Origin of the sequence: Psychrobacter sp. AT9 (assembly GCF_047272965.1) — a bacterium.
Lineage (GTDB): Bacteria > Pseudomonadota > Gammaproteobacteria > Pseudomonadales > Moraxellaceae > Psychrobacter > Psychrobacter glaciei.
In genome coordinates, this window is the sequence record NZ_JBKOTW010000001.1 from 2,883,032 (window position 1) to 2,940,702 (window position 57,671).

42 protein-coding genes and 1 pseudogene (1 of these 43 cut by a window edge) are annotated in these 57,671 nt (G+C 43.8%); 21 read left to right on the plus strand and 22 right to left on the minus strand.

The features are described 5' to 3' along the window. The 3 genes from ACMFL8_RS12115 to ACMFL8_RS12125 all read right to left on the minus strand — a co-directional run. Positions 1-1,340: the 5' portion of a di-heme oxidoredictase family protein gene (locus tag ACMFL8_RS12115; RefSeq protein ID WP_413191123.1), read on the minus strand. 310 nt of this gene lie to the left of the window's left edge; the window shows 1,340 of its 1,650 coding nt (coding positions 1-1,340); its start codon is at positions 1,338-1,340; the stop codon falls past the left edge of the window. 274 nt (positions 1,341-1,614) lie between these two features. Then, complete coding sequence (locus ACMFL8_RS12120; RefSeq protein ID WP_413191124.1) at positions 1,615-3,063, minus strand: imelysin family protein; 1,449 nt, start codon at positions 3,061-3,063, stop codon at positions 1,615-1,617. A gap of 289 nt (positions 3,064-3,352) precedes the next feature. Beyond that, positions 3,353-4,009 carry an OmpA family protein gene (locus ACMFL8_RS12125; RefSeq protein ID WP_189585567.1) on the minus strand — a complete coding sequence of 219 codons (657 nt, stop codon included), beginning with the start codon at positions 4,007-4,009 and terminating at the stop codon, positions 3,353-3,355. Positions 4,010-4,429: 420 nt separating this feature from the next. Here ACMFL8_RS12125 and ACMFL8_RS12130 point away from each other — a divergent pair, with 420 nt between their 5' ends. The 5 genes from ACMFL8_RS12130 (at position 4,430) to minE (ending at position 9,380) form a co-directional block, all read left to right on the plus strand. Beyond that, on the plus strand, positions 4,430-5,386 hold the full coding sequence (locus tag ACMFL8_RS12130) for an acyltransferase (RefSeq protein ID WP_189585569.1): 957 nt from the start codon (positions 4,430-4,432) through the stop codon (positions 5,384-5,386). Positions 5,387-5,832: 446 nt separating this feature from the next. Then, positions 5,833-6,960, plus strand: a complete 1,128-nt coding sequence (locus ACMFL8_RS12135) for a hypothetical protein (RefSeq protein ID WP_413191125.1) — start codon at positions 5,833-5,835, stop codon at positions 6,958-6,960. 111 nt (positions 6,961-7,071) lie between these two features. Then, on the plus strand, positions 7,072-7,914 hold the full coding sequence (gene minC / locus ACMFL8_RS12140) for a septum site-determining protein MinC (protein WP_413191126.1): 843 nt from the start codon (positions 7,072-7,074) through the stop codon (positions 7,912-7,914). Positions 7,915-8,274: 360 nt separating this feature from the next. Continuing rightward, positions 8,275-9,087 (plus strand): septum site-determining protein MinD, encoded by an 813-nt coding sequence (minD, locus tag ACMFL8_RS12145; protein WP_010201589.1) that lies wholly within the window; start codon positions 8,275-8,277, stop codon positions 9,085-9,087. 2 nt (positions 9,088-9,089) lie between these two features. Beyond that, on the plus strand, positions 9,090-9,380 hold the full coding sequence (gene minE, locus ACMFL8_RS12150) for a cell division topological specificity factor MinE (protein WP_010201590.1): 291 nt from the start codon (positions 9,090-9,092) through the stop codon (positions 9,378-9,380). A gap of 109 nt (positions 9,381-9,489) precedes the next feature. On the opposite strand, the gene ACMFL8_RS12155 is transcribed toward minE, so the two are convergent. From ACMFL8_RS12155 to pilG, 9 genes and pseudogenes are all read right to left on the minus strand, one after another. Beyond that, on the minus strand, positions 9,490-10,017 hold the full coding sequence (locus ACMFL8_RS12155) for a cytochrome b (RefSeq protein WP_413191127.1): 528 nt from the start codon (positions 10,015-10,017) through the stop codon (positions 9,490-9,492). A gap of 176 nt (positions 10,018-10,193) precedes the next feature. Then, positions 10,194-10,778, minus strand: a complete 585-nt coding sequence (locus ACMFL8_RS12160) for a hypothetical protein (RefSeq protein WP_413191128.1) — start codon at positions 10,776-10,778, stop codon at positions 10,194-10,196. 17 nt (positions 10,779-10,795) lie between these two features. Next, positions 10,796-11,791 (minus strand): chemotaxis protein CheB, encoded by a 996-nt coding sequence (locus ACMFL8_RS12165; protein ID WP_413191129.1) that lies wholly within the window; start codon positions 11,789-11,791, stop codon positions 10,796-10,798. Further along, complete coding sequence (locus ACMFL8_RS12170; protein WP_413191130.1) at positions 11,781-18,740, minus strand: Hpt domain-containing protein; 6,960 nt, start codon at positions 18,738-18,740, stop codon at positions 11,781-11,783. The genes ACMFL8_RS12165 and ACMFL8_RS12170 overlap by 11 nt, the downstream gene beginning before the upstream one ends. A gap of 30 nt (positions 18,741-18,770) precedes the next feature. Continuing rightward, on the minus strand, positions 18,771-19,721 hold the full coding sequence (locus ACMFL8_RS12175; RefSeq protein WP_413191131.1) for a CheR family methyltransferase: 951 nt from the start codon (positions 19,719-19,721) through the stop codon (positions 18,771-18,773). A gap of 128 nt (positions 19,722-19,849) precedes the next feature. Further along, positions 19,850-20,896: pseudogene (locus tag ACMFL8_RS12180) on the minus strand (methyl-accepting chemotaxis protein); the annotation flags it as partial. A 548-nt stretch (positions 20,897-21,444) separates the two neighbouring features. Then, positions 21,445-21,975: a chemotaxis protein CheW gene (locus ACMFL8_RS12185; RefSeq protein ID WP_010201621.1), complete on the minus strand. Its 531-nt coding sequence runs from the start codon at positions 21,973-21,975 to the stop codon at positions 21,445-21,447. Between the two features lie 3 nt (positions 21,976-21,978). Continuing rightward, a complete protein-coding gene (locus ACMFL8_RS12190) occupies positions 21,979-22,341 on the minus strand; it encodes a response regulator (protein WP_010201622.1) in 363 nt (120 codons plus the stop codon). Positions 22,342-22,674: 333 nt separating this feature from the next. Further along, positions 22,675-23,052, minus strand: coding sequence for a twitching motility response regulator PilG (gene pilG, locus ACMFL8_RS12195; protein ID WP_010201623.1), 378 nt, complete (start codon positions 23,050-23,052; stop codon positions 22,675-22,677). An 815-nt stretch (positions 23,053-23,867) separates the two neighbouring features. Between pilG and ACMFL8_RS12200 the strand changes: the two genes are divergently transcribed. The 7 genes from ACMFL8_RS12200 to ACMFL8_RS12230 all read left to right on the plus strand — a co-directional run bounded on the left by ACMFL8_RS12200 (position 23,868) and on the right by ACMFL8_RS12230 (position 32,527). Then, positions 23,868-25,097: an efflux RND transporter periplasmic adaptor subunit gene (locus ACMFL8_RS12200; RefSeq protein ID WP_413191132.1), complete on the plus strand. Its 1,230-nt coding sequence runs from the start codon at positions 23,868-23,870 to the stop codon at positions 25,095-25,097. 295 nt (positions 25,098-25,392) lie between these two features. Then, complete coding sequence (locus ACMFL8_RS12205; protein WP_010201627.1) at positions 25,393-26,115, plus strand: response regulator transcription factor; 723 nt, start codon at positions 25,393-25,395, stop codon at positions 26,113-26,115. A gap of 111 nt (positions 26,116-26,226) precedes the next feature. Then, complete coding sequence (locus tag ACMFL8_RS12210) at positions 26,227-28,434, plus strand: ATP-binding protein (RefSeq protein ID WP_413191133.1); 2,208 nt, start codon at positions 26,227-26,229, stop codon at positions 28,432-28,434. A gap of 281 nt (positions 28,435-28,715) precedes the next feature. Continuing rightward, positions 28,716-29,486, plus strand: a complete 771-nt coding sequence (locus ACMFL8_RS12215; protein WP_194619454.1) for a methionine ABC transporter ATP-binding protein — start codon at positions 28,716-28,718, stop codon at positions 29,484-29,486. A gap of 49 nt (positions 29,487-29,535) precedes the next feature. Then, complete coding sequence (locus ACMFL8_RS12220; RefSeq protein ID WP_373299678.1) at positions 29,536-30,192, plus strand: methionine ABC transporter permease; 657 nt, start codon at positions 29,536-29,538, stop codon at positions 30,190-30,192. Between the two features lie 169 nt (positions 30,193-30,361). Next, positions 30,362-31,321, plus strand: a complete 960-nt coding sequence (locus ACMFL8_RS12225; RefSeq protein WP_413191134.1) for a MetQ/NlpA family ABC transporter substrate-binding protein — start codon at positions 30,362-30,364, stop codon at positions 31,319-31,321. 357 nt (positions 31,322-31,678) lie between these two features. After that, positions 31,679-32,527, plus strand: a complete 849-nt coding sequence (locus ACMFL8_RS12230; RefSeq protein ID WP_194619458.1) for an aldo/keto reductase — start codon at positions 31,679-31,681, stop codon at positions 32,525-32,527. Between the two features lie 272 nt (positions 32,528-32,799). On the opposite strand, the gene ccmE is transcribed toward ACMFL8_RS12230, so the two are convergent. The 5 genes from ccmE to ccmA all read right to left on the minus strand — a co-directional run bounded on the left by ccmE (position 32,800) and on the right by ccmA (position 36,240). Then, on the minus strand, positions 32,800-33,300 hold the full coding sequence (gene ccmE / locus ACMFL8_RS12235) for a cytochrome c maturation protein CcmE (RefSeq protein ID WP_189585613.1): 501 nt from the start codon (positions 33,298-33,300) through the stop codon (positions 32,800-32,802). Positions 33,301-33,542: 242 nt separating this feature from the next. Continuing rightward, entirely contained in the window at positions 33,543-33,764 is a 222-nt protein-coding gene (ccmD, locus tag ACMFL8_RS12240; protein ID WP_194619460.1) for a heme exporter protein CcmD, read from the minus strand. Between the two features lie 44 nt (positions 33,765-33,808). Further along, positions 33,809-34,597 (minus strand): heme ABC transporter permease CcmC, encoded by a 789-nt coding sequence (gene ccmC, locus ACMFL8_RS12245; protein WP_194619468.1) that lies wholly within the window; start codon positions 34,595-34,597, stop codon positions 33,809-33,811. 219 nt (positions 34,598-34,816) lie between these two features. Beyond that, on the minus strand, positions 34,817-35,554 hold the full coding sequence (locus tag ACMFL8_RS12250) for a heme exporter protein CcmB (protein WP_413191135.1): 738 nt from the start codon (positions 35,552-35,554) through the stop codon (positions 34,817-34,819). Positions 35,555-35,610: 56 nt separating this feature from the next. After that, the gene (gene ccmA / locus ACMFL8_RS12255; RefSeq protein WP_413191136.1) at positions 35,611-36,240 is read right to left on the minus strand and encodes a heme ABC exporter ATP-binding protein CcmA; all 630 of its coding nucleotides are present in this window, start codon (positions 36,238-36,240) and stop codon (positions 35,611-35,613) included. A 133-nt stretch (positions 36,241-36,373) separates the two neighbouring features. Between ccmA and ACMFL8_RS12260 the strand changes: the two genes are divergently transcribed. From ACMFL8_RS12260 to ACMFL8_RS12270, 3 genes are all read left to right on the plus strand, one after another. Then, the gene (locus tag ACMFL8_RS12260) at positions 36,374-37,411 is read left to right on the plus strand and encodes a hypothetical protein (RefSeq protein WP_413191137.1); all 1,038 of its coding nucleotides are present in this window, start codon (positions 36,374-36,376) and stop codon (positions 37,409-37,411) included. Positions 37,412-37,475: 64 nt separating this feature from the next. Continuing rightward, positions 37,476-38,330, plus strand: a complete 855-nt coding sequence (locus tag ACMFL8_RS12265; protein WP_413191138.1) for a YbjN domain-containing protein — start codon at positions 37,476-37,478, stop codon at positions 38,328-38,330. 118 nt (positions 38,331-38,448) lie between these two features. After that, positions 38,449-39,366, plus strand: a complete 918-nt coding sequence (locus tag ACMFL8_RS12270) for a histone deacetylase (protein WP_413191139.1) — start codon at positions 38,449-38,451, stop codon at positions 39,364-39,366. A 48-nt stretch (positions 39,367-39,414) separates the two neighbouring features. Here ACMFL8_RS12270 and ACMFL8_RS12275 read toward each other — a convergent pair whose 3' ends face one another. Beyond that, positions 39,415-40,197, minus strand: a complete 783-nt coding sequence (locus ACMFL8_RS12275; protein WP_010201646.1) for a sulfite exporter TauE/SafE family protein — start codon at positions 40,195-40,197, stop codon at positions 39,415-39,417. A gap of 39 nt (positions 40,198-40,236) precedes the next feature. After that, entirely contained in the window at positions 40,237-41,649 is a 1,413-nt protein-coding gene (gene coaBC, locus ACMFL8_RS12280) for a bifunctional phosphopantothenoylcysteine decarboxylase/phosphopantothenate--cysteine ligase CoaBC (RefSeq protein ID WP_413191140.1), read from the minus strand. Positions 41,650-41,777: 128 nt separating this feature from the next. Here coaBC and radC point away from each other — a divergent pair, with 128 nt between their 5' ends. The 3 genes from radC (at position 41,778) to ACMFL8_RS12295 (ending at position 47,731) form a co-directional block, all read left to right on the plus strand. Next, complete coding sequence (gene radC / locus ACMFL8_RS12285; RefSeq protein WP_201591979.1) at positions 41,778-42,461, plus strand: RadC family protein; 684 nt, start codon at positions 41,778-41,780, stop codon at positions 42,459-42,461. Between the two features lie 540 nt (positions 42,462-43,001). Then, a complete protein-coding gene (locus tag ACMFL8_RS12290) occupies positions 43,002-45,899 on the plus strand; it encodes an acyl-CoA dehydrogenase (protein WP_413191141.1) in 2,898 nt (965 codons plus the stop codon). 455 nt (positions 45,900-46,354) lie between these two features. Continuing rightward, positions 46,355-47,731 carry a dicarboxylate/amino acid:cation symporter gene (locus ACMFL8_RS12295; RefSeq protein ID WP_201591973.1) on the plus strand — a complete coding sequence of 459 codons (1,377 nt, stop codon included), beginning with the start codon at positions 46,355-46,357 and terminating at the stop codon, positions 47,729-47,731. Positions 47,732-48,220: 489 nt separating this feature from the next. On the opposite strand, the gene ACMFL8_RS12300 is transcribed toward ACMFL8_RS12295, so the two are convergent. Further along, positions 48,221-48,976, minus strand: coding sequence for a TSUP family transporter (locus tag ACMFL8_RS12300; protein ID WP_240215185.1), 756 nt, complete (start codon positions 48,974-48,976; stop codon positions 48,221-48,223). Between the two features lie 515 nt (positions 48,977-49,491). Between ACMFL8_RS12300 and nhaA the strand changes: the two genes are divergently transcribed. After that, complete coding sequence (gene nhaA / locus ACMFL8_RS12305; RefSeq protein WP_210540486.1) at positions 49,492-50,691, plus strand: Na+/H+ antiporter NhaA; 1,200 nt, start codon at positions 49,492-49,494, stop codon at positions 50,689-50,691. Positions 50,692-50,772: 81 nt separating this feature from the next. Beyond that, on the plus strand, positions 50,773-52,104 hold the full coding sequence (locus ACMFL8_RS12310; protein ID WP_413191142.1) for an oxygenase MpaB family protein: 1,332 nt from the start codon (positions 50,773-50,775) through the stop codon (positions 52,102-52,104). 96 nt (positions 52,105-52,200) lie between these two features. Here ACMFL8_RS12310 and ACMFL8_RS12315 read toward each other — a convergent pair whose 3' ends face one another. Next, positions 52,201-52,938 carry an NUDIX hydrolase gene (locus ACMFL8_RS12315; protein ID WP_413191143.1) on the minus strand — a complete coding sequence of 246 codons (738 nt, stop codon included), beginning with the start codon at positions 52,936-52,938 and terminating at the stop codon, positions 52,201-52,203. 670 nt (positions 52,939-53,608) lie between these two features. Here ACMFL8_RS12315 and ACMFL8_RS12320 point away from each other — a divergent pair. After that, a complete protein-coding gene (locus ACMFL8_RS12320) occupies positions 53,609-54,172 on the plus strand; it encodes an NUDIX hydrolase (protein WP_010201656.1) in 564 nt (187 codons plus the stop codon). A 72-nt stretch (positions 54,173-54,244) separates the two neighbouring features. Here the strand turns inward: ACMFL8_RS12320 and ACMFL8_RS12325 are convergent, their stop codons facing one another. Beyond that, positions 54,245-57,322 carry an insulinase family protein gene (locus ACMFL8_RS12325; protein ID WP_413191144.1) on the minus strand — a complete coding sequence of 1,026 codons (3,078 nt, stop codon included), beginning with the start codon at positions 57,320-57,322 and terminating at the stop codon, positions 54,245-54,247. Positions 57,323-57,671: the final 349 nt, after the last annotated feature.

Genomic DNA, 57,671 nt, shown 5'->3' on the forward strand with positions numbered 1-57,671 from the left:
TAAGGATAAATGACTTGTCCATGCTGCTCAAGATGATCGTCATCGGTTTTTGGCAACTGATATCTTGGCGTATGGCAACTTTGACAACCCATATCATAAAAGCGTTTTTTACCAGCCAGTACCAGCTTATCATCGGCATTACGACGATGTGGCACCGCTAAATTCCGCGTATAAAATTCTACAAACTTGGCTATTTCATCATTCACTTCGACGGGCGGCTTACCATTACCTTGCTCATCAGCGCCAGTAGTCGCGTTAATACAAGCGGTTTGGCTCGGCATGCAGGATTCATGAGGACGAATGTTTGAGGTCAGCCCCATATCCTCATTAAAGGCACTTTGGTTTTGTGTAATCAGCTTGGTTTGACCAGCTTTCCAGCCAAAACGACCAAGCGCATGCTTGCCAGTTTGTGGATCCATCACCCAGTTAAACTTGCCACTGATGTCGCTAGTACTATTGTTATTAATCACTTGTTTTTTGATATCATCGTCAGGTATTTGTTCTAAGAGCCCAAGCCCAATCATTGGTAAAGCCACTCGCGGTGATACCATCATTTCATTATCAAACGCCCCATAGCCGGGTTTTGTCAACTCAAATCTAGGCGCACGTAGGGTTTCAACATAACCATCGGCAAAAGTAACTGGCATATCGGTCCACTGTACCGCAATTCGCGCTTCAGCCGGTACGCCCTGAATACCACGATCTTGTAGCTGACCGCCATACATAGGATGCACCACCTTTTCGATCAGGGAATCCTGCAATTGCTGACGCTGCTCATCCGTTGTCGCTGGCATAGACAGACGTATTAATAAACTATCAGCATCGTCCTTGCTGCTCATCGGCGCGTGCCCACGACCATCTTTGACATGGCATGATTGGCAGGCGGCGACATTGAATAACGCGCCAAGACCGTCACGGCTGTCCGTGCTAGCAGGGGCAATCACCCACGGTTGTTGAAAGAACGCATTACCAATGAAAAAAGAACCTTTGCGTAAGGCAGTGAGATTTGATGAAGGTTTTGAGTAACTCTCAGCACTGGTAATACTAATACCGCTATCACCGCCTTGCTTAATCTCTTGCGGGTCAAAGGAGGCAAGCTGCTGCATGGGCACCCCAGCCAGCGCTTCGATATTTTGACTGCGTTCAGCAGACAAGGTTTTATCCTGCTTATCAGCATTGACGTCATTCTTATTAGCGGATGAGCTGTCAGTTGGCTGACAAGCCGTAAGTGACAAGACGCAGAGAGCACTAAGCGCAAGCTTTAACGGTGTATTTTTAGACAATAAAGAGGTATGAAGAGACATAGATAGTTTGTCTTTCGTGGCAGAAATGGCGTTCATAAGCATTGCCTTAGCGCTAGTATAGAACCATCAAAATCGCGCACCATAACAATATGTCGTTACAGTCAACAGGGTACAACTGTAAGAAAGCTGGCTGGTAGCGTTATTTTAATAGGGCATAAAAAAACACATTGCCAACCGAGATTGACAACGTGTGTATTATACATAAATTACTTTCTTATGAAAATAATTCTCATTCACTTATAGCGACTTATCAGGCATTATAAATGAATACAACTGACGCTAGTAAGCGTATAAACAGCCTAGCTTAAAACTATGAACCCGCATCAGCATCTAGATTATCAATACCAACCGCTTTTGCCGCGCTTTCGATACCAGTCGTCAATTCCTGCAAGCTGGTAATGGCAGTCTCGATCCAACCACGACGAGCATTTTGCTCTTCAGCAGAGATACCTTGTTTGCTTGCTTGACCAACGGTCGCGATCATTTGATCAATCTTAATACCTTCTTTTTCGCCTTTTTCGACGATGATATTAAAATCACTTTCTACTTTACTAAAGTCAGCAGCCAGCTTATCAGCAACATCCTGATGACCCGTATCAATCAGGTAGTTCTTCACGCCATAGCCACCAACGGTTTTATCCGCGAGGGTCTTGTAGCTGCCATTAAAGACATTCTGAATGCCGCGAGCATTATTGGCGTAGCTCAGATGGGTCAAGTCACTAAAGCATTCATGTTCGTCTTCGGTAGATCCCGTGACGAAGGCGACCTGCATACGCTGAGAGGCCAACTCGCCAAATGCCAAGCTGCCCATCTGATACATAATCTGGCGCAGGCCATTGTTATCTTTACGCGCTATCATATCGCTGCGTAAGGTATGCTCACTGTCAGGCTGCCACTGGGCTTCCATCGCGGTCAAATCATCAACCAATAACTGCGCAGCGGCCTTTAAGAATTCGCCGCGACGCTCACAAATGCTTGCATCGGTATTGGCGCTTTCACCACTAGTACATTCGCCATCGGTGGTATTGTAATCACTAATCGGACGGTTGCCTGCACCCTCACCGACGCCGTTGGTATCTTGTCCCCATAGCATAAACTCGATCGCATGATAGCCGGTCGTCACGTTGGCTTCGCTACCACCGATTTCATTCATGTCTGCTAAAAGTTGCGGTGTAATCGTGCTGGTATCTTGCTTAATGCTACCGACGGCAATGCTATCACTATTGATGATATTGTCTTGACTGTTGTATTCACCTTCGTAATCATCGCTGACGTAATCAATGAGCGCTTCATCGAGCGGCCATGCATTGACCTGTCCTTCCCAGCCATCAACGCTACCAATCTCACGCTGGTCATCAGCGCTCACAAATGCTTCATCAAAACGGAACACTTCAGTCTGTGAGTAAGGCTGACGCGCCGCTTTATAGGCAGCTTTTGCCGCTTCAAGATTCGCTTCAGTTGGCGCATCTACATAAGCATTCACTGCCGTCTGCAAAGTCTTTGCGGTGTCTAATGAATCTTTGTAGGCAGCATGAGCCATATTTACATAGCTAAGTGCCAAGCGATCGATATTGGCTTGCTCTGCGCCTGATGTGGTTTTATTATTGGCAGCGTCTGTGTTTTGCACCTCTGTTTGTGCATCAGTGGCGGCATCGTCATTGGCTTGCTTGGTACAACCCGATACCAGCAGTATCCCTGCAAGCGCAGCGGCTAAAGTAGTTGGTAAAATTTTACGGCTCGTCACTGTGGTCATATTCATACACGTCCTCGATGAGATACATTATAAAAAAAGGCAAGTACAATAAATGACTGATGTATAGGGTCATAGCTGCTAAACACTGTCATTACTATTGCTGAAATATTCAAATATTTGCGAATTATAATGTTATTGATAACTATTATCAAATATAATTTAAGGATTGCGTCTTACCGTTGATCAAAAGCTGGCTCATCAAATTCTAAGCCCAAAAAAAGGCCAGCGTATTGCTGACCTTTTTTGCACTATTCTTACTGTAAGCGACTAAAATAAATGGTGATCAAACCATTTATTAGTTTACGCTTTGTGGTGAGTTAATGGTTAGCTCAACACGGCGGTTTTGCTGACGACCATAATCAGTGTTGTTATCAGCTACTGGGCGTGATTCGCCATAAGCAACAACGTTGACACGGTTAGAAGCAACACCACGAGCAGTCAGATAGTTAGCCACTGAGTAAGCACGATCACGTGATAGACCCATGTTATATGACGTTGAACCTTTACTATCGGTATGACCAGCAATGTTAACTGATGTTTTGTTGTACTGGTTCATCGTTGAAGCAAGTTTATCAAGTGTTGGCTTGAACGATGAGCTCAATGTAGCATCATCAAATGAGAAGGTGATGCTACCTGGCATAACTAAATCGATGTTACCAGTCGTTGGGTTTTGCTCAACCGTTACACCTGTACCAGCCATCTGTTGCTCAAGCTGCTTAGCTTGACGCTCCATGTAATAACCAACACCAGCGCCCAATGCGGCACCAATCGCTGCATCACGGCCAGTTTTGTCGCCACCAGTTGCTTTAGAGATGGTTGCACCACCTAAAGCACCTGCCAATGTACCGATAGCAGTTTTGTTCAAGCGCTGTTGTCCAGTGTTTGGATCAGTAGCACAACCACTAAGTGCTAAACCAGATGCGACTGCGGCAATCATTAATGTATTACGCATAATATTTCCTCTTAAGTATTAAATTAAAATTGTGCTTTGTTAAGCTGTGCTTTTTATAAAGATTATTTATGAATCTTATTTAGGTGCTTACTTTCGTTCGTTATTATTATGGCAATTACCATCTATTTATGTGTAATATTTTGTCACATCTATGTATGAGAAGTGCAGGAGGGTTTGCACTCTTCTCCTTTGTATTATCCATCTCTGCTAGGCCAGACATGGCAAGTCACGTTTACAGTCGTACACTATGAATAATTTCTGTTAAAATCATGCAATAAAGTTGACCGTGAAGCAGCGCTAATAACACCACTAAACATATAGCGCGATTTCAACCCTATAAAACCGCCAAAAATTTTGGAAATAACGACTTCAGAAATGGAGTGTTTATATATCAACAATATCGATAGACAGGGATTAAACATGCGCCTGACCTCTACTATTCAAAAAATACATCAACGCGCCCCAAAATTGGGCAAGGCAGTTTCGCTGACTACAGCAGCCAGTGTCATCGCGGCCAATAGCTTTGGTTATAGTATCCCGCTATGGCTAATGGGCGCGACCAAGATGATTACTGGAGCACCCATTGCGGATAAAACCGTGATAAAAATTGCTGCCCACTGGATTAGTAGTAATAACGCCTTGATCGATAATATGTTGCCACGTAAAGATTGGCGTATCAACTTACCCGATGATGTCCATATGGCCGGTAAATACCTGCTGGTTAGCAATCATCAGTCATGGGTCGATACCAGTATCGTGCAATACATTGGTGAACAGCGCCTGCCCCTCACCCGATTTTTTACCAAGTTTGAGCTGATTTATATCCCAATCGTTGGTCAAGCCTTTTATTTTTTAGACTTCCCAATGATGCGCCGCCATCCTAAAGAAAAGGTTGCCAAAAACCCTGCATTAAAGGGCAAAGATATTGAAGAAGCCAAGCGTGCCTGCGCGTTATTAAAAGACAAACCGTTCACCTTATTAAACTATTTAGAAGGCACACGTTTTACGCAAGAAAAACATGACAAACAAAATGCACCTTATACGCATTTACTGAAACCGCGTGCGGGTGGCTTGGCGCTGGCTATCAATGCACTAGGGGATGACATCGATGGTATTTTGGATATGACCATTGTTTATCCGGATGGCGTGCCAACCTATGGTGATCTATGGAAAGGCAATATCAGACGCTTGGGCGTTGACGTTCGGTATATTAAAATACCTGACGAATTGTTTTCTGGTATCAAAAATGGTGGCTATGAAGAGGATGAGGCAATAAAGGCTAAAATGTTTGATTGGGTTGAACAGATATGGTGTCAAAAAGATGACCTTATTACCACCATGCTTGCTGACTTTGCAGATAACCCGCAGAGCAAATAGACTGAACGATAAATTATTTTTTTCAGTAAATCTGCAAATCACAATATTGCCATACTTTTTATGCTGCAATATAAACACTAAAAGCTGGCTAAGGCGTGTCCTCGTTTTGAAAATGCTGATAAAAATGAGATAAATGGCAGCTAAACAAGGAAAGTAGTACAGATAATATCGAGATATGAGCAAGCTACTTGTTGACGCAGTTTGGCAAATATTTAGCCATTTTTAACCCGTTTACAGTTTACTGTTCAGATTGAGGACACGCCCTAATATCAGGTTTTACTCAATTGATATAAAATACCAAATTATAATGGTTGATGGGTTGTTTTTTGATGGCATTCATTGATAATGTGAATAGTCATTAAAACGCTCGCTTATTCAGTTGTAATATCATCATTGACTCTGTCTACTGATGACATTATTTCTTATGCCATTTCTTACTAAAAGGTATGACTGTGCCCGCCTCTCCTACAAAAAGCTCGCTAATAACCGCAGCAATGCCAAATGAGTCATCGAACTTAGCAAGCAGTCAATCTCCGAGCATGCAACCTTCAAGCACGCAGTCACCACAGTCAAATCGTCCCAAACCAAGTCGCTTTAAGCTGACTTATGACATTTTGATGATTGTTGCTATTAGTATTGATCTCTTATTGATTAGCATAGATGCCATCTTGATGAGTAACTTTAGTAGCAATGTTGCAGGGTGGCTGACACTGAGTGATGCGCTTAACTGGTATCAAGGCACCTTGCATGATCCGTTGCGTACGGCGGGTGGGTTTTTCACCATATTCTTAGTTGTCGAGCTATTATTACGCTGGGCAATTGCCATTAAAGAAAAGGTTTATTATCGCTGGTTCTTTTTTCCGTTTGTCCACTGGTATGAGGTATTGGGCTGTTTTCCGCAGCTACGCGCGCTACGGTTATTTCGAGTAGTGGTCATCGGCCGCCGACTCTACCAGCTTGGCTATCAAGTACTACCGCAGTCGTGGATTGACCGCATCAAGTTCTATATTGATCTGCTATTAGAAGAGTTGTCAGATCGTGTCATTTTGACTGCAATCGATAATTTTCGTGTGCAGCTTACCGACACCAAAACGCACAAATCATTGATTGAATCAACGATTGCTCGCAACCGTCATGAGATTGAAACAGCATTATTGTCGTTACTACGCACAGAGCTGGCGCCAAAACTGCAAGCGCTGACGGCCTCACCAGGAGGCAATAACATGATAGCTGGTGCGATGGGCGAAGCGATCAAAGAAGGTTTGGCCAATACGCCAGAGTTACGTCGCTACTTGCGCATGATACCCATCGCTGGTGGCTTGATTGAGTCGCAATTGCAGCATGTGGGACACAATATTGGCGAAAATGTGGTCATTGCTTTAAACGAGCGTCTCCTTGATGCTGAACGTCTTGATGCATTGATGGTCGCTATTGCCAGCGGTGTGGCACAAATCGATACCAACAACACCGCGCTGGATACTTTAATTTCTAGCATTATTGAGGACAGTTTGACAGCATTTGAAGCACAAATAAAAGTGCAGCAATGGAAGCACCAAGATATGCTTAACTTATAACATTTTTGCTAAAAATGGCTACTAAATAACCAGCACCTAAGTAAATAACCACTAAATAATAATAAATATAGTACGCATGCAGCCATACGATATTTTTTGAGGATCAATCTTATGACGATTTTAGATAACGACAACAGCAGCCCAACCCCGAGTGCTACGCCTGCTCTCGCCTTTTACGGTAAGATGCTCACCTTTTCGCGCTTACAGTTCAGTACGGATGACTTGAGCGCTATCGAGGCTCAGCTTGCTGAAACGCTTAGCAACAAATCCAGCAATATCCCTATCCTCATTGATAGCGAGGTCGAACAAGATCTGTCTGCATTGGTAGAGCTGTTATGGTCATGGGGACTGCAACCTATCGGTGTCGTGACAGGTGTGTTAGATGCACAAGCACGTGAGCAGCGATTGGCAATATTTCCTGCCGACGGCAAACGTATCGAGCGTATTCTACCCAGTAAAAAAGCCACTGCTCAGGTCAATAAAGCATCAGAAGCCAAAAATACAGAGTCGACCAGCACGAATGACGTAGCCGCAGCGTCTGAACCCGCACTTGAGACAGCGACCGAGACGACCATCGCTAATATTCCAGCAGAAACCTTGGTAAGCGCTGAACATATCACCAGCCTCATCTATGATCAAATGCTACGTTCAGGACAGAGCCTCAACCATGTCGGTGGGGATTTGATTTTGACCAACAGTGTCAACAGTGGTGCTGAAGCGATTACCGACAACAGCTTGCATGTCTACGGCCGCGCCCAAGGTCGTTTGGTCGCAGGGGCAACAGGCGACAAAGATGCTCGTATCTTTTGTCAGGTCTTTAACCCGTCATTGGTGTCAGTCGCAGGCACTTACTGCCTACGAGACAATTTACCGGAACACGTAATCGACAAACCAGTACAAGTACGCTTTATAGAAGGTCAAGGTTTGGTATTTACCGTGATGGATGATGCTTAGTTAGACGGCTGATTTGTCGAATTTTATGCATAAACATCAAAGGCATTCGCTGTAGTGCTAATAAAATAATGGCTAAATATCTTACTTAATATTTCAGTAAGTTTGGTTAACAAAACTGTCTCAAGACAAATAATTTACTCTGCCACTATGTAACCTATCTATCAGTGCTAATGCCTATAGGCATTAGCACTTAACGCAGATAATCGTTGTTTTTCGCTTTAGTGCAGACTTGCTATAAATTTTTGTTTATTTATGCTAGGCTTACGCTCGCAGCGCATATATTACATGTGAATAATAAGCATAAGAGAATGCGCTATTTTATTTAATAGATATCCCATTGATTCATAGGAGTGTGCCATTGTGGCGAAGATTGTTGTAATCACTTCAGGTAAAGGCGGTGTGGGCAAAACCACCACTAGTGCGTCTTTTGCCGCTGGTTTGGCGTTGCGTGGCTATAAGACGGTTGTTATCGATTTTGATGTAGGTCTACGTAATCTAGACTTGATCATGGGCTGTGAAAATCGAATTGTTTATGACTTTGTAGACGTCATCAGCGGTAACGCGCGCTTGTCACAAGCACTGGTCAAAGACAAACAGCTTGAGAACTTATACATCTTACCTGCCAGTCAGACGCGTGACAAAGATGCGCTGACAGACGAAGGGGTGTCCGAAGTAATGGCTGAACTGTCTAAGCAGTTTGACTACATCATTTGCGATTCTCCTGCTGGTATCGAGCGCGGGGCCCAGTTAGCGATGTATCATGCTGATGAAGCGATCATCGTGACCAACCCTGAGATCTCTTCAGTACGTGACTCGGATCGTATTATCGGTATCTTACAAAGCCGTACCAAAAAGATCGAAGAGAACCAAGGTTCTATCCGTGAGCATTTGGTTATCACTCGCTACAATGCCGAACGTGCGGCAGCGAATGAGATGATGGACATCGATACCATCTCTAACGATATCTTGAAAGTACCGTTACTCGGCGTTATCCCTGAAAGCCATTCAGTGCTTGAGGCATCTAACCACGGTGAGCCGGTTATCCATTATACCGATTCTATCGCTGGTCAATGTTATGATGACATTGTCGCCCGTTTCTTAGGCGAAGAGCGGCCGTTACGTCATATTGACGTAAAGAAAAAGAGTTTATTACAGCGCTGGTTTGGGGGTTAATGATGAGTAAGAAAAAAGGATTTTGGAGCAATTTATTTGGTACTGATGACAGCAGCAATGTCGGCAGTGCCAATTTAGCCACTGAGCGTCTCAAGGTTATCGTTGCGAGTGAAAATCGCTTAAACAACCGCCTAACAGCGGATCGTATCGAAAAAATGAAACGTGAAATACTAGAAGTGGTGAATAAGTACGTCAATGGCGTGCAAATTGACGATGTAAATATCAATCATCGTTCTGAAGACAGCTTAGATGTGCTAGAGATGAATATCAACTTGCCTGAGCATAAAAAGTAATCTGTTCAAAAGCATATGGAACAAGCGCTCTAGTTAAGCCCTAATCTAAAAAAGCCCTCAGTAAAATACTGAGGGCTTTTTTGTGGACGTATACTTTCTGGATTCGTCGTTACTTTATACGTGCGATCAAATTGTCTTTTTTGACAAACTGATGATACAAAGCTGCACCGATATGCAATACAGTAAAGGCAATAATCATGGGCCAGATAATATCAGCGTGTAAATCATTATAATAACGCGCTAAACCTCTATCTGGGGTGACAAAGACAGGAATCTGAAATAAACCAAATATATCTACCCGTCGACCCCCATAGACTGACATCAGTAGGCCAGCTAACGGCATCGCGATTAGCAAAGCATATAGCGCAAAGTGCGACAACTTTGACATCAACAGCTGCCACTTAGGCATCGGTAACGCTGGTGGTACTTTGGTAAAGACGCGATTGATAACTCGCGCTATCATCCAACATAACAAGCTTATACCAAAGGCCTTGTGTAGCCCAATATAGAGATTGTCATTAAGATTTTGGTATAACAGCATCATGAGCCACGTTACCAGCAATAAAACCGCACTGATCCAGTGAAATAAGCGGCTAGCGATTGACCACTTTGAAACATTCGCATCGATATCATTCATAGGCTGCTCTATTCACTCTAACCAACATTTATAGATAAAGACAATAACAGGCGGCACAGTCATTGTGGCTAGGTTAGTCTTGACGATGTTACTGGTCACTATCATTAGTCGTGATCATTAGTCATGATTAAGACTAATGAATTGCTATTCACTATAGGCCACACTTACTAAAAAAGCTAGCTGTCTAAATCAACCAATTGATGCGCAATTTTATCCAAATCAGGCACCAAGTAGAGAATGTTATCGATAATTACGGTTTGAAACAAGTAGGACTCTACAACGTTTTCTTGAAAGCGCTCTTTGACGTAGTCGATTTCGCTATCTGTCAGATTTTCGCCAGTCGCTTGAACCGTTTCACTGTCGCTGTTTTTCGTTTTTTGGGCGACGCTATAATCGATATTCGCATTGCTCGTATACTGTTCAGGAAGCTCAATATCCTTAACGTCAGAGATACGTACTTGTAGCTGGTGCAGTTCACCGACAGTCTGTAATGCTATGCGATGGGCAGCCGTATTACCCTCTAATACTATGATCTTTTCTGGCGTTTGCCCACTGGATAGCAAATGGAATACAGCGACTTCTTGTTGTTGCCACAGATAAGTCCAAATATGCTCATCAAAGTCATCCACACTCAAAATCAGGCTGCTCGGAATAATCCAATCAGGCTGATTAAATGCTGGAACGATAGTGACATCTAGCATACCATTGTTCGTGGTTAGCAAGCTTACTGCCTCAAACGAATGTTTTAGAATTTGTTTCATACGTCGCTCACAATAGATTAATGCGAAGAGGCAACAGCCGCCCTTTCACCAATATAGTCGGTAAGTTTTTGTGCTAAAGCCACAGGGCTACCAATAAAATCACAATATCCAGAATCAACAATCGCTTGTGGCTGACTAGGACAAGTACTGACACTTGGATCTTGCGCCCACAACTGACTGTCATTGTCTTGGATTAAATCCAGATGCTGAGCCCCATCGTTACCCATACCTGAAAAAATAATATTGATCAGCTCACTACCATAAACATCGCTGGTGTTTTTTAAGATCTGACCAATAGCGGGCTTGTAATCACCTTCCCATGCTTTAGCAAGTAATATAATCCGTCCGGTCGAATCGCAAACAATTTGCTTATCAATAGGCGCAATCAAACATTGACCCGCCTGTAAACGTTGTGACGAGGTAATAACTTGACAGCGCCAATCGTTATGGCGATTCAGTATGCGTGGTAGCGTCCCAATCATCGTCTGGTTGAAATGATGCGCCAATAAAATACAAATGGGTAGCGTGGGTGACAAGTTATCTAAGAACTCTTTTACAGCGCTAGGACCGCCCATAGACGCACCCAAAAACACAACATACTGCCAGTCATTGGTATCGCTCTGATAAGCATTGGTATCTACCAATGCTGGTAGGAGTAGCATCTGTGCAAGCTTACGTTTTAGTTTTCGTTGCCATTTAGCATACTGCTTTGCCTCATTTAAATAAGGCGCTTGACTAAAACCCACCAAAACCCCGATTGATTGAGACATAGCAGTAGCCGTGGCTACACTGTCATCATAATCACTGTCTATCAACCAAATATCAATGGGTGTTTCATAACGTTCAAACTTATCGTGCAACTGCGCCCGTGATACACAATCAATGAGGGTAAAGCCACAGCCACGTACGGTATCCGAAAAGGCCATACGCTGGTGATGATCTTCTGCGACTACCAGCACCTTGATATCACTTTTGTTTTTGAGCGCTAATGGAACAGGTGCCTTATCCTTCATAAGTTAAGCTGACCTCTTCACCCAATAGCATTTGGATTTTATTCAGTAGCTCGTTTTCTTGGAATGGTTTACCCATATAATCATTCACCCCAATTTCCAGAGCACGCTCACGATGCTTTTCACCAGTACGTGAGGTAATCATAATAATCGGAATATGCTGCAAGCGTTTATTGTGGCGTATTTGAATGGCCACTTCGAAGCCGTCCATACGTGGCATCTCAATATCCAATAAGATAAGATCCGGTATCGTCTCTTGTAGTATCTCAATCGCATCGACACCATCTTTGGCAACGGCAACTTTATATCCTTGACGCTCTAAGAAGCGCGACGTTACTTTACGTACCGTGACCGAGTCATCGACGACCATAACCGTCGGCTGAGATTCTAAGCGTCTATGCTTAGAGCCAACAGATGGCATGACTTCTTTAAGCGCTGGTGCATTACGCATCAAGGCAATCAAATCTAAGATAAGCATGACCGAGCCATCACCCATGATGGTAGCGGCTGAAATACCCGATAGGTTTGAGAATTGTTGTCCTAATGGTTTTACTACGACTTCGATACGTGACCCAGCTATCTGATCGACCTGCAGAGCAATATTCTGTCCAGTACGGTTTTTGATGATAATCACCGGCAAGCTCGTATTGGTATTGACCACCAGCTCATTGAGTTTATTACCCGATAAAATCTCATTTAAATAACGCACACGGTAATCAGCGTCTTCAAAGTTTAGCGTGGCGTCATTTGACTGATAGTAATCATAAAGCTTTTCTGGATTGATACGTACCACACGCTCAATCTGAACCAGTGGTATGGCATAGTAGCGATCTGCTGCTCGCACTACTAGGGCATCCGATACGGCTACTGTAAGCGGTAGGCGCATGGTAAAACGCGACCCTTTGCCCAGCTCAGAGACTACAGACACGACGCCACCTAATTGACGAATCTCGCTGATGACGACATCCATGCCAACGCCGCGCCCTGAGATCTGCGTTAATTGCTTACTGGTACTCAAGCCCGCATTAAAGATGTACTGCATGATATCAAGATCGGTCAGACTACTGTCTGCTGCATCGATAAGGCCTTGCGCAATGGCTTTGCTGCGAACAGCTTCGACATCGATACCGCGCCCATCATCGGATAAGTTGATGACAATTTCACTGCCTTCGCGCAACACCTCTAAAGTGATGTTACCACTGCGCTCTTTACCAGCTTTCAGACGCGTTGTACTGTCTTCGATACCATGATCGACGGCGTTACGTAGCATATGCTCAAGCGGCGACGTAATACGCTCTAGAATGGTTCTATCCATTTCGTCATCAGCATTAATAATTGTCAGCTCAACCGACTTATTAAGCTCATTAGCCGTTTGGCGTACCGTACGTTCAAGGCGCGGTGTTAAGCGCGTAAATGGCACCATACGCGAATTCATCAAGCCATCTTGTAGCTCAGTTTGCGTCCGCGACAGCTGTAATAATAAGCTCTCACTATCACGCGTTTTTTCTAAAAGAGTATGATTAATATCAACCAAATCTGATGCCGACTCTGTCAGAGATTTTGATAACTGATTCAGAGAAGAGTATTGATCCATCTCTAGCGGGTCAAAACCTTCATGGCTTATCAACTCATCATCTATCTGCGATAAGATTTGGGCTTCAAGCTCAATCTCCATTCGGCGTAACTGATCTGCCAAACGCTGTACCGTGATGCCCATCTCTTCAAGGCTGTTGGTCAAACTACTCATGCCCATGTCAATACGCGCACGGTTAATCGCCGACTCGCCAGACAAGTTAATCATATGCTCAATCAAACCACCTGAGATACGGATCATCTCATTGCTACTAGCGCTCTGCTCTTGCTCCGTAAACTCACCGATCATCGCCGGCATTTTACTGATGTCTTTTACCATACCTGCTGAGTTTCGATTTTCTTTGGCAGTCAAAATCGCTTTGCGCTGCGCTTGCAGAGATTCATTAGGTATTTGTTTTAAGCTATCAGGGTTTTTACTAAATTCTTGTAGCGCCTCTATTAATAAAGCAGGCGTTGGCGGGTTGACTTGTTGCTTGAGAATAAATAGTGCATCTGCCATCCAGTCATGACAGGCCACGAGTAGCTCTAAGACTTTTTTTGTAGCAGGACGACGATGATGGGCAAGATCTTCATAGACCGACTCCATGTCGTGTGCCAAGTCCGCTATTCCATTAGCCGTGACCATTCTTGCGCCACCTTTAAGGGTATGCAAGTCACGCTGTAGCGCTTGTAAGGCAACTGTATCGCTCACGTTATCTAAAAATAACTGTAGATATTGATTGTTATTGGTCAGCGCTTCTGCTTCTTCTAAGAATACTTCTAATATGTCAGGATCCGGTAAGCCATTGGCCCATGACTGTTTAATCATTCTATCAAGCGTCAGTATTTCTGTGTTTTCGACATTGCTGAGTATAGAGTCATCTTCAACAGCTTGCGGCTCAGCGACAGTATGATGTTTTGGCACGGGTACAATCAAATTAACCGTATCTGGCAATACTTGTGCTTTCTCAAAACGTTGTAATTGCTCGATAAGTTCGGGAGCAAAAAATGATTGCTGATGATTTACCATATGCATGACTTGCAACGACAAGGTATCTTGCACGATTTGCATAATCTCAAGCCACTGTGTGGTTGGCGCGCGTCTGTGCTCTACAAAAGCTTCATAGATACTCTCTGCTTCATGGGTCAAGTCTCCAATACTACGGATACCTGCCATGCGTGCACCACCTTTGATGGTATGCAGATGACGTTGTAGTACCTTTAGCGTATTGATGTTAGTAATATCCGCACGCCACTTATTAAAGCTTTCGGCAAGGGCATCATCAAGCTCTTGCGCTTCTTCTAAAAAGATCTCTAACAGTTCAATGTCAGTATCGATAGACTCTAGCTGAAACTCAGCGGCAGAGACGCTTTGCACGGTAGGCAAACCATCGTTATCCTCATCAATAATGTCATCTTCAGTGTCAGCGCCATTAGCAATACGCTGTAAATCCTCAAGAATGTGCCCATCGACTTTTAATGACGTGCTACCGGCCAATGCATCGAACAACCCTACTAACTGCGCATGCCCAGCCAACAACGTGGTTTGAATGTCTGTATCAGCTGCTGTTTCAGGACTGTCTTGCAGATGATTATAAGCCCCAGCTAAGGCACTGAGAATTGCAGTGAATTTTGGAATATCTACCGCTTTGCTAGCCAGATAATTTATTTGTGCCAATTGTTGTTCAATATATTTCTGGACATGCTCACTTTCGGAGTGGCTCAATGCCTCATTTAATTGCCATTCAGCATCGAGCAGTTCATCAATATTTTCGTCGAAAAGCTGCTCTATAGTGAGTTTATTGTCTGCTATCTCACTATAATCGCCGACAGCATAATGCTCACCCAGCATCGCTTGCAATGACGCAATATCTTGCTGGCTCTGCGCGTCTTCTACCGATATATCTTGCTGTTCGACGTTTGGTTTGTAATTATTAAGATAGCCATTAATTAGTGTCACAGACTGTGCTAACGCCTCTAAGTGTTGCGCACTCATAGGAATATCTTGCTGTTGCAACAGCTCTAGACTTTTCTCTATTGTTGCACTGATTTCGCTAATCGCTGCCAAAGCGCTAGAACCTGAAGCGGCTCTTAGGGTATGGAATGCCCGAACAATGTGATCACTAACTGCAACATAGGGCTGACCTCGATGCTCATTAACAAAGGTATCAACCTCCTGTAATAGGGTCTCTGCTTCGTCGATGAAAATCTCAAAAAATGCTTTTTCTTCTGCATTTTGATGCGTCAAAATGACTGGCGCTTCTGCCATCATTTCATTAGCCGAATGAATGGTCTGCAGCATATTATCAATGTTTTCATCACTACTTTCGATCGTACTATCAGACTGTAATACTGAAGGTTGCTCAGTAGAGGTAAGCGCTTGCTCATATAACTTGGCATAGCTGAACTCATTACCATGCTGCTTACTAAAAGCGTTCGCACAGGCGATCCATAGTGGTACTAGCACTGGATAATCTTGGCTGTCACTTTCAAACGTGGTGAGCATAGCAGGATATGCTGCTAACACATCGGTAATAAGCTGTCTCATATCAGCTGAAGCAACAATACTCTTATCTAAAATGCGATTGAGCATGTTTTCTATTGACCATGCCAGCTCACCGGTATAGTTGGCACCAACCATACGACCAGAACCTTTTAGCGTATGGAATCCGCGACGAATGTCTGGCAAATCGCTCAAATCAGTGGGAGACAGCTGCCAATGCTCATATAAAGGCACGATGTCGTCCAACACTTCATTCGCCTCTTCTATAAATATCTCTTTGATATCAGGATCGGCATCATTCGCATCTGTCGGTAACTGCTGCGTCTCTTGCATGAAAGGAATGAGTACAGTGGGTAATATCAGACCAGAAAGAGAGTCTATGACGTTTCTATCTTCGCCTACTTCCTGTTCATGTTCAAACTCATCAATCGTGTCTGCCAGATTGTTATATTCAGCAGTTGCCATTGGCTCATCTGAGTCCAAAGCCTCGTCTAATTCAGTGTCCGATGAGGCAGATACGGCACTGTTTAAACCCGTGTTAACTGGCTGTCCTGTTAGTATATTATGACTTTGTAAAATGGTTACCGCAGGATCAAAGCTTGGCGACTGTTGCGCCGTAAAATCTGTAACTAAGACTGAAATTCGCTTGGTCGTCTCTGTTACTAGCGCAACGACCTCATCAGTGACAGGCAGTGTTTTGTCTAAAAGTCGATTGAGCAGATTTTCGATTGACCACGCCATTTCGCTGATACTAAAGGCACCAACCATGCGCCCCGACCCTTTTAACGTATGAAAGCCTCTACGCACTTCTGTTAAAGGTGTTAGATCTTGTGAATCCTGTTGCCAAATTGGTAAAAAATCCTCTAAGTCCTCAACGACCTCTGTCACCTCTTCAATGAAAATATCACGAATATCTTCATCTATATCGAAACTATCTGGCTTCACTTGTTCACGCGCACGTAGCAAAGCTTCACTATCATTAACAGTGCTGAAATCATCACCGACGGTATTATTTACAATGAGGTTATTCGACTCATCTTCTACCGCCGTTTCATGGCTCAAAATTGCCGCATTAAAGTCTTGATCTTTAAGAATTTGGTCATCGAGAGCTTGCTCAGTAACCGGCGCAATCTCACCGTTATCATCGTAGCGCAGTACATCGGTCGCTGCGACTTTTTGGCTAGGTAAGCTTTGGTCAACACTTTCAGGTGCTTGAATATACTCACTGAGCAATGTGGCAGCATTATCAATATGCTGATTTGCCAACACTAATAGCGGTTGGTCAAAAACTTGCTGAGCCAGATAATCAAGCAACAGCTCTATCGAAGTCAAACCTTCAGCCAATGCTTGGGTAACCTTCCAACTGAGCACGTCAATTTCATGAGTGGTGAGTTGTACAAATAGGCTGGCTATAGCATCAGTCGCTTCACGGATTGAAGGCAATCCCATTTCATCAAAAGCATGACCAATATTAGTAAAATCAGCAGCCTCAGGTAAGAGAGCAATATCCTGACGCTGTATATATGCGTTAAAGCTTTGTTTTATGTCTTCAACAGCAATGCGCAATTCACGTAAGTTTTTACTAGTAGAGTTGATGTCCGTACTAGAATCTGACTGTGCGTCGACACTCGCTGCTACATCAGACACCGGCGTAAAATCAGCGGCATCACCGATCTTTGTGGATATTGCCTGCTCTGTATTATAAATAGCGCTATATAACTCTTGAAGCTGGCGTTCAATCTGCCACTGTTCTTGCGCAAACCCAGTCTCTGAGGAAAGGGCACGCTCTATATCAGCAATGATGGATGCTGCTTTTGAGGCATAAAAAGTCCACCCTCGAGCTTCGAGCTGACTATTTATGCGTTGCAATGGGTTCAATAAAGTCTGCGGTTGATCGAGACTGAAAATGAGGGTCTCAAGCTCGCTCAGTATACGAGGTAAAAAACGTGCATCCACTATCGCACTTTGCGGTAGATTACTGAGAATAGACTGAGTATGCTCGCTGCTTTGCGCAAGACCACTCAGCTCAATATAGAGGCTGGCGAGCAATTCTTTAATAATGCTCGACGCCAACTCGGCTTGATGTCCACAAGACTCTAGCACTTGCTCAAGCTTTGCCAATAGCGGTGCATAGTGCTTAGGCAACGGTGTTTTATTATGAGCAAGATCGCGCAACCACAGCTCGGTTAAATACCATAGACGCTGCAAATCATCGTCTTGCGTGGTTTGCCATAAATACTCACTTACTTTTTCTAAGATCGTCAGTACTGAGGGCTGATTGCTATTGGCAACTAGTAGCGCCTGTACTTGCTGACGCCAAACCAATAGTAATTTTTGATACTGCTGAGTGTCTAGATGAGCATCTACCGCGTGGCGTGGCACGACTAGTTCAATATCATCGATAACTTTTTCAGAATTAATAACGCCATCGACAAGGTCTTTGTAATGAGCATTGCTGGCTATAGTGGATTGCGGTGACAAATGGTCGGTCGCTATACCCAGTCGTGATAGCGACTGAGTAAGATCATCAGCCGCTCTACTGATTAGAGCGGTATGATGACTGCTTGTACGCATATATTGCGTCAGCTCACGTTGTAGCAGCCGATGAGAAAACTGACCGATGCGGCGATCATCAGGGGTAAAACCATCTTGGCTACCCGCCCCTGCCAACAGACTCAGCTTAGTCGCTAAATTTGACAGCAAAGGCAGATTAATCATAGTTAAAGCACCACCAACTTGATGATAGTGCTGCACCATTTGCTCGTAATTATTGCTGTCAGCGTCTAATTGCCAGCCATCAGATACTTGTGATAATTGCTGATTAAAAAGTGGTAATAACCACTCGAGCGTCACCATGTCATTGGGCTGGTTTTTCATAGATTTATCCTAACTCGTCTAGGCGCTAATTTAGGCACTGATCTTTTGCCACGCATTAATTTTTGGGTGCGCAATACGGCGCATATTTGAAGGACGCCAAAACAACGCCTCACCTGGAGCCAATACTATATAACCACCTAGCGCACACTGCTCTGACAGCTTGTTAAGAATATCTCGTTGATCAAATTTACGAAAATATAGCAGCATATTTTGGCAGATGATGACCTGCTGTAGATTGGACGTGGGTGGTTCTTGACCGATAATATTGTGTAAAGCAAAGCTAACATACTGCTGTAAAGTTGGCACGATTTGCCAATGTTCTTGAGTGTCGTTAATAGTACTTTCTACTATAGATGAATCAAAAACAGTCGATTGATCGGGTACAGTTTCAGAATGTAATGGGTAAATAAACTGCTGACAGCTTGACGGAATTAATGTTTTTTGACGTTTGTCATATTGTGCCAAACGTGCTTTCGTAATTGCTTTTTGGCTGACATCTGTACCCAATACGGCGTAATTGACCAGCTGCTTCGATGCCAAACTCATGGCAAGCGACCAAGTCTCCTGCCCACTCGCACAGCCAACACTCCAAATACGAAACGTCTCATCAATACTGTCATCTATTAGACTCAGTCGCTGGTGTCGCAAGGCGCACTCTGTAATGAAGTCTATAGAAGGCATATGACGAAAGAAGCGACTTTCATCAATCAGCACTTTGTCCAATAATTGCTGGCGCAGCGCATCATTGCTTGGCAGTTGACGCCATAATTGCAAAATCGATAGTCCATGCGCGGCAGCCGTACGGTCAATCGCATTTACCAACCACTGTCGTTGGATAGGAGGTAAAACAAAGCCAATTTCTTGCTCTATATAACGTTGCCATTGCTGTGTATCAAAGGCATTAACTTGCCCTAAGACTGTCACCAAATCGGGATTGGCTTTATCGACTACATTAACGTCTTGTTGAGTATGCTTATCCACGTGACCTGCTATTATTACTGCTGCCCAGCATCACTACTAGAGCAGCACTTTGATTAACATCTCAAGATAACAAAACCCTAAGCTTGATGACTAATTATGATACTTACCTATTACACATTCGCTAATTATTAAGCGTTGGTCAATAGGTTTTCTTCAGCTTCTAATTGCTCATCATCGTTCGATACTTTGAAGCCAGTCACCGACTCTTGGAGGGCAGCAGCCATTTCACTTAGCTCACCAATAGAACGCGCTGTAGCCATCGTACCAGATGAGGTTTGTGAGGTAATGTCTTGAATGATATTCATCGTGTGAGAGATATGTCCAGCAGACTCAGCCTGTTGCTGGGCGGCATTTGAGATGTTTTGAATCAGATCTGCCAACGTATTAGAAACGCTCTGTACCTCTTCTAGTGCTTCACCAGCATCTTTGGCCAAACGTGCACCGCGTACAACCTCAGAGGTCGTGGATTCCATTGACATCACAGCTTCGTTGGTATCCGCCTGAATGGTTTTTACCAGTGTTTCAATCTGTTTGGTAGCATTGGCTGAACGCTCAGCGAGACGTTGAACTTCATCAGCAACTACCGCGAAACCTCGACCAGCCTCCCCTGCCATTGACGCCTGAATGGCCGCGTTCAATGCCAATACGTTGGTCTGATCCGCAATATCATTAATCAATCCAACGATATCACCAATCTCTTGCGAAGATTCACCGAGGCGCTTGATACGCTTTGACGTCTCTTGAATCTGATCACGAATAACGTTCATGCCTTCAATAGAGCGCTGTACAACCTCTGCCCCATTGTAAGAGATAGCAACCGAGCGCTGAGCAACCGTTGCAGACTCTGCCGCGTTGTTTGAAACTTGGTCAATTGAGACAGTCATCTCATTAATTGCTGCGGATACACCAGCGATTTCTTGCGCTTGGTTTTCCGAGGCTTCAGCAAGCTCAACCGCATTCATCTGCGTCTGCTCTGAGGACTGTGAAACGCGATCAGCGGTACTGTTAATAACCAGTACCAATTGACGTAATTGGTCAATGGCGAAGTTTACCGAATCAGCAATCGCCCCAGTGAAATCTTCTGATACAGTCGCGTTGACCGTCAAATCACCGTCTGCCAAATCACCCAATTCATCAAGCAAACGCAAAATTGCAATCTGGTTGCGCTCATTCTCTTCTTGAATTTGGCGCGCACGCTCGGATTCTGCTTCTGCTTCTTGACGACGACGTAAGGTCTCTTTTTCGATGAGTAGACGCTCTGAGCCGCCACGCTGACTAAGTAACTTATATAAAGCAAATAGAATACCGGCAACACCTACTACAAATATAATCACTGGCAATACTACTGATTGATTAAAATCAGGCAGATATTGACTTACTGATGACAATGAATTGACTAGCCAAATTAGACAACCCACGGTCAATAAAGCAAAAAACCCCAATAATAATTTCCAAATATTATTAGCGTCTTTAACCGCGTGCGTTGTTTTGCTATTGCCAGTTACAGAGTTCTTTATAACATCACTCATCTTGCGTATCCCTTTCGAACAATCGTCAAAGTCTTATCGTGACTGACTCCGACAATCATATTGTTAACGAAACAATAGTGATTAGCAAAGCCTGTATGAATGCTGACATACAACTGTATTATGTCAGTCGGTGTTTCTTTTCATCGTGCTAGCAGGCGAGTATTTCATGGCAGCAAATACCGTATGAAAGACCGTTATAGCGCTGCATCAGCATACTGCAAATCTTGCACTAACAAGCTTGGCATAAAAATATACCAATCTTGTTCATCTTTAAAAAACTTGCCATGATTATAAGGAGAGAATGGCGAGTTATATTCAAGCGCTTCTGGGCGATATTCATCACGAGTAAATTGCTCGATACCAAGTACTTGATCGACAAGTAATCCTGAAAACACATTATCATGATCGATCACAATAACTTTGCGTTGGCTCATTTGCGCCAAACGACTGGGAACCTGCAAAAACTCAGACAAATCCGTCAGTGGTAATAGGCGTCCACGAATGTTGGCGATGCCAATCATCCAAGGCTTTACTAAGGGCAGACTGGTGAATTCTGGCATAGTGAGTATTTCTGAGACTTGACCCATTGGTGCCACCAAGCGCTGACCACCAATCTCAAATACCACACCCTGCCAGTCGGATTCTTGTCCACCGTGACGGCCACTTTTACGTGCGCGTGCCAAATCTGCGAAACGCAGAAGCTCAATAAACCCTTTGGAAGCCACAAGTTACCCCATTACTTTGCGAATAATATTAACCAGACCATTTTCGTCAACTGGCTTGGTTATGTATTCTTTAGCGCCTTGGCGCTTACCCCAAACACGATCCGTTTCTTGATTTTTGGTACTAATCATAATGATAGGAATATGCGATGTTGTTTTGCCACGAGTTATCTTACGAGTAGCTTGAAAACCATTCATTTCAGGCATGACCACATCCATCAAGATGACATCTGGTAAATGATCAGTTGCCATTTGACAGCCTTGCTCACCATTGGTTGCTTCAAGCACCTGATAGTTGTTTTTTGCAAGCATGTCGCGAAATTTCGCCATCTCTGATGGCGAGTCGTCAATGACTAAAATAGTAGCCATGGAAATTTCCTTTATTTTCGATGATATCCGTTGGGATATATTATTGAGACAAATCTATTAAAAATAATGCCTGACACTTTCGAGGGCAGCACTATTTCCACGATGATATATATAAAGTAGTAAACACTAAACAATACTGTTGTGATCGTCACTGAGCTATTTCTAACACGGCTATTTAATTAACCTAAAGTCTTAATTCATGGAACAGTCACGACAGCTACAGTTGTTTTTTGTATGACAGTCTTCTTAGCCACTTGCACTAGCCGTACCGCTGCACATATGAAGCATACCAATATTACTGTCTAATTATCAGTTTTATAAAATGGTTGGTTATTAACGGTACTGATTGATTGCTTCAAAAAGCTCATCTTTGCTAAATGGTTTAGTCAAATACTCATCTGAACCGACAATACGTCCACGTGCCTTGTCAAATAAACCATCTTTAGATGACAGCATAATCACCGGCTTACTGGCATAATCAGGGTTGTTTTTGATCAATGCACAAGTCTGATAGCCGTCCAAGCGTGGCATCATGATATCAACAAAAATGATATCGGGATTGTTGTCAACAATCTTGGCTAAAGCATCAAAACCGTCAATAGCGGTTACGACTTCGCAGCCAGCTTTTTGCAATAAAGTCTCTGCCGTACGGCGAATGGTTTTTGAGTCATCGATAACCATGACCTTCAGACCCTCAAAATTATTTTCCATTATCATTATCCTATGAATGACTATTTATTCGTAGCGCTATCTGTCAGTGCAAAATTTTAACAGTTATTCCAATTTATAAAATGGCTTATTTTTGGATTGATATGAACGACTAAGTTTGCATTTTACGCTGTCATAATAGCTAACATGTTCTTTATCAGTATTGTCTATCAAGCATGACGTTACCTTCAGTTACTATACGCACTTTACCGTCAATTATCTTCGTAAATTAATTTCTAATCTGAGTTTAATTTACGAAGATAATTATCAGATTTCTATGACCATCACTAGGGCGTGTCCCCATTTTGAAAATAATAATAAAAATGAGATAAATACTTAAACCGGAGGTCATATGGCTAAGAAGTCATGTGGCTAAAAAGCGTCTTACTGTATAAAACCACCTATATGACCAATCATTTTTCTTATGTAAACTTCAAACCTGTCAAAATTAGCAGGCATAATCGTTATAAATACAAACAATTTAACGGGCATAACACTCATCAAAGAAGCGTGGTAAGAATTTAACATTGGGTAGAAGCAACAGCTATCTTACCGAATCATCTTCATTTGTGATAAATATGTATCACTGTATTTTAATATGTTCGTTTTAGCACAGTTACTCGTTGTTTTCCAGTTATTTAGTGAATTTATGTTCAAATTAATCATCGGTTTAGCAAAAATACTCTGATTATAACTCTTCCTCTTCCAGTCATGCGTTTGAAATCAATAACTCTGTCTCGTTGCGTAAATATCGCACTATTATTTGCCCTCGCCCCGATTCACTATATAATAAACCAATGTTTATGAGGGCAATTGGTATGAGAGTTTTTATAGGTCTAAAAAATAGTGCGTATTTATGCAGTGCTTTATTATTGCTTGCTGCCTGTCAGCCCTCGCCCCCTACTGATGAGCCTGTGACCGCAGAAAATAGTGAGACGGTAGAGACACCCATTATCATTGATGATGATAGCGTTACCATGACGCCTGACCATATTTTAAGTATAAAGCCATCACGCTATCAGCCCAGCATAGGACTCCAAGGCCGTATTGAACCAATCAAGAAGACCCAGTTCACCGCAGCAAAAGCGCTCACTGTCCAGCAAGTATTGGTAGAAGAAAATCAATGGGTAGAAAAAGGCACGCCACTGTTAATCGTCCAGCGTCAGGAAGCAGCTAGTAAACCCACAGAGTCAGCTCCTACCTCCACGGCTGAGAATACAGAATTTGCAACATCAGACCACTCTACACAAAATAGTGAAACAGAGAACAAGACTGATAACCCAAGCCAAACAACGAAGCCGACACCAACATCGATAAAGGCTAATGAAAATAACACTGAAGCACCTCAGTCTAGCGGTGATAAAGCTAGCGTTGATAAAAACAATGTAATAGCCAGCAAAAATTTACCTGCTAGTACCAAACCATCCTACAAATTGATGACGGTGCGTGCCAGCTTTTCAGGACGTGTCGAAAAGCTGTATGCCGAAGCTGAACAAAAAATGGACGCACGCCAACCACTTTTGCAGCTCAGTGATGAAACTGAATTACATTTCATCGGCATTGTACCCATTCAAGCTGAGCCTCAGCTTTCTGTCGGACAGACGGTCAATTTTACCGCTGAAGGCATGTCAGATAAGTTTACTGGACAAGTTAGCAGGTTGACGGCAACAGTTCAGCCCAAACAGCTTTTGGTTCATGTAAATGTCGTCAATAATGAAATCAGTCGCGAGAAATTACAGCCTGATATGCAAGTGACGGGGCGTGTCAATTATGGTCAGATCGATGTCGGTACGATTGTCCCCGAACGCGCGTTACATGACGTTGACTTAACAGAGTTGCAGCGCCCACCCTATAAACCGTTAAGACCCTTGAGCGCCAATGTATGGATTATTAAGCAAGACCAACGCCTAACTCGTCAGCCAGTTGAGGTCGTCGAATACGATCCTATTACCAAGCAGTATTTAATTGCAGGCATTAGCAATGACAGTTTAATTTGTCTTGCCGACTTAACCATTGAATCTAAAGGTAAAAAAGTGGTGGTTTCTTAGAGAGCAGTAGAGACAGTTACATTGTGTAGAAACATTAACAAAGCGTGTCTTGTTTAGTCACGTGTTAATTAGGCAATATAGTATTATTACTTTGTCTTATATTGACTGAAAGCTTAATCATGTTTTTTTAACCCTATCTTAACGGTCAATGTCTTATGATTTAGAAGCACTTAGATTTAGAAGCACTTAGATTTAGAATAATGCAGATTTAGGATAGTATAGATATCGAGGCGCGCTAGAATTTTAATAAAAAGCGATTTCTTGACAAACCATAACAACAACTAGAGGACAAGCTATGAGTAAGCAGATTTTGTTAATTGAAGATGATCCAGATTTAGCAGAACTAATCAGCGACTATCTGACCATGAATTACTATGATGTGCATCATGCAGGACTTGGTCAAGAAGGTCTAGAGTTGCTAGACACCAAAGAGCGCGGTATTGACTTGGTGGTTCTTGATTTGATGCTACCTGATATGGATGGCATGCAGGTTTGCCAAAAGATACGCGGTAACAAAAACAATATGACCAATAAAGTGCCGATCATCATGCTAACGGCAAAAGGCGATACTACCGATCGCGTATTGGGTCTTGAGATGGGCGCTGATGACTATATCTCTAAACCATTCGAGCCACGTGAACTATTGGCACGGATACGAGCGGTCATTCGTCGTCACGAGCAGCCAAATCAAGCAGACAGTCAATCAGACAGTTTGACCTTTGGCCGTCTCAGTGTGTTCCCTGATAGCCACGAAGTAACGATCGATGAGCTGCCCGTGCGTTTGACGACGCATCAGTTTCAATTGCTGCACTACTTTGCCACCCATTCTGGTAAGGTACTGAATCGTGAGCAATTGTGGCAAGCCATGCCAAATGATGACAGCTCAGACAATATTGATCGTGCTATCGATGTTCATATCTCACGCTTACGTGCCTTGATCGAAGACAATCCACGCCAACCAAAGCGTATTATTACTGTACGCGGTGTTGGTTATCAGTTTGCTACCGATCAGGTTTAATCTTAAATGGCTCGATATACAATTAATCGAGCCTGTCACCATAGTTTGGATTAAATCAGACGAATGGCGTGATATGAATTGATACGAGCATCTGACAATAGAGATGGTTTAATGCAGCAACTGGGTTTTCGCTCCGTATTTGCCAAGTTATTTGCCAGCGTGATGCTGGCACTTACCTTATTTGCAGTAGCCATGGTGCTATTGACACAGCTGGTGCATGACAAAGATGCGGGTATCCGCTCAGAAGTATTGGCCACGCAGATTTTGGGTCAAATTGATCCTTTTTTGCATGAGCTGAATATCTCCATTAGTAAGGACAACCGTTTACAATCACGCTTTATGCTGGCTGTAGTCAAAAAAAGCTTTGATATCTTTGATGAATCCTTACAAGCAAAGATGGGGTTATACGACAACGAAGGTCGTTTGCTTATGCAGACTGACAATAGTGACTTGCCGTTAGTGCTACCGCCCACTCCCTCTTTATTTTCACAAGTTTTTCCATCCCTTTCAGACACCTCCCCTACCAAACAGGCTCAAGTATATAGCAGCACTGGTTATACATTGCTGTACGAATCACGCTTGCCGCCAAAAAAACCTGTACTCTCCGCTGCCTTAAATTTATTTACTGGCACCCTATTGCTGCTATTAATTATGGCAGGCGTTCTATGGTTGATTGCTCGCACCATGACGTGGCGTATCAATCAGATGAGCCAGCAAATGACCCAATTGGGTGATGGTGATTTTACGGTAAGAGTCAATGCACGTGGTAACGATGAAATTGCTTCGTTAGCACGCGGCTTTAACCAAGCGGCGCAAAAGATTGAGCACCTTATTAATGCCAACAATCTGCTATTGGCACACGCCTCTCACGAGCTGCGTACACCGATTACCCGTATCCGCCTACAAATCGAGATGATGGATATGCTGGCAAATGCGATGCCAACAGATACCAAAGCAAAATTCGATAAACGTGCGCAAGCGATCAACCGAGATTTGTCGGGGCTTAATGATTTGGTTGAAAGTATCTTATTGGTGAGTCGCTTAGATGCTGGTCATGTCATGCAGCAAGTCGAGCATTTGGATTTGTATGACTTAGTGAATCAAGAACGTCAGCATTATCCTGAAGCCACTTTGATAGGTGAGCATATCGTCATTGATGGTCAGGCACCGATGCTGACCCATCTCATTCGCAACCTCTTAACCAATGCCATGCTACATGGTAAGCCACCGGTTACCGTCTTGATCTATGGCATTCAGACTGTTGATGAAGCCGATACCATTCCAGATTATTTGCTGCAAACAGTGGTTTGTAGTAGCTTTGCTGATTATAACAGTTCAGATTTTGACCATTATGATGAATCACATGCCTCTGGTAACTTAATACAGCAAACGTCGGCACAACTTGACGACGTTTCTAATGGGTCTCCTACAACCAATACTGACAAAGACAAAGCAGAAAAAGTAGCCGCGCTAATCACACTACCAGCACCACCTATTTATCGAAATGGTGAGAGCATTGTGTTTGATAATAACGATGCTGATGATGACGGTTCAAATGTGGATGTAACTGACGTCATCACTGACAATACTAAAATAACTGACATGACTGGGCTAGAAACTGGCACCTCAGCAACTGACGCTAGCAATTGTGCCGATGTTGAAGAAAATACTGCTGGAGATTCTATAATCAGTGACAATGCGGTCAACGTTAATTCAGAATCGTCCCTAATCGCCAACTACCAGAGCTTTACCACGGAATTGACTGAGAAAATCAAAAAAGTCATGTGGAAAGCCGTTCCTGACAGCAAAAAATCTGTAGAAATCAGTAGCCATAACGAAGCAATTATTAATAATCAAGCGACCAGTAAATCCAACGATGCACTATTAAATGATAATATCCAATCTCGGAAAACCAATAAATTAACGACCGATGAGACTGTTAGCAAAGATGATATTAAAGGCAATGCCCAAAGTGAGAACGAGACGCCGACCACAGTGCGTAAAGAAAATTTATTCACTAAACATATGAAAAAAGCCAAAGCCGAACCAATACGCCCGCTACCAAAATACGTGGTGCTGGCGGTCATTGATGAAGGCGAAGGTATTCCTGAAGACAAACGCGAAGAAGTCTTTAGTCCATTCGTGCGCTTGCAGCAAAAAAACAAAGGCTCAGGTTTGGGCTTATCCTTGGTATCACAAATCGTCACTGCTCACCAAGGGCGTATCGTGACTGATACTATCAATGGTCACACCAGATTTTTGGTCGTTATACCCGTAAAGCAAGATCCACATTATAACTATCACGACAATAACCACTAGCACGATAATCATCACTAGCAACTGGCAGAACCTCCTTTACCCTGCTGGTCATGACCTCCTTCTCATACAACAACTTAAATTTTCCAGATAGCTTATAACTAATAACCATTAGTCATAAGCCGTTCGCGGATGTGCATATCCAAAACATTACATAATATGCTATATTACCGCCCCTTATTGCATTGTTAATGGTAGCGACCATCCACTTTGACGCTGTCATTAGTAAGTTGCAGCCTAATTATTCTATAACCATCATAAACCTATTAAATTTTGAGCCCTCCATGAGTGACATGATTGTCTTAAACGATGTGACCAAAAGTTTTTTAAGCGACCGATCAATCAAAGATAAAGACGGTAAGCCGCATTGGTTTACCGCTGTCGAACCGACTTCATTGTCTGTTCAGCAAGGTGAAATTTTTGGTTTGATGGGCTACTCAGGCGCAGGGAAATCCACCCTTTTGCGTTTGATTAACTTACTTGAACGTCCAGATTCTGGTCAAGTAGTGATAGATGGTACTGATTTGACCACCTTGTCTGCTAGCGATTTGCGTATCGCTCGTCACAACATTGGTATGATTTTTCAGCAATTTAATCTGATGTCCAATCGCACGGTGTTTGATAATGTGGCATTTAATTTGACCGTTGCTGGTTATCCAAGCCGTGATATTCATAAACGGGTTATGGATTGTCTAGCAATCGTTGACTTAACTGATCGTGCTGGTCACTACCCTGCGCAGCTGTCAGGTGGACAAAAGCAGCGTGTTGGTATTGCCCGCGCGATTGCACCCAGTCCAAAAGTACTGTTGGCCGATGAGCCAACCAGTGCACTTGATCCTGCAACGACGCGCAGCCTGCTGACCTGTCTACGCGATATCAACGAACAACTTGGCGTCACCATTGTCATTGTAACTCATGAGATGAGCGTCATTCGTAGGCTCTGTCATCGTGCAGCATTACTACACCAAGGACAATTACTTGAAGTGGCAGATATTCGCGATGGTCTTATTCAGGCCACTACTCCGATTGGCAAAGGCTTAGTGCACGAAGACTAATGAGGCAGGAGAAACACATATGTTAACTGGTACTGAATTATCTGCTTCAATCGATAAACTGTTGGTGCTGCGCAAAGAAATTATAAGCGCCTTTATCGATACCTTTGTTATGCTTGGTATTTCTACAACAGTCGCCATTGTCATTGGCGGACTGTTTGGCATATTCTTATTTTTGTCCAGTGATCGACAGTTTTTGCAAAACAAAACCCTCTACGGGGTACTTGGCGGCATCACCAACTTTATGCGCGCTTTCCCGTTTGTGATTTTGATGATTGCCATGAGCCCATTTACTAAAGCCATCGTCGGTACTGGTATTGGACCCATCGCCGCATCGCTAGTACTCGCGATTGCAGGTTCGTTCTACTTTGCCCGTTTGGTAGAGCAAAACTTACGTGAAGTACCACGCGGTATTATTGAAGCAACCGAGTCTATGGGTGCACGACCTTTTACTATCATAAAAGTTTTACTAAACGAAGCGCGCTCAGGACTGGTGCTATCAGTGACGATCCTCTGTATCAGTCTACTGTCTTATTCAGCGGCGGCTGGTATGATCGGTGGTGGCGGTTTGGGTGATTTGGCCATTCGTTATGGCTATTATCGCTATCAAACTGAAGTGATGATTTTTATCGTGATTGTATTATCGATCATGGTTATCTCAATCCAAGCCTCTGGCAATTGGCTCGCCAATCGTTTAGATAAACGTTAAACCGCTTTAGAGAATACTTGACATCACGAGCGACTAGGTTTATTTTTGGCCATACTCAACCCTTATCTCAGCGCCTATACCAAAAAGCAGCATTACTATTTATAATGTTGCTTTTTTAATTTTCAGACGATAAACGTTTTACTCAATCCCATTCATTAAAGGACATATTATGAAATTAACAGATATCAGCCGTCAGTTAGCGACCGCATTTGCCGCTGTTGGTGTATCAAGCTTGGTCTTGGTCGGTTGCAGCAATTCATCAGCACCAGAAGCGACCAAAGAGCCAGTTACCGAAGGGTCAACTGCAGAAACTGCCGCTAGCGATATCGATCCTGACCATACCAAAATCATTATCGGTACCACTGAAGGCGACTTTGCTGATATGGTCCGCAATCAAGTGAAAAACACGCTTGAAACACAAGGTTATGAAGTTGAGCTGATTGCCTTTACCGACTATGTGCGCCCGAACCTTGCACTGGCTGAAGGTGATTTGGATATCAATATTTTCCAGCATAAGCCTTACCTTGATACCTTCAAAAAAGAAAACAACCTTGACCTAGTTGAAGTGTTCCAAGTACCAACAGCGCCACTTGGTATCTATTCAGGTAAAAAAGCCAATCTTGATGCTGCTTTTAAAGGCATGAGTGTTTCTGCGCCAAACGATCCAAGTAACTTTGCTCGTGCTTTGGTCATGATGAATGATCTTGGCTGGATTAAGCTAAAAGACGACATCGATCCATTGACTGCGTCAAAAGCTGATATCGCTGACAACAGCAAATACGACATCGAAATCATTGAACTAGAAGCCGCCCAACTACCACGCGCGCGTGATGAAGTTGACTTTGCAGTTATCAATGGTAACTATGCTACTGACGCTGGTATCAAACTGACTGAAGCCTTGTTCCAAGAGCCTAGCTTTGCTTACGTCAACTGGTCAGCGATTAAATCAGCGGATACTGGTAAGAAATGGGTTGAAGACGTAACCAATGCTTATAATTCTGAAGCCTTTAAAAAGTATGCTCATGATACTTTCCCTGGTTATAAGTACCCAAAAATCTGGGGCGCTGATCACGGTGCAAACACGGATACCGCGACAGAATCTGCACCAGTAGAAGCTGCTGCTCAATAATTTTTAGGTCAAAAAATACCTGAACATATAGGTATTATGCTAATGACGAACGCCCATTGCTGAATAGTAGTGGGCGTTTTTTATGGCCTCGATTTTGTGATTATTACTTTTTTAAACCTGTCTCTAGTGGTTACCAGTTACTAAAAATGACGTTACAGCCTGTTTGCCCTTTGTAGGAAAGCGTCACCTACTCTATCGTACTGTCCTCATTTTCCTTATAGTAAGTGCAGTTGAATCGGTTCTGGCTCTTTATATGATCAACTTTAAAAGTGGAATCTGAGCCTATGAACCGAATGCTAATGAACTGAATAAAGTCATCAACTAATAATATGAAAACTTGCACATAAGGATAATAATATGAGTTCAAAAAATTATAATATTCGTACTGCTGGACAAGCAAATATCCCGGTATTAGGTCTTGGTACTTGGCAGTCAACCGGTCAAGATTGTATTGATGTCGTCAGCCAAGGTCTTAAGATGGGCTATGAGCATATCGATACCGCCCAAGCTTATGGTAATGAGAAAGAAGTTGGCGAAGGTATTAAGCAATCCGGTATCGCTCGTGATAAATTCTTTTTGACGACAAAGATTTTCCCTGATGATATGAAGTTCGAGCCTGAGAAATTGGTCGCAGCCGCTAAACGCTCTTTAGAAGATTTGGGTACAGATTATGTCGATCTATTGCTCTTGCATTGGCCGGATGACCGTGTCCCTTTATCTGAAACCATTCCTGCGTTGTGCGAACTACAGAAACAAGGTTTGACGCGTCATATCGGGGTCTCTAACTTTAATATTGCTAACATTATTGAAGCCAAAAAATATGCGGATGTACCAATCGTGGTCAACCAAGTTGAGTTTCACCCTTTTATTAAGCAAAATACCTTACAGACTTTTTTAAACAATCACCATATTTTATTGGAAGCGTATTCGCCACTTGCACGCGGTGATGTGTTCGATAATGAGATTATTAAAGAAATCGCTGATAAGCATAACGTCACGCCAGCACAAATATCATTGGCTTGGATTCTATCAGACAAGCACCGTGTTGCCATTCCGAAGACGTCTAACCCTGACCATTTGCAAGGTAACTTGGATGCAATGAAAGTGCAGTTGAGTGCAGATGAGTTAGAGAAGATTGGCAAACTTGCCAGTAGCGATGGTCGTAAAATTGAGCATCCTGATTACAGCCCTGTATGGGATGATTAAGGTCTAGATAATAAAGATCTGTTAGTACCAAAATTCGTGTAAAAAAAGAGCCGCTAATACATTATTAGCGGCTCTTTTTACTATTGGATTGACTAGGGCGTGTCTTCAATTCACTCGATAGTCATCTGAATGGGCTAAAAATTGCTAAATCTTGCCAAACATCGTCAAATAGCTGGTTAATATCCCGATATTATCTGCACTATTTTTCTTGTTTGACGGCAATTTATCTCATTTTTATCACCATTTTTGAAATGAAGACACGCCCTAGAAAATTACTGCTGTAAAGTGTCCGTCTCATGTACCTTTTCAGCAGGATTGTATTGCTCAGAAGAAGGCACTGCACCGCTACGGTTGTTTTCTTTCATTGATTTGGCCACTTCTGGCGGCATATATTTTTCATCATGCTTAGCCAATACTTCCCCTGCCACAAAGGTATCGCCTTGCATTTTACCCGTGGCGACGACGCCTGAGTTTTCAGCGAATAAATCTGGCAAAATACCTTGATAGGTCACAGGTACGGTCGATTGAAAATCAGTAATGGCAAATTCAACATTCAATGGGTTGTCTTCTGCGCGTCGGACACTACCCGCGACTACCATGCCGCCCGCTCGAATACGCTTATCTTGGGGTGCTTCACCTTGCGCAATGGCTGTGGCATCGAAATAATAGTCGGTTTGTTGTCCAATGGCATAAATCACCAATACGACGGCGATTGCCGCCCCTGCCAACGTAAACATAACCCACATCAGTTTTTTGCGACGAACTGCGTTCATACCACTACCTCATTGATGAGTCGCTGTTTTGTAGGCTATAGACAGCCTATAAAACAGAAAATATTAAAGAAACTACCATTAGAAAAACGTTCTAAAAATGTCTTTCTAATCGTACTCTTCTAATGGCTATATGGTAGCATTTTTCGTATAAATCAATAAGCCCTTAGCAACTGACGAGGTCATATATTTACAATTAAGAGGTCATAATTTTTTGAGCTAAAGCGATGATATTAAAATATTTTTTACATCGGTTGCTTGGTTTCAGGATTAGGGGCTTTAGCCGTACGCTGTGCTTGCCGTGCTTGCTGAATGGTCAGCTGCTTGATGAGGGCCTGTCGCTGCCTGCGACTATAAATGATAAAAGCCAGCATCACGCCAACGGTAATGGCCCAGCATGACCAAACAAAAACACCATGCTTACCCATGGCGAGAAACTCAGATACGCTATAAAAGTAAGGCTGCATAATATTTTCCTAGCCGTTATTTGTTTTGGCGACAATCATTGCAGTCATTTGGCTTGTCCGCGGATATATTCTTTGACCCACGCTTTGCCTTGATCACGATACAAAATCAGCGTGTTGGTACGATAAATCGCTAACGTCGCGACCAATAAATAACTACCAATAATCATCAGTAATAATGGCATCCACATATCTGCAGACATTTTTGGTGCAGCAGTTAAGGTAAAGGTCGAGCCTTGATGCAAGGTGTTCCACCACTGTACCGAATACTTAATAATAGGCAGGTTTACTGCGCCAACAATAGATAGGATGGCGGCGGCTTTACCACGATTGGCAGTATGCTCAAACGCAGCAAATAACGCCATCACGCCCGCATACAGAAACGCCAAAATGAGCATAGAGGTCAAACGTGCATCCCAAACCCAGTAAGTACCCCATGTCGGTTTCGCCCAAATAGAGCCCGTGATTAAGCTAACCACACAGAGCAAAAATCCTAGAGGAGCAAGCGCCTGCGCCACTAGACTAGCCGTCTTGATTTTCCAGACTAAATAAATAACCCCGAGCACTGCTAAGGCAAAATAAATAGAAATGGCAATACTGGCAGCAGGCACGTGAATAAAGATAATGCGATAGCTATTGCCTTGCAGATAATCAGGCGGCGCAAAAGCGAGACCCCAGACACTACCGATCACAAGACAAATAGTGGCTAATATTGCCAGCCACTTGACCCAAGGCGAAAAAATGCGAAAAAACTGCTTGGTACCCACAGTGGTCAAAAAGCCCTGCCAGATGCGCTGCCACAGACTAGGAGATGAGACGTTATTCAGGTTGGGCATGGGAATAAACCTATTGGCACAGCGTATTGGTTGTAATCGATATAGCGCATCATGGGCGCAACTATCTGTCAACCTGCCGGCGTTAAACACTGGATAGAATCTACAAGTGATTGTTTGCTTAGTTAGCTGGCTATTATAGCAAAGTTGCCAGTTTTCAACATGCTGTTAATACATTGGGTTTAAACGACTGGGTTTTTGAGAATAAAGAAAGTCTACTGTTTAATTGAGCCATGACATTTTTAAGGTCATCGCAATCACCCATGGCATGATTAATACTGAAATAATACTCCCTGCCAATAATAATGCCAGTATCGGTAAACCGTTCAAACCAGTGGCAAATAAATCAACCGCACCTGTGGCAAAAATCAATACCGGCAATTGCATCGGCAAAGCAATCAAAGGCACCAGCACCGCGCCATTCTTTAATGACAGCGTCAAACTACTGGCAACCGCTGATAACATCAATAGCATCGGACTGCCCGTCACAATAGAAGCCATCAATATCCACGCCTCAAACCAGCTAAGCTGAAACAATGGCACGGCAAGCAAACTCAGCGCTGCCACAATACCACTACTAAAAATCCAATGGATAACCAAACGAATCAACACCCATAACGGCAGCGACGCTTTTGCGACGACCAATTGCGCCAGCGTACCATTATCAAGGGCAGGCTTAAACAAGCCGTCGACACCCATTACCAGTGACAACAGAGCGGCAATCCACACTGCCGACACGCCAAGGCGCTGCAATAGCGCAGGCTCACTACCAACCGCTAGCGGGAATAAGGTAATAATCACTAAGAACAGCACCAAAGGGTACAACCACTGTACCGCTCCTTGCTGCTTCACGTGCCACTCGCGTCGCCATAACTGCACAAAGCTGATACCGCGCGCAGCCGATACGCTAACGTTTGAGCTTTTATTCGCTACTTGTACTGGACTGTCTGTTTCTATCATTTATTCGCTCTTCTACGGATGCTTGGCACACTTATAATGATGACACGCCCTAGCATTCAAACCATATAATCGGATAAATCGAGCACTTGGTTGGCCACGCCGACTGCCTGATGACTGGTCATTAATATAGCGCCGCCAGCATTGGCAAATTCACGCAATCTGTCTTCCATTCGCGCCACCATATCGACATCAAGAGCAGTAAAAGGCTCATCAAGTAGCCATAACGGTGTCACCTCAGGGGTCAATAAGTAAAGCCGTGCAAGGGTGATACGGCGAGTTTGTCCAGCAGATAAATGGCTTGAGCTAATCGTCTCAAAGCCTTGCAGTCCGACCCAAGCTAAGGCGTCATCAATATCAACAACACTTGGGCTAATGCCGTATAAATTCAGCAAAAAGGTCAGATTTTGCGCGACCGTCAAATTTGGATGTATGCCCAACTGATGCGACACATATAAAGGCTGAACCGGTAAACTGGCTGTTCCTTGATAGTAAACTTGACCTTCCAACACTGGTAATAATCCAGCCAGCTGCATCAGTAGCGTCGTTTTGCCCGTACCATTAGCACCAATCAAGTGACAAATACTGCCCGCAGGTAAATCGAGCGCAACGCCTTCACATAGAGGGATTTCACCGCGCTGAACGGTCAGCTCATCAAGCGTAAGTAAGGCGGTATTCAGAGCTGTCATTCAAACCTCTCATTATTTATCAAGCAGCAGTCAATATTCGTCACCAACAAATATCATGTTCGTGGCATAATACTTTATGCTTACCCCAACCACACAGTATAACAAATTGTCGATAACTATGACCTCAAAACCTATGCAGACTTCAAAAGATAGCCAAAATTTAGATACGCCAGCGTTAACCATAGATGGCTTAATCGACGCGCAAGTTGCGTTTATGCAGCAATGGTTGCGGCAACAAGCAGAACCGCTGAGCATAGAAGCTTGGCAATGGTTTGCTGCCCAGCCATTGAATAAATATGTCAGCGCCGATGATTTGCAACATCTGATCAACGACTGGCTACTGAACCAACCGATGACGGATGTGATACGTAAAGATATTCGCGATATCTTGCATACGATTATTTATCATCCAGTCAATGACAATGTGCCGTTGTCTGAGCTGGTGGATGACACTCAAGTGCAGACCCTAGCCGATTATGTGGGTAGCCATGAGCAGCAGCGTAATATCTTGATTCATACGCTGGTCGGCAACGAGACTTTTGCAGATTTGCTGACGCAAACGCTCTATCACGCGATTAACGACTTTATGGAAACCACGCTGGATAAAGCGGGCGCTGCGGGCAAACTGATGAAGTTTGGCCGCAGCTCTTTTGAAAAGGCGACCAATAGAAATCTTGATGAAAAATTACAGACATATTTGCATCGTAATATTAAAGATTTAGCACGTCGTGCAGAAGCCAATGCCCAAGAGCACTTATCAAATGACGAAGTCGCTCGGTTGCTAGTAAGCGGTTGGGCAAGAATCAAAGATCAGCCGATCAGCCAACTACAAAATTATTTAAGTGATGAGCCTGGTAATAGTAGTATCGAGCATATCGAAGCCAGCATCCAACAGAGCTACAACCGCCTGCGCATGTCGCCTTATCTGCACAGCCTCGTGTCAGCCAGCATCGATACGTGGTATGCCAACCATCAAGGCGATAGCATGGCAACGGTAGCTGCGAGTTTATATATAGATGAGCAAGCCATGACGCAATTGAGTACCGCTCTATTGCCTGTGGTGCATGATGCCATTGAAAGCGAGTGGTTTACAGCGCATATACGTGAGATGTTGCAAGCATTTTATGCACAGCCCTCTATCAAAGAGGGTTTGATGTTTAACAATAAGTAACTGACTGTTTTTTACTTAGTGGTCAGTTTTTAATATCATCCATTTACTTGTCAGCACAATACTTATGAGTCAACGTAACAAACTCAGCTTGTGGCAAAAACTCAAACGGTTACTGACTGCCTCAGCACCGCAGTCTGTTGTCGATGGCGCAAACTTGTCGACGCAGTCATCAGCGCTTGACGATGATATTGATCTTGACCTGATGCAGGCAGGAATCTCTAGCGCCAACACTCGTAATAGCGATGAGGCAAATACGGCTGACTCTACTGGCAGTTTTTCCGGTCAGCGTGACAACCAGCCCCACCATAACAATAATGACCACAGCGAGTACCTGCAGGCCAAAGCTCATTTAAATGCAGGGCAACATGAAGGTCATGACACAGGTATTGTCGATTGTCTGAAACAGTACTTTAATGATAAGCAATGGCACTATACTCACTATCGACCCCAAACCAGTGGCGATAAAAGCAGTGACAGCCAAATAACGCATCATTTGTCGCTGAGAATGCGTCATAAACAACTGAACTGCGGTTATTTGTTCCGTGTACAAGAAAAAACCAAGCTACTGGCAGTCTATGGCATTTTGCCATTTTTAATACCAGAAAGTCATCAAAGTGCCGCGATGCTACTGATTACTCAGATCAATTATGACATGCTGATTGGTAACCTAGAAATGGATATCAACGATGGCGAGATACGCTATAAACACGCTGTCGATGTCGAAACTGTTGGTATTAATGACGAAATTATCGAGCATTTACTACAAAGTGTCATTGCAATGACCACTGTGGCAAATGAGCTGTTTAGTGACTTGCTCAATAATCAAGATCCTGCTGAAGACATGCAGACTTTATTAATAGAGCTGCGTCAACAATCAGATTCTAAAACCTTCTTTTTGCCAACGCAGTTTGTTCAGTAATCAGCTGATCACAATAGATATTTGCGGTTTTTACAATTTCTCACCAATACCTTACTTTCAAAGCGCTTAAACCTATCTATCCTTAAAACACTTTTCATCAAAGACATCCTTTAACGCTATGCTCAAAATTGCTTACTCTGATATTTTTCGATATGCCGTGCCTGAAAAGCACCGTTTTCCCATGCAAAAATACACCATGATTCCTGAGCGGCTATTGGCTGAAGGCACTATCAGTACCGACAACTTTTTTGCCCCTGCGCGATTAAGCGAAGAAGAGATTTTGACCACTCATACTATGGACTATTGGTATAAGCTTAAAACCCAAACCTTACCGCGCAAGGAAGCACGCCCTATCGGCTTTGAGATGACTGAAGCTTTAGTCGATCGTGGTCGTCATATTGCCCATGCGACTTATGAATGTGCGCTTTATGCTCAGCAATATGGCGTGGCGATGAATGTTGCCGGCGGTACGCACCATGCGTTTGCTGATCATGGCGAGGGCTTTTGCGTGTTTAATGATGTTTGTATTGCGAGTAATTTATTATTAAATCGTGGACAGGCGCAAAAGATTTTGGTGGTCGATTTGGATGTGCATCAAGGCAACGGAAATGCAAGTATCATGACGAATGAGCCACGGGTTTTTGTGTTTAGTATGCATGGCGCCAAGAACTATCCATTTCGCAAAGAACTATCTGACCTAGATATTGAACTTGCCAATGATACCGGTGATGCTGAGTATTTACAGATATTAGAGGACACGCTACCGCGCTTAATTAGCGACGTTGCACCAGATATGATCTTTTATCAGTCTGCTGTCGATGTACTGGCGACCGATAAGTTGGGAAAACTTGGGCTGACGATAGAAGGTTGTAAGGCGCGTGATGAATATGTGTTACGCCAAGCAAAAGCCGCTAAAATTCCTATCGCTATCGTGATGGGTGGCGGCTATTCAGAAGATATTGAAGATGTGGTTGAAGCGCACTGCAATACGTTTCGTTTGGCACAACAGATATTTTTTGATGAAATAACAGAATAACGCACGCATAAAATAGCATCTAAACAGCCAGCTGCCTCGCGAGCTATTTTATAAAAATGCTACAATTCCTTGCCAGCCGACACGCAGCCCAAGCACCGTGAGAATCAATAAAATAAGCTGACGAAAGCGTGCTTGTGGTAAATAACGACGTAAGCGGATACCAACTAAAAGCGCGGCAATAGATAAAACACTGAGCAAAGTAATCAGCTGCCATTCACCACTGCTGAGCGCCATAATAGGCTCACGCAATACAATGATTTGGGCAATTTTTCCTAAGAAATAGCACATGTTGCCGACTTTAGCGATGGTATTTTTATCATCGCTGGCAGACAGTAGATACATCATCAATATGGTCGACATAGCATTGGTCGAGCCGCCAATCACACCTGCACTAAAGCCAACGATGATTAACACAGGCTTGGTAGCAGGTAGCCGGAGTTGCTTACCAAGCAAGCTGCTTATGACGTAAAAACCAATAACCGCTGCCAATAGCAATAAAATATATGCGCTATCGACCCATAGCAAGAGCTTCGCGCCTAGAATACTACCAAGTAAGCTGGTCAACGCCAATAACCAATAGCGCCTGCCGTAATAGATGAAATTTTGCCAGATCGTGCGCCCGCCACCCGCCAGCCAAGTCATGGCATTAAGCAATAACGAAGGGAAGATAACTAGCACAATGGCATGTGGTAACGGGTAGATACTAGCAAGCGCAGTGGTCGTCACCAACGTCACACCCAGCCCACTAATACCATGTAGCAACGATGCCAGCGCAAAGATTACCATCAGTAACAACGTCTGGGTGCTATCACTATCCATCATATTAGCCATAAACATTAAGACCTAATATTTGGATTAAGAGTGACATAACTAGGCACTGTGACCATTGTGGCGTTGCCATATTGTCTCACCAATGATGCCAGCCAACTGCTCAGCAATCTTATCTTTGCTCGCCTTCTCCAGCGTCACTGCCGCTTGCTCATAGCGCTCAGAGAAAAACACTTGCATCGCATTATCGTCACTAGCAAAGCCAATGTCTGCTCGTGAGACATCATTACAAGCGATCAAATCTAAATCTTTAGCCACCAGCTTACCGCGAGCATAGCGCTCGATATCTTGCGTTTCTGCCGCAAAACCAACGACAAACAGCTCTGGATGAGCAAGCGAAATCGTCGCTAAGATATCAGGGTTTTTGACCAAGCTCAGCGTCATCGCATCTTGGGTCTTTTTGATTTTTTGCGGGGCAGCTTCTTCAGTACGATAGTCAGCGACAGCCGCAGTGGCAATAAAGATATCCGCCATTACATTTTGATTCTCGCTATGAGCATGATGCTTATTGTCAAGCTCATGGCTGTGGTTATGGCTACGATCATCACCGCAATCACACTCACTATGATGTTCATGATGATGCGCATGTTCATGGCTGTGATCGTGAGAATGGTCGTGCTCATCTTCAGGCGCATACTGTAGCGCACTGTGCGTACCATCCACACATTGCTGTACAGCAATTAGCATCTCTTGCGCGGACAACACATCAAGACGCGTGACATTGAGCGGTGTGGGCAGTGCCACTTTGCCACCGGCAATCAAAATAACGTCTGCACCAGCAGCCACGCACGCACGTGCTAATGCAAAGCCCATTTTGCCAGTCGAGTGATTAGACAAATAGCGTACCGGATCAATCGCTTCGACAGTTGGTCCAGCAGTAATCACCACTCTTTTACCTGCCAATAATTGCGGCGTGGTTTGCATGGCATTGAATAATAATACTTCTGCCAATAGCTGCTCAGGTTCAGGCAAACGCCCTGCCCCCACATCACCGCAGGCCTGCTCACCGCTAGCGGGCTGGATGATTTGATAATTCATATCATGTAGGGTCTGAACGTTCAGATTCACCGCTGGATGCGCCCACATTTGCTGGTTCATCGCTGGAGCAATAATAACGGGAGCCGTCGTTGCTAAGCACACAGTCGCCAACAAATCATCAGCCATGCCCATCGCGAGGCGAGCCAGTGTATTGGCAGAGGCTGGCGCAATGACGATCAAGTCCGCCCACTTAGCAAGCTCAATATGACCCATCCCCGCTTCTGCTTGCTCATCTAACAAGGAGGTATGCACCTCATTACCGGTCAATGCCTGTAGGGTCAATGGCGTAATAAAAGCCTGCGCACCTGCGGTCATAATGACACGCACATCAAAGCCTGCCTTGATTAGCAGACGGGCAAATATAGCAGATTTATAAGCGGCGATACCGCCGGTGATAGCAAGGATAACATTCGACATAAGCGTGGCATCAGTAAAAAAATTGAAAGATAAAATTGCGCTTATAGTAACAATTATGAGATAAGTTGGGTAACGTTTTCCGCATTTATATCATATATCTAGCATCCAACCCTCATTAAGGAGTGACAATGGCGATTAAGGACTGGCATGAAGATGATAGACCACGAGAAAAACTGCTGAAATTTGGCGCCGCTCACTTAACAGATGCTGAGATATTGGCGATATTTTTACGGACTGGCACGCAGTCGCAGTCGGCAATTGAGCTGGCACGTCATCTGATCGATCAGTTTGGTAGTCTTGCCGAACTCTTAGCAGCGCCGCCACAGACTGTGCTTGCTTGTCATGGTATCGGCCCTGCCAAGTACGCACAGATATTGGCGTCGCTTGAGATGGGTACGCGTTATTTAGACAGTAAGCTAAAGACAGGTCAAGCACTGGGACGCTCACAAGTCGTCAAGGATTATATCAGCACTCAATTGCGCGGTGAGCACCGTGAAGTCTTTGCCGTCCTTTGCTTAGACAATGCGCTAAACCTATTAAACTTTGAAATACTGTTTACTGGCGGTATTTCGTCGTGCTCGGTCTGTATCAAACACGTACTCCGTCATGCGTTGAGCCATGCTGCCAGTCAACTCATCGTCGCGCACAACCATCCGCATACCGATGCGACCCCTTCAACGGCAGACAATCTATTGACCTACGAGCTAAAGAAAGCCTGCGATTTGATAGACTTGTCCTTGATTGACCACATCATCGTTGGACGCAATCAGACATTATCTTATGCCGAAAGCTGCTTAGCGCCTTTCGGTTAATCGAAAAATATTCGAGTAAAGAGTTATACACCATACTTCAAGCGAGGTTAACGCCATAATACTTTGATAATGGACACGCAGTTGTCTTGAATCAATTATAACGCTGACTTATTGACGGTATATCTAGAATATGATACATATCCTCGACACAGAATAGCACTTTCGCTATTGATAGTTATCGATAACTATTTCATATTAGTAGCTAACTTTCGCTCAGTTATTTATATTTTGATTCATTAGTTTTTTTAGAGCATTAAATGTATGTTTCTAATGGTCAGCAATCCTAGTTTTATCGCATTTTTTTGACTCAAAAACGATTCTTTGAGTCAGAATGACGTTGTGATAGACGTTTATAAGTTTGTTCACCAATAGATTTTTAATATGATTGCTATAAAAATAATGACATTGTTTATTTTAAAAGGTTTTAGATTCAAAGTTAATTGATTTAAAACCCATTATTTTAAATAAAATGCTTTCTTAATATAATCTTTTTCTGAGCTTTACCTCATTTTCCAGTTAGGTTTTACCAAGGAGACAGTCATGGCAGTTGGCTTATTTATTTTGGCAGTAATCATACAGTTAGCCACAGTTTTGGCCATCTTTTTGCTGTCTCTATCGCGCGTCACTGGTAGTATCGTCGCCATTATTACCGTGGTCGTGACCGCCATCATCAGTCCATGGTCACTTATTTTAGGCATACCGATATTGCTATTGTGTCTGGTGCTGCTTGTCGCTCCTATCCGTCAGTCATTGATTACCAAGCCTGTTTATAAGATACTCGCTGGCGCAATGCCAAGCATGAGTGATACTGAGCGTGAAGCTCTCGATGCGGGTACGAGCTGGTGGGAAAAAGAGCTGTTTATGGGTGCGCCGAACTGGGACACTTTTGCCAATTACCCATATCCAAAAATGTCAGAAGAAGAACAAAGCTTTATAGACAATGAAGTAGAAGTTCTGTGTACCATGCTTGATGAATGGAAAATTCAGCACGAAGATAAAGACCTGTCGCCCGAAGCGTGGCAATTTATCAAGAGTAATGGCTTTTTGGGTCTGATCATTCCTAAAGAATTTGGTGGTCTTGAGTTTAGCTCTTATGCCCAAAGTCGGGTAATGAGTAAGATTGCCTCGCGCTCACCCACCGCAGCCGTGACCTGTATGGTGCCAAACTCACTCGGCCCTGGTGAGCTGCTCATGCATTATGGGACGGATGAGCAAAAACAACGCTGGCTACCCGGTTTAGCAAAAGGCGAAGAAGTGCCATGCTTTGGTCTAACTGGCCCTGAGGCCGGTTCGGATGCTGGCGCTATTCCTGATACGGGTGTGGTGTGTTACGGGACTCACGAAGGCGAGCAAATGCTTGGTCTGCGTATGAACTTTTCTAAGCGCTGGATTACCCTTGCCCCTATCGCTACTGTGGTTGGATTGGCATTTAAAATGCACGATCCCGAAGGTCTGCTTGGTGACCCTAACAAAACCGATTATGGCATTACGTGTGCGTTGGTTCCTGCTAGCCACGAAGGGGTCATCACAGGGCCGCGTCATAACCCAATCGGCTCGCCATTTATGAATGGTACGGTCGATGGCACAGACGTCTTTATCCCGCTAGATTATATCATCGGTGGTGTTGAGAACGCTGGGCGCGGTTGGCGCATGCTGATGGAATGTCTGGGTGTGGGTCGCGGTATCTCTCTACCAGCCTTATCCACTTCAGCCAGTGAGATGACTTATCTGTCGGTTGGTGCGTTTGCCAAAGTTCGTGAGCAGTTCAAGATATCAATAGGTAAATTTGAAGGTGTACAAGACGCAACCAGCCGTATGGCAAGTAATACTTATATGTTAGAAGCGTTCCGTCATTTGGTCACTTGCGGACTCAACCAAGGTGGTACGCCATCGGTTATGACGGCAATGGCAAAATACTATGCGACAGAAACTATGCGCAGTGTAGTCAACGATGGTATGGATGTCGTCGGTGGACGCGCTGTACAAATGGGGCCACGTAACTTTTTGGCGACGCCATACCAAGCGATTCCCGTTTCTATCACTGTTGAAGGTGCCAACATCTTAACGCGTTCTTTGATGATCTTTGGTCAAGGGGCGATGCGTTGTCATCCGTATTTATTTGACGAATTACAACTCTTGCAAAGTGAAGACAAAGAATCTGCGACCAAAGAGTTCGATACGTTATTTTTTAAACATTTGGGTTATACCTTTAACCGCGGGGCAAAAGCCTTTATCGCTGGTTATATCGGTGGCAGTAGCGATGCACCAAGCTTTGCCGATGACTTTACCCGCCCTTATTACAAACATATCAACCGTCTAAGTGCTAGCTTTGCCTTGACAGCTGACATGGCTTTAGGATTGTTAGCTGGTGACTTGAAGCGCAAAGAAATGCTCTCTGGTCGTTTGGCAGATATTCATGGTCACTTGTTCATTGCAACCGCTATTTTGCAGTTTTATGAACATGGCAGCAAATCAGAAGCTGAACGCTTACATGCCGAGGTCGCGCTACAAAACAGCCTCTATACCATTCAAGAAGCCTTTGTTTCTTTCTTTGCCAACTTCCCAAATCGTATGGCGGCTGGTGTCGTCAGCTTCGTGACTTTCCCGAGTGGTCGTATCTTTACCCCAGCGAGCGATGAGTTGAAAACCAAACTGGGCGATGTGTTTATGGATGACCATGAAGCCAACCCCTTCCGTGATTATCTCAAGACCATGGTCTATTATAATACCTTGCCTGATGATGTCAGCGGTCGCATGGAGCATGCGTATCAAACCTTACTTGACATTGAACCTTTGTGGCAGAAATTCAAAAAAGCAGAGCATAAAGACAGCTTTGAAGGCTTAACCTTCGAAGATCATGTGGTCTATGCTAGCCAAAATGGTGATATCACTGAAGAAGAAGCTGAAAAACTGATTCAATATAATGGGCTACGGTTTGATTCATTATTAACAGATGTGTTCGACGGACATCTATTGAAAGCGCAAGAGCGTGAAAACCCACATACCCTAGAGAACGCCGTGCACAAGCTGACTGATTATGCGCAGCTAAAAAATGAGGCCCAAGCAAAAAATGGCACAGCGTCTAGCAGCTCGATGGTAGCCACAGATCCTCAAGATCAAACCGGTGATGCCAACCCTGATCACGGCTATGAGAGCGATGGCGATGTAAAAATGGTGGACGAGCAAAGTACCGTCGAAGAAGTTCGCGGGCAAACACATTTTGAGGCATCTGATCCAGAAGCAGAAGCACTTGACCCTCGTTATCGTGATGCCGAATCAACCCTTAACCAGCGTATGAGCTATAATCATGGTCTGAATAAAGCAGACTCTGAAGTATCTAACGATTCAGAGTCGACTTCAACCAATACTCAACCTGAGGTAGTCAAGGACAGCAAATGGCAAGATGGTCTCCGTCGTGATGAAAGCGACAAGGTCTAAAGGTGCAGGCAGTCCCATTCCCTGACAGGCGTCTATTTATGATAGATATCGCTTTAACCTTTTAATCATACGAAACCCTTACTGTCAAAAAATTATTTAAATCAATCAGATAAATAAGCACAAGCGAGACCGTCTAAAATAGGCGGTCTCGCTTTTTTTGCCAAAAAAATCGGCGTCTATATTTACTATTTAACATGCACTTTACTCGCATTTAAGATCTTTATTATGATAATAAAATAAGTGAAACGGAAAAAATCGCTAATGTCACGATATTTAAATGATAAAAAAATCTTGCAGTACCCTTAACAATTATTTTATATTGTCAAAAAACTGACACTAAGTAACACACAAAAACATATAGACGTAACACCATCAGGCGTTGAGACAACAATCATAGACATATTGATTTATTGCCGTACTGACTACTGAGCGTTGCATATAAAAGGATAGAGGTTATGTGGAAAAATATGGGACTGACGGGCAAGATCATGGTTGCCATGGCGCTCGGTATCATACTGGGTTTGTTTATAAACTATTCAGGACTAAACGCTGAAGGCGGCTTTGTTAATACGTATATTACAAACGGCTTCCTCGCTATTATTGGCAAGCTATTTGTTAACTCACTCAAAATGTTGGTCGTACCGCTAGTACTTATCTCATTGATTTGCGGTGTGTGCGGTATTGGTGATATTCGTCTGCTTGGTCGTATCGGTACCAAAACCTTTATGATTTATATGTTCACCACCGCGCTTGCTATTGCGACGGCGATTGGACTTGGCTCGCTATTTGGTATCGGCAAGGGCATGAACATTGGCACTGACGCCACTTTTGAAGCAGCATCAGCGCCGCCATTGCTTGATGTTTTTTCAAATATTATCCCATCAAACCCCATCAGCGCGATGGCAAATGGTGATATGTTATCGATTATTTTCTTTGCGATTCTCATCGGTGTCAGTATTCTGATGGTTGGTAAGCCTGCCAAAGGTTTGGTACAGAGCCTAGAACTAATCAATGAGGTCATCTTGAAGATGGTGACGATCATTATGAACCTTGCCCCATATGGTGTCTTTGCTCTATTGACCAAGGCAATGGCTGAGCTTGGTTTAGACTTAATTTGGTCATTACTTGGTTATGTTGCGGTATTGGTCGGCTCATTGGCCTTCCATTTCTTTATCACCATGATGATTGTCCTTAAGCTTGCTTCAGGCTTGTCTATCAAGACCTTTTTGGCAAAAATGCGCGAAGTACAGATCTTTGCTTTTAGTACATCAAGCTCAAACGCGACGATTCCTATTACCTTGCGTACCGTTACCAAGCGTATGGGTGTTAATAACTCTGTCGCTTCGTTTACCGTTCCTTTTGGTGCCACCATCAACATGGATGGTACGGCTATTATGCAAGGTACAGCAACCATCTTCATTGCCAATATTTATGGTATTGATTTGGGCGTGACCGAGTATCTGACGGTTATCTTGATGTCGGTACTGGCGTCTGTTGGTACTGCTGGTGTTCCTGGTGTTGGTCTGATCATGCTCTCTATGGTATTTGCTCAAGTTGGCTTACCAATCGAAGGTATTGGCTTAATCTTAGGTGTGGATCGTATCCTCGATATGTTACGTACTGCTGTCAACGTTGGTGGTGATGCGGCAGTAACTGCCATCGTAGCAAAATCAGAAGGCAAAATGGATCTGGCTATTTATAACGATCCTGACGCTGGCGCGAAAGACGTATTTGACGGTCATATTGATGAAGACAACGAGCGTGAATTCTCTGAAGTCTTTAGTGATGGCATCATGGGTAGTGAGTATGATGATGTAGATCGTCGTCGCTAATCAACACTGCTATAGTCATTCCACTATAAAAGTATTACAGCGTTAACCTCGCTTGAAGTATCACATATACATCTACACTCGGTTGCCTTGTACTACTTTTAAATTGAATCGACTATAAATAGACGTTCATAAAATAAAAAACCTCAGCCAAATCGGCTGAGGTTTTTTTGAGACATATAAGATTATTTATTAGGGTCTGTTGAACATTCAAATGTGGCACTGGCAGTGGCTATTTTTTAGACAATACGCAGTGAAATTTTTGACGCCTAGTCATTCTAGGTTAGACAATTTCGCCATGTATTGGCAAAAAATAGCCCTGCCCCTGCTTGTATACTTGGGGCTGATGCTAAAATCGCATCAAACGTTGTTGTAAACCTAGCTAAGGTCTCGACATTATCGTCGGTTTACGCCTGATTTGATAAAACGTTTGATGCGATTTTAGCAATCAGCAGTCCTAATATTTGAATGTTCAACAGACCCTATTGTTATTTAACCAAAAACGTATTTGGTCAACATGGCAAAACACACCAATACAATCATCGGACGAATCAGCTTACTACCGCCTTTAACCACCATGTGCGAGCCAAAATACGCACCAATCGTTTGCCCAACCATCATTGCTAGCCCCACTTTCCACAATACATTACCGCCCAAAATAAAGAAAATTAGCGAGCCAATATTGGTCGATAAGTTCAAGACCTTTGCCGCGCCTGTCGCTTCAATGATCTGACGACCACGCAAAGCCACATTACCAAGCGCAAAGAACATGCCAGTTCCTGGGCCGATATAACCATCATAAAAACCAATCAAAGGTGCCACGACTTTTTGCCATTTGCCTTCTGAGATACGCGGTGCGGCTTCTACTTCACCAAGTCTGGGCGCAAATAGCGTATAGAGACCAATCGCTGCGATTAAAAACGGAATCAGCTTTTCGAGCAAATCAGGTGGTGACATCTGTACGGCGATCGTACCGATAACTGAACCGATAAAAGCAGCAATAATGGCCACCTTGATACGTTGTGGCTTGACGACCCCTTTTTTAATCATCGTAATGGACGCTGCTAGCGCACCTGAAGCGGCTTGCAGCTTGTTGGTGCCCAGCGTTAGCACTGGGGGAATATTGGCCAGTAGCATGGCTGGTATGGTCAATAAGCCACCACCACCTGCGATAGCGTCAATAAAACCTGCTAGCGCTGCCACGGCTGTCAGCATTAAAATAATCTCTAGAGAGAATGATAAGTCCATAACACCGACCTGTAAACTTTATGATGGAAAATGAAGAAGCCCTAAAAACTGGCTTTAAGAACTGGCTTTAAGAAATAAGAATAAATGATCACTATAAGTGTTGCTACCAACTTTGCTAGTGGCTAGCCAATAGTACTGCTGATATGTATCAAAGCTGTGACAGAACACTGCGCAATGCCGCTCATTATAGAGATAAAAGACTAAAAAAAGCCAAAAACGAGCTGAAGTCTGCTAGATTTGTCTAACAGGTTATTGAAATATTTAAGAATAATATTTTTATCAATGACAGATTTTATGATTTATTCCTGCTTTGCCTCTCGCCATAGCGCTGGCATTTCGCTCTTATTGATAGGGTAAGATAGGTTTATGGTTTCAGTTTTACAGATTTTGTTGTGTATATGAATGAGATTATGAGAAACTGTTAACGTCTATCTGCGACACTGTCCAATTTAACAGTATAGATACTTGAGGTTATTGCATTATTTAGCAAATTGTATTTAGTAAATGAGGATGATATGGCAATAAAAAGAATTAAGGCATTTTTCGAATTTGAGGCAGCAGGCGGTATCATTTTAGCATTGGCTGCCATTGCTGCAATGATCATTGCTAATAGTCCCCTCAGCGTTTGGTATGAGGCTTTTATTCATGCCCCTGTATCCATTCGTATTGGCGAATTTGGTATTGCCAAAGATGCCAGTCATTGGATCAATGATGGTCTGATGGCTATTTTCTTTTTCTTAGTCGGACTTGAGCTAAAGCGTGAAGTCTTGATTGGTGAGCTCTCTAACATTAAGCAGATTATCCTGCCTGCTGGAGCGGCACTGGGTGGCATGATTATGCCCGCCATTGTCTATTTGCTCTTTAACTATAATGAACCTGATTTTTGGAAAGGTTGGGCGATCCCTGCGGCGACAGACATCGCTTTTGCTTTGGGTATCTTAAGCCTGCTTGGCAATCGTGTACCAAACTCATTAAAAGTGTTTTTGGTGTCTATTGCTATTTTTGATGATATTGGTGCCATTTTAATCATCGCCTTATTTTATACCAACGACTTGTCACTGGGCTCATTAGCTGTCGCTGGTTTGTGTCTGCCGTTTTTATATTTACTCAATCGTCGCAATGTGACGAGCATCACCCCTTATCTACTCATCGGCGTGATTATGTGGATTGCGGTACTCAAATCTGGTATTCATGCGACATTGGCAGGTGTGGTGTTAGCGTTATTTATTCCTATGTTCGATCGTACTGATCCTGAGCACTCGCCAGTAGAAGAGCTAGAACACGATCTACACAACACCGTTGCCTTTGGTATTTTGCCCCTGTTTGCGTTTGCCAACTCGGGTATCTCGCTCAAAGGTGCAGGCTTCGCTGAGTTATTTCACTCAGTACCGCTAGGTATCGCCGCCGGTCTTTTCATCGGTAAGCAACTGGGCGTAATGATAATGTGCTGGTTAATCTTTAAACTTGGTATCTCGACCATGCCACGAGGCATGAACTTTAAACAAATCTACGGTGCATCATTACTATGCGGGGTTGGTTTTACCATGAGTTTGTTTATCGGTGGCTTAGCATTCGCAGGCGACACAACCTTATTCGATGAGCGTTTGGGTATTATCATGGGTTCAATTGTCTCTGGTATCGCCGGTTACATGATGCTCAAAGCAACGCTAAAAGAAGACATTAACAGTACTTCGGTAGATCTGACCCGTCATTAATTCGATTGATGGGTTAATGAGGCAATGAGGTAATTGATAAGCAACAGACGCACGCGATAGATGATAGGTGTAGAGATAAATATGAACAAAAAGCACAATGGTTTAGATTTAGACACCTATCGTCAGTCGGCAACTTCTTATCAGCGTCATGGCCGTACCACTGCTGTCGATGATCATAGTGACTTACAGGTCCTAAAGCGCATTAAGCGTTATTTATTACCAAAAGACTTTGCCATCTCGCAAGACTTATTAAACGAGATAGTCGCGGGCTATGATATCGGTGATCCACTCGCAGATACTTTAGCAGCTGACGGTATTCGTTTTTCTAAACCCTTACAGCACATCATTCTTGACGATACTCCAACTCATGACCCCATAGCCCACCCTTCGTTTAGCGCCTTAACTGAACAATTTAGCAGCCATCCAGATTGGTTTGATCCTAAGCTTGCGCAAATTGGCGCAGTCGCCTATCGACGTTATCCGCTGATGCTTATTTGGCTACTTCGTAACGTCGCGCTGATGGCTGGCTATAGCATCCCTGCCCTTTCCTTGCCTTTGATTCAAACCGGTGCTTTGATGCACGATGCGCTACCGCGCTTGATGCGTACTTATGCTTATATTCTAGCGGTCTCTGAGCATCCACAATCAACTGCAAATATGGCTAACGACCGCCAGCCCATCGAGCAAGTGCTAGCGATTGGCTCTGAGGGGTGGCGGCAGTCCATTCAGGTACGGCAAATCCATACACTGGTGCGGCAAAACCTGCTTAAAGGTAAAGGCAATGCTGCTAAGGGTATCATAGCAAATGCCGACCAGCATCATAATCCAGATGGCAGCTGGAACACAGATTATTGGGGTCTTCCTATTAATCAAACCGATATGATTGCTACGCATTTGCAGTTTTCATTGTTGATTATGCGCGGCCTACGCCTACTGGGTGCACGCATCAGCCCTGAGGAAGCAGAAGGGATTTTGCATTTATGGAATCTGGCCAGCTACTGGATGGGCGTTGATTTAGAGCGCTTGCCAAAAGATGAAGCGGCTTGCTGGGAGTGGTTATATACTTATTTATCGATTCAACAGCTTGATTTTAAGATGGGACAGCCATTAGCAAAAGCCTTGCATGATTTGCCGCGTCAACTCATGGGAGAAGACAATCGCCGTGGACGTTTCGTTGAAATGGTCAATGCCAGTGTGACACGGACGCTAGTCGGTGATGATATCGGTGATGGCTTGGATTTGCCCAAATCAAAAATCCGCTTTGGCGTCTTATCTTCAGTACCGATTCTCTTTGCTCTTGACACTGCCAGACAGCACAATCAAGCCGTCGCAAATAAATTAGAAGCGTTCCGTGCCAAACGGCAAGACAATATGAATTGGTGGCTCAAAAAAAATGATGACTACTATAAGTAATGATGGATACTATTTTTATAATAAATCCGCGAAAAATGTGCTGGTGAGTGGTTCTTTTTAAGACATTTTAAGCGAAAAACTCAACTGCCCTGCGTGTTAATTGCGCGTATCTTGTATACGGTAATACCACTCAAGCTGCCGATCAAACCCCGTTTCTAATAAGCTAGCGATGACTCGTCCTGTTAAACCCCATACTGTTTCACCATCCACTTGCCAGCTAGGCGTAAGGATGGTCGCCATTTGATCTTGCATCGCATATTCTATCGCATACTCTACGGTGGGCTGAGTTAATAAGGTTTCAAAATCTGCCCAAAAAATACGTGAAATTTCGCCAAGCTCAGGTACTAATATTAAATCTGGCGCAATAAGCGCGACAATCGGACGTACACTCATACCGCTTTTAGATGTTTGGATCGGCAATTGACCGAGTAGCTGGACTTTATTGGGTGGTAGCGCCGTCTCTTCGCAAGCCTCACGTAATGCGGTAACGACATTGTTGCCATCGCCAGCTTCATGCTTACCGCCTGCACAAGATACCTCGCCAGCATGACTATTCATGTGGGCAGCACGGCGTGTCAATAGCAGCTTAGGATGGCGTTCATGGGTGATGGCAACCAATACTGAGGCATCGGCAATGGGTGTCTGATATAAGCTGTCTAAAATGCGAGTGCGACGAGAGGTGCCACAAGCATTGTACATTGCTGGACTGGTGACAGCATTTAATGTCTCATGCTGCACTCGCTCTGCCAATTTTCTAATAGTGGGATAACGAATAAAGTCTGGCACAGCGACTGACAATTCATCAAAACTTACAGACTGCGGGGGAAGTAACATTATAATTGCCTTGTATTTTTATCAGTATAAAGCTTTGTCACAATAAGATATTCATAAAAACAATAGTCATAAAAACAACGGTCATAAAACGATAGTTATCATCATCAAATCTATAAATTTATCATTAAATTATTTAATAATTTCTAGGGTGTGTCCTCATTTTAAAAATGGTGATAAAAATTAGGTAAATTGCCGTCAAACAAGGAACATAGTATTGAGGACATGCCCTAGAGCGTGTGCTAATTAAAGACCCAAAATAATGTCTCAATCTAGATTAGCGCAATCGCCTGTTTACTGCATGCTATTTATGTGACTGCCTATTTGTATCACAAGAATTAATTGAGAGCCTTTGTTTTATAGCAAAAAATAACGTCTCTGCGGTGAAATGATATAGTCAAGGAATTTTAGAATCGCTAAAAGGCGATCGACCGCAGATAGTACACTGAGTACATCTAGGACGGGTAACACCGTAGCGGTTTAAAAGTGCTCTGACTATACATTACTGTTATCATCATTCTGTGCAAAGAAAATATGTGCTATCTTAAGGTAATGGCTATTATTTACGATCGTACGGCAGCATGACTGTTGCACCCTAAGTATAACGCTGCACACCCAAGCTATTACAGTGACACCCCATATCCTTTCTTATCATAATAACAAGGCAGTTTATATGCGCTATTGTCTACAATGTGGCCACGAGGCTGAACGTAAAATACCGGCCACCGATAATATCCCGCGTTTGGTCTGCCCAAATTGTGGCTATATTCACTACGAAAACCCAAAGGTCATCTGTGGCTCATTGGTCGTTCACAAGGGCCGAGTACTGCTATGCCGCCGAGCGATTGAGCCACAATATGGCTTATGGACGATACCAGCAGGCTTTATGGAGAATGGCGAAACTATCGCTGATGGCGCGGCGCGTGAGAGCTTTGAAGAAGCTGAAGCGGTGGTGACCAACCCCCATCTATACTGCCTCTATGATATCCCTGATATTGGGCAAATTTATGCGATTTACTTGAACGATCTCAAAGATGGCGCTTATGGTATTGGCTCTGAGAGTCTTGATTGTGCGTTATTTAGTGAAGAAGACATTCCATGGGATAGCATCGCCTTTGAAGCGGTACGTCGCACGCTAACCAGTTACTTTGAAGATCGTAAACAATTCGATAGCCATGATAAATTCCCCGTGCATCAAGATTACATTGGCAAAGACCAAAGCATTAAACGGTATTAATTGAGTGCCTAGGCACAAAAAAGCCAAGCGTGATGCTTGGCTTTTTTGTGCTTCATGGTAAGTCTGACCACCTTAGCTTTTTATTTTACAAACTTCAAAACCAAGATCTTTTACCTTTTCTTCTTTGTCATAAGGCGCTAAGACTGCACGCACATGTTTTTGCCCTTGCAAATATTGCTTGGCAACGCGCTGCAAATCATCAATAGTCACGGCTAAAATTGACGCACGCATTTTACGCTGCCAGTCAGCACCGCGATGATGCAGGTCAGAAAAACATGCTTTGATCGCTTCGCCTGCTGGAGATCCCGGTTTGTCCATACCGGAGATAATACCCAAGATGGCTTCTTCCAATTGCTCATCGGTTTGTGGCTCATTTAATAACCATTCGATACTGGCATCAAAGTGAGCAAAAGTCTCAGCACACTGCGGATCACGGTAGCTAAAGAACTTAAAGGCGCAAGCATTGGCATCGTAGCCCGCACCGCCACCATAAGCACCGCCGCGCTCACGGATGGCGCTATGCAAATAGCCATTGCGCAAGTAAGGCGCTAATACCATCAAGGCTACTGTGTCCGGATGATCAGCCGCTGGAACCGTATAGGCACTGGCATTGTGATAGACGTTGGTCGGCACTAACCATGCCAAGTCCTCAACATCGAGTGCGACACCACTTTCTAACGATTTGACAACATCTTTCTCACCATTTAGTGCCGCATCAAGTTGCAACTCAGCAAATTCGCTCGGGATATTGTCTTCAATACTAGCATCAGAGTTGCTTAGCTGCGCGGCAATACGTGGCGCTTGGCTGTCTTTCCAGCTATCGACAATCAAACTGCTTAAGCGTTCAGTTTGCTCGGCTTCACAGATGATGACGGCATGCTTAGGGAGGCTGATGAAACGTTGATGTAAATCCATCAAGCTAGTGGCTAATTTATCCCACTGCGCATCATCATTACTGGCATGGGTTAAAAAGTCCTTTAACGCGTTCAATGCTGGCAGACCACTGCGTACATACTCTAACTGCGCTTGACGACTCATACCACGACTGGCCGTTTGCATGGCATAAGCATGCCCTGAACCGGCAAGGTTTGATTGCCAGCCTGCTTGACGCTGCTGCAAAATCTCTTTGATACGGTCATGCTCCGTAAAGACGCTGTGCTCCATCACTTCTTTGAGCAAATCAATCGCCTCAGGCTTACGATTAAGCGCGCGCGTTGCCACCACAAAATAACTGCTGATAGACTGGCTGTCATCGATATTGGTACGTTGGCTGATACGCGCTGTCACACCTGACGAATGCGCCGCTTGCTTGGCTTGCATTTCATGGGCGCTTAGCGAGTCGGTACCCAGCTCAGACAGTAAGCTTAAATAAATAGGAAGTAGCGGATGATTAATGACTTCATTGACGGGTAACTCGCTTGTACCTGCATTACCAATCGCATCGGTCAACGGCACAATTACTTGATAATAATACAAGCCATTGGTGCCTGCTTCATATTCAAATAAGGTGCTGTCTTGCCCGCTCAAATTTACTTGTTTTTGCTTGCCTTGCTTAAAGCTGATATCCGTCGGTACGTCATCCAAGCCAACTTTTGGCAATAAGCTCAAATCATCTGGTGCTGCTTGACGCGCTGCCAAATCCAATGCTTGCTTGTGCAAGATGGCTTTATCATCAGCAGTCAAATCCATAGCGATAGTGTCGAGACGCGTTTGCTCAGCTGCCGCTAAACGAGCAGTTTTTTCGCTGTCTGGTGTTAGGGTCACGCGCACGCGGTGATTGTTATCCAGTAGATGTATTTTGATTAAGTTGGGCAACCATTGCTCGTCTTTTACTTGCTCACGCAGCCATTGTAGATGCTCGTCCACTTCCCACACATCGATTGGATTGCCATCATGAATGGCGGTACTAAAGCCTTCTAGCATGAGATTCAAACCATAAGGAATGCTGTCACCGCCGATATGACGCTGATCTATCTCAATCTGATGCAGGATGGTTTCAATCGTTTCGTCATCGACTGGTGAGCTTGCAACTTCGGTCAGCAAATCTATGATGCCTTGCTCTACCGCTTCGGCATGCTCTGGATTTGAACCGCGCAGACCCGTATAAAAGACCATTTCGTAATGGCTGTCATCAAGCCCCAATAGCGGACTTGGTGCTTTGCCGAGTGGATGGCTGTCCAGATAAGCACGCAACGGCGAGCCAGCATGTTCAATCAACACGCCTTCTAGTAGACGCAAAGCAAGGCGCTGCTTGGGGTCGGTAATCGATGGCAATAACCACGCCACAACATGATGGGTTTGGTCAGGGCCAGCTTCGTCAGCGGTATAAGTGTCGGTGGCGCTAATGGGTGCAGACAGACGCTGCTCTGGACGCGATACATGCTTCTTGCCCGCCTGAAACTGAATCAAGGCATCTTCATGGATTTTCGCCTGCGTCTCAGCGACAGGAATATTACCAAAACTCATAATCACACTGTTTGATGGATGATAATGGCTTTGATGAAATTCGACCAGCTCATGATGGGTCAAGTCCGGAATATCAGCAGGCTCGCCGCCGGAATTGTAATGGTACGTCGTCGTTGGGAAGAGATGATGGGCAACGGCATGATACAGCTGATCAATCTCGCCGCTCATAGCGCCTTTCATTTCATTAAAAACAATGCCCTTAAATTGCGGCTTGTCATTTTCATCTAACTCAACACGAATACCTTCTTGAGCAAAATCAAGCGGATGAATATTCGGGAAAAATGATGCATCAAGATAAACGGCAAGCAAGTTGAAATAGTCATTTTTGTTTTGTGTGGCGTACGGATAAGCCGTCCAATCAGCAGCGGTCATCGCATTCATAAAGGTATTGAGCGAGCGCTTAATCATCGAAAAGAACGGATCACGCACAGGGAATTTCTCAGAACCACATAAAGCCACATGCTCTAAGATGTGCGCTTCGCCTTTTGAGTCCATTGGCTGAGTGCGAAAGCCTACCAAAAATGCATTTTCATCACTCGGATGTGCTAAGTGATAATGCATCGCACCAGTCTTGACGTGCTGACTGATCAGCACATCCATCGATAGCGCCTCAATATGGCGATGTTCAATCAACTCAAATGCGGAGTGCAATGTTAGGTCAGCGGTAAATGCGGTGTCAGTCATAGTTGTCCTTAGCTCATTATGTAGATAATGCCCTGTAGTTCAGGGTAAATAGAATGGTAACAATGTGCGTGATAAAATGATCATTAAAATTTAACGCTCAAAATTTTATCGGTTGTATGGTGGGTAAGCTATAGCAATGAAAAAATGGGTCTAGCGCTAATAGATGGGGCTAGCAAACAGAGAAGTCAAGGCATTATCCTAAGAAAGAGCAGCGCTGATATAGTCAAATCCATATAAATCCGCTACATCGTCATCCTCGCTAAGCATACTAATGTATAACTTGCGCTCGGTTTCCTTGTATCGAAATTATTTGAGTTCAGCTACAGTACAACCAGGAAGGGCAATACCT

Excerpts from the sequence above, each read along its gene's own strand:
- ACMFL8_RS12120 (WP_413191124.1), bottom strand. The coding sequence starts at position 3,063 with ATGAATATGACCACAGTGACGAGCCGTAAAATTTTACCAACTACTTTA.
- ACMFL8_RS12125 (WP_189585567.1), bottom strand. The coding sequence starts at position 4,009 with ATGCGTAATACATTAATGATTGCCGCAGTCGCATCTGGTTTAGCACTT.
- ACMFL8_RS12130 (WP_189585569.1), top strand. The coding sequence starts at position 4,430 with ATGCGCCTGACCTCTACTATTCAAAAAATACATCAACGCGCCCCAAAA.
- ACMFL8_RS12135 (WP_413191125.1), top strand. The coding sequence starts at position 5,833 with ATGACTGTGCCCGCCTCTCCTACAAAAAGCTCGCTAATAACCGCAGCA.
- minC (WP_413191126.1), top strand. The coding sequence starts at position 7,072 with ATGACGATTTTAGATAACGACAACAGCAGCCCAACCCCGAGTGCTACG.
- minE (WP_010201590.1), top strand. The coding sequence starts at position 9,090 with ATGAGTAAGAAAAAAGGATTTTGGAGCAATTTATTTGGTACTGATGAC.
- ACMFL8_RS12155 (WP_413191127.1), bottom strand. The coding sequence starts at position 10,017 with ATGAATGATATCGATGCGAATGTTTCAAAGTGGTCAATCGCTAGCCGC.
- ACMFL8_RS12160 (WP_413191128.1), bottom strand. The coding sequence starts at position 10,778 with ATGAAACAAATTCTAAAACATTCGTTTGAGGCAGTAAGCTTGCTAACC.
- ACMFL8_RS12165 (WP_413191129.1), bottom strand. The coding sequence starts at position 11,791 with ATGAAGGATAAGGCACCTGTTCCATTAGCGCTCAAAAACAAAAGTGAT.
- ACMFL8_RS12170 (WP_413191130.1), bottom strand. The coding sequence starts at position 18,740 with ATGAAAAACCAGCCCAATGACATGGTGACGCTCGAGTGGTTATTACCA.
- ACMFL8_RS12190 (WP_010201622.1), bottom strand. The coding sequence starts at position 22,341 with ATGGCTACTATTTTAGTCATTGACGACTCGCCATCAGAGATGGCGAAA.
- pilG (WP_010201623.1), bottom strand. The coding sequence starts at position 23,052 with ATGGAAAATAATTTTGAGGGTCTGAAGGTCATGGTTATCGATGACTCA.
- ACMFL8_RS12200 (WP_413191132.1), top strand. The coding sequence starts at position 23,868 with ATGAGAGTTTTTATAGGTCTAAAAAATAGTGCGTATTTATGCAGTGCT.
- ACMFL8_RS12205 (WP_010201627.1), top strand. The coding sequence starts at position 25,393 with ATGAGTAAGCAGATTTTGTTAATTGAAGATGATCCAGATTTAGCAGAA.
- ACMFL8_RS12210 (WP_413191133.1), top strand. The coding sequence starts at position 26,227 with ATGCAGCAACTGGGTTTTCGCTCCGTATTTGCCAAGTTATTTGCCAGC.
- ACMFL8_RS12215 (WP_194619454.1), top strand. The coding sequence starts at position 28,716 with ATGAGTGACATGATTGTCTTAAACGATGTGACCAAAAGTTTTTTAAGC.
- ACMFL8_RS12225 (WP_413191134.1), top strand. The coding sequence starts at position 30,362 with ATGAAATTAACAGATATCAGCCGTCAGTTAGCGACCGCATTTGCCGCT.
- ACMFL8_RS12230 (WP_194619458.1), top strand. The coding sequence starts at position 31,679 with ATGAGTTCAAAAAATTATAATATTCGTACTGCTGGACAAGCAAATATC.
- ccmE (WP_189585613.1), bottom strand. The coding sequence starts at position 33,300 with ATGAACGCAGTTCGTCGCAAAAAACTGATGTGGGTTATGTTTACGTTG.
- ccmD (WP_194619460.1), bottom strand. The coding sequence starts at position 33,764 with ATGCAGCCTTACTTTTATAGCGTATCTGAGTTTCTCGCCATGGGTAAG.
- ccmC (WP_194619468.1), bottom strand. The coding sequence starts at position 34,597 with ATGCCCAACCTGAATAACGTCTCATCTCCTAGTCTGTGGCAGCGCATC.
- ACMFL8_RS12250 (WP_413191135.1), bottom strand. The coding sequence starts at position 35,554 with ATGATAGAAACAGACAGTCCAGTACAAGTAGCGAATAAAAGCTCAAAC.
- ccmA (WP_413191136.1), bottom strand. The coding sequence starts at position 36,240 with ATGACAGCTCTGAATACCGCCTTACTTACGCTTGATGAGCTGACCGTT.
- ACMFL8_RS12260 (WP_413191137.1), top strand. The coding sequence starts at position 36,374 with ATGCAGACTTCAAAAGATAGCCAAAATTTAGATACGCCAGCGTTAACC.
- ACMFL8_RS12265 (WP_413191138.1), top strand. The coding sequence starts at position 37,476 with ATGAGTCAACGTAACAAACTCAGCTTGTGGCAAAAACTCAAACGGTTA.
- ACMFL8_RS12270 (WP_413191139.1), top strand. The coding sequence starts at position 38,449 with ATGCTCAAAATTGCTTACTCTGATATTTTTCGATATGCCGTGCCTGAA.
- ACMFL8_RS12275 (WP_010201646.1), bottom strand. The coding sequence starts at position 40,197 with ATGGCTAATATGATGGATAGTGATAGCACCCAGACGTTGTTACTGATG.
- coaBC (WP_413191140.1), bottom strand. The coding sequence starts at position 41,649 with ATGTCGAATGTTATCCTTGCTATCACCGGCGGTATCGCCGCTTATAAA.
- radC (WP_201591979.1), top strand. The coding sequence starts at position 41,778 with ATGGCGATTAAGGACTGGCATGAAGATGATAGACCACGAGAAAAACTG.
- ACMFL8_RS12290 (WP_413191141.1), top strand. The coding sequence starts at position 43,002 with ATGGCAGTTGGCTTATTTATTTTGGCAGTAATCATACAGTTAGCCACA.
- ACMFL8_RS12295 (WP_201591973.1), top strand. The coding sequence starts at position 46,355 with ATGTGGAAAAATATGGGACTGACGGGCAAGATCATGGTTGCCATGGCG.
- ACMFL8_RS12300 (WP_240215185.1), bottom strand. The coding sequence starts at position 48,976 with ATGGACTTATCATTCTCTCTAGAGATTATTTTAATGCTGACAGCCGTG.
- nhaA (WP_210540486.1), top strand. The coding sequence starts at position 49,492 with ATGGCAATAAAAAGAATTAAGGCATTTTTCGAATTTGAGGCAGCAGGC.
- ACMFL8_RS12310 (WP_413191142.1), top strand. The coding sequence starts at position 50,773 with ATGAACAAAAAGCACAATGGTTTAGATTTAGACACCTATCGTCAGTCG.
- ACMFL8_RS12315 (WP_413191143.1), bottom strand. The coding sequence starts at position 52,938 with ATGTTACTTCCCCCGCAGTCTGTAAGTTTTGATGAATTGTCAGTCGCT.
- ACMFL8_RS12320 (WP_010201656.1), top strand. The coding sequence starts at position 53,609 with ATGCGCTATTGTCTACAATGTGGCCACGAGGCTGAACGTAAAATACCG.
- ACMFL8_RS12325 (WP_413191144.1), bottom strand. The coding sequence starts at position 57,322 with ATGACTGACACCGCATTTACCGCTGACCTAACATTGCACTCCGCATTT.